The sequence below is a fragment of the Marinobacter sp. W-8 genome, from assembly GCF_044342215.1.
Lineage (GTDB): Bacteria > Pseudomonadota > Gammaproteobacteria > Pseudomonadales > Oleiphilaceae > Marinobacter > Marinobacter nauticus.
This window is the reverse complement of the sequence record NZ_CP172297.1, coordinates 2,808,468-2,862,501: the sequence shown is the minus strand read 5'-3', so window position 1 is coordinate 2,862,501 and position 54,034 is coordinate 2,808,468. Positions and strand designations below refer to the sequence as shown.

The 54,034-nt window shown below is 57.0% G+C and carries 61 protein-coding genes (1 of these 61 running past the window's edge); 29 read left to right on the top strand and 32 right to left on the bottom strand.

All coding sequences use genetic code 11. From position 1 onward, the window contains the following. Window positions 1-5 precede the first annotated feature (5 nt). From ACF8YQ_RS13260 to ACF8YQ_RS13225, 8 genes are all read right to left on the bottom strand, one after another. A complete protein-coding gene (locus ACF8YQ_RS13260) occupies window positions 6-245 on the bottom strand; it encodes a hypothetical protein (protein ID WP_396621664.1) in 240 nt (79 codons plus the stop codon). A gap of 317 nt (window positions 246-562) precedes the next feature. Next, window positions 563-1,240 (bottom strand): class I SAM-dependent methyltransferase, encoded by a 678-nt coding sequence (locus tag ACF8YQ_RS13255; RefSeq protein ID WP_396621663.1) that lies wholly within the window; start codon window positions 1,238-1,240, stop codon window positions 563-565. A 59-nt stretch (window positions 1,241-1,299) separates the two neighbouring features. Further along, complete coding sequence (locus ACF8YQ_RS13250; RefSeq protein WP_396621662.1) at window positions 1,300-1,680, bottom strand: phosphopantetheine adenylyltransferase; 381 nt, start codon at window positions 1,678-1,680, stop codon at window positions 1,300-1,302. Between the two features lie 72 nt (window positions 1,681-1,752). Beyond that, a complete protein-coding gene (locus ACF8YQ_RS13245; RefSeq protein WP_396621661.1) occupies window positions 1,753-2,133 on the bottom strand; it encodes a nuclear transport factor 2 family protein in 381 nt (126 codons plus the stop codon). A gap of 142 nt (window positions 2,134-2,275) precedes the next feature. After that, window positions 2,276-2,671 carry a hypothetical protein gene (locus ACF8YQ_RS13240; protein ID WP_396621660.1) on the bottom strand — a complete coding sequence of 132 codons (396 nt, stop codon included), beginning with the start codon at window positions 2,669-2,671 and terminating at the stop codon, window positions 2,276-2,278. A 95-nt stretch (window positions 2,672-2,766) separates the two neighbouring features. Then, window positions 2,767-3,267 (bottom strand): pyridoxamine 5'-phosphate oxidase family protein, encoded by a 501-nt coding sequence (locus tag ACF8YQ_RS13235; protein ID WP_396621659.1) that lies wholly within the window; start codon window positions 3,265-3,267, stop codon window positions 2,767-2,769. Between the two features lie 81 nt (window positions 3,268-3,348). Next, a complete protein-coding gene (locus tag ACF8YQ_RS13230) occupies window positions 3,349-3,747 on the bottom strand; it encodes a GFA family protein (RefSeq protein WP_396621658.1) in 399 nt (132 codons plus the stop codon). Between the two features lie 90 nt (window positions 3,748-3,837). Continuing rightward, window positions 3,838-4,308 (bottom strand): GNAT family N-acetyltransferase, encoded by a 471-nt coding sequence (locus tag ACF8YQ_RS13225; RefSeq protein ID WP_396621657.1) that lies wholly within the window; start codon window positions 4,306-4,308, stop codon window positions 3,838-3,840. 379 nt (window positions 4,309-4,687) lie between these two features. On the opposite strand from ACF8YQ_RS13225, the gene ACF8YQ_RS13220 reads away from it, so the two are divergent. Both ACF8YQ_RS13220 and ACF8YQ_RS13215 read left to right on the top strand, forming a co-directional pair. Next, complete coding sequence (locus tag ACF8YQ_RS13220) at window positions 4,688-5,584, top strand: hypothetical protein (protein WP_224849709.1); 897 nt, start codon at window positions 4,688-4,690, stop codon at window positions 5,582-5,584. A gap of 285 nt (window positions 5,585-5,869) precedes the next feature. Further along, window positions 5,870-7,426, top strand: a complete 1,557-nt coding sequence (locus ACF8YQ_RS13215) for a BCCT family transporter (RefSeq protein ID WP_396621656.1) — start codon at window positions 5,870-5,872, stop codon at window positions 7,424-7,426. On the opposite strand, the gene arfB is transcribed toward ACF8YQ_RS13215, so the two are convergent. Next, window positions 7,423-7,836 (bottom strand): alternative ribosome rescue aminoacyl-tRNA hydrolase ArfB, encoded by a 414-nt coding sequence (arfB, locus tag ACF8YQ_RS13210; RefSeq protein WP_396621655.1) that lies wholly within the window; start codon window positions 7,834-7,836, stop codon window positions 7,423-7,425. The two genes, ACF8YQ_RS13215 and arfB, sit on opposite strands and share 4 nt — an antisense overlap. A gap of 97 nt (window positions 7,837-7,933) precedes the next feature. On the opposite strand from arfB, the gene ACF8YQ_RS13205 reads away from it, so the two are divergent. From ACF8YQ_RS13205 to ACF8YQ_RS13195, 3 genes are all read left to right on the top strand, one after another. Continuing rightward, entirely contained in the window at window positions 7,934-8,611 is a 678-nt protein-coding gene (locus ACF8YQ_RS13205) for an NAD(P)H-binding protein (protein ID WP_206852758.1), read from the top strand. A 63-nt stretch (window positions 8,612-8,674) separates the two neighbouring features. Continuing rightward, window positions 8,675-9,529, top strand: a complete 855-nt coding sequence (locus ACF8YQ_RS13200) for a hypothetical protein (RefSeq protein ID WP_226595508.1) — start codon at window positions 8,675-8,677, stop codon at window positions 9,527-9,529. A 221-nt stretch (window positions 9,530-9,750) separates the two neighbouring features. Beyond that, complete coding sequence (locus ACF8YQ_RS13195; RefSeq protein ID WP_224849714.1) at window positions 9,751-11,892, top strand: methyl-accepting chemotaxis protein; 2,142 nt, start codon at window positions 9,751-9,753, stop codon at window positions 11,890-11,892. A gap of 58 nt (window positions 11,893-11,950) precedes the next feature. Here the strand turns inward: ACF8YQ_RS13195 and ACF8YQ_RS13190 are convergent, their stop codons facing one another. Beyond that, complete coding sequence (locus ACF8YQ_RS13190; RefSeq protein ID WP_153740974.1) at window positions 11,951-12,694, bottom strand: ABC transporter substrate-binding protein; 744 nt, start codon at window positions 12,692-12,694, stop codon at window positions 11,951-11,953. Window positions 12,695-12,816: 122 nt separating this feature from the next. On the opposite strand from ACF8YQ_RS13190, the gene ACF8YQ_RS13185 reads away from it, so the two are divergent. From ACF8YQ_RS13185 to ACF8YQ_RS13175, 3 genes are all read left to right on the top strand, one after another. Then, entirely contained in the window at window positions 12,817-13,191 is a 375-nt protein-coding gene (locus tag ACF8YQ_RS13185) for a hypothetical protein (protein WP_121207245.1), read from the top strand. 27 nt (window positions 13,192-13,218) lie between these two features. Continuing rightward, complete coding sequence (locus ACF8YQ_RS13180) at window positions 13,219-15,798, top strand: DUF2339 domain-containing protein (protein WP_396621654.1); 2,580 nt, start codon at window positions 13,219-13,221, stop codon at window positions 15,796-15,798. A 96-nt stretch (window positions 15,799-15,894) separates the two neighbouring features. After that, on the top strand, window positions 15,895-16,593 hold the full coding sequence (locus ACF8YQ_RS13175; RefSeq protein WP_041654900.1) for a crotonase/enoyl-CoA hydratase family protein: 699 nt from the start codon (window positions 15,895-15,897) through the stop codon (window positions 16,591-16,593). 37 nt (window positions 16,594-16,630) lie between these two features. On the opposite strand, the gene ACF8YQ_RS13170 is transcribed toward ACF8YQ_RS13175, so the two are convergent. Further along, window positions 16,631-18,496 carry an alkaline phosphatase D family protein gene (locus tag ACF8YQ_RS13170; protein ID WP_396621653.1) on the bottom strand — a complete coding sequence of 622 codons (1,866 nt, stop codon included), beginning with the start codon at window positions 18,494-18,496 and terminating at the stop codon, window positions 16,631-16,633. A 203-nt stretch (window positions 18,497-18,699) separates the two neighbouring features. Here ACF8YQ_RS13170 and ACF8YQ_RS13165 point away from each other — a divergent pair, with 203 nt between their 5' ends. Beyond that, window positions 18,700-19,197, top strand: coding sequence for an acyl-CoA thioesterase (locus ACF8YQ_RS13165; protein WP_011786352.1), 498 nt, complete (start codon window positions 18,700-18,702; stop codon window positions 19,195-19,197). Window positions 19,198-19,270: 73 nt separating this feature from the next. Next, the gene (gene yeiP / locus ACF8YQ_RS13160; protein ID WP_011786351.1) at window positions 19,271-19,837 is read left to right on the top strand and encodes an elongation factor P-like protein YeiP; all 567 of its coding nucleotides are present in this window, start codon (window positions 19,271-19,273) and stop codon (window positions 19,835-19,837) included. A gap of 15 nt (window positions 19,838-19,852) precedes the next feature. Here yeiP and ACF8YQ_RS13155 read toward each other — a convergent pair whose 3' ends face one another. From ACF8YQ_RS13155 to ACF8YQ_RS13135, 5 genes are all read right to left on the bottom strand, one after another. Next, on the bottom strand, window positions 19,853-20,545 hold the full coding sequence (locus tag ACF8YQ_RS13155; protein ID WP_014422264.1) for a pseudouridine synthase: 693 nt from the start codon (window positions 20,543-20,545) through the stop codon (window positions 19,853-19,855). A 58-nt stretch (window positions 20,546-20,603) separates the two neighbouring features. Further along, on the bottom strand, window positions 20,604-22,517 hold the full coding sequence (locus ACF8YQ_RS13150) for a hypothetical protein (protein ID WP_396621652.1): 1,914 nt from the start codon (window positions 22,515-22,517) through the stop codon (window positions 20,604-20,606). A gap of 135 nt (window positions 22,518-22,652) precedes the next feature. After that, window positions 22,653-23,414, bottom strand: coding sequence for a spermidine synthase (locus tag ACF8YQ_RS13145; protein WP_014422262.1), 762 nt, complete (start codon window positions 23,412-23,414; stop codon window positions 22,653-22,655). Further along, window positions 23,414-24,127 (bottom strand): lytic transglycosylase domain-containing protein, encoded by a 714-nt coding sequence (locus tag ACF8YQ_RS13140; protein ID WP_014422261.1) that lies wholly within the window; start codon window positions 24,125-24,127, stop codon window positions 23,414-23,416. The genes ACF8YQ_RS13145 and ACF8YQ_RS13140 overlap by 1 nt, the downstream gene beginning before the upstream one ends. A 129-nt stretch (window positions 24,128-24,256) precedes the next feature. Continuing rightward, window positions 24,257-25,612: a dicarboxylate/amino acid:cation symporter gene (locus tag ACF8YQ_RS13135; protein ID WP_396621651.1), complete on the bottom strand. Its 1,356-nt coding sequence runs from the start codon at window positions 25,610-25,612 to the stop codon at window positions 24,257-24,259. A gap of 181 nt (window positions 25,613-25,793) precedes the next feature. Here ACF8YQ_RS13135 and ACF8YQ_RS13130 point away from each other — a divergent pair, with 181 nt between their 5' ends. Beyond that, window positions 25,794-26,033, top strand: coding sequence for a TIGR02647 family protein (locus tag ACF8YQ_RS13130; protein WP_011786345.1), 240 nt, complete (start codon window positions 25,794-25,796; stop codon window positions 26,031-26,033). Between the two features lie 95 nt (window positions 26,034-26,128). Continuing rightward, the gene (locus ACF8YQ_RS13125; protein WP_396621650.1) at window positions 26,129-27,025 is read left to right on the top strand and encodes a DMT family transporter; all 897 of its coding nucleotides are present in this window, start codon (window positions 26,129-26,131) and stop codon (window positions 27,023-27,025) included. A 2-nt stretch (window positions 27,026-27,027) separates the two neighbouring features. Here the strand turns inward: ACF8YQ_RS13125 and ACF8YQ_RS13120 are convergent, their stop codons facing one another. The 4 genes from ACF8YQ_RS13120 to ACF8YQ_RS13105 form a co-directional block, all read right to left on the bottom strand. Then, the gene (locus tag ACF8YQ_RS13120; protein WP_022991499.1) at window positions 27,028-27,204 is read right to left on the bottom strand and encodes a DUF1328 domain-containing protein; all 177 of its coding nucleotides are present in this window, start codon (window positions 27,202-27,204) and stop codon (window positions 27,028-27,030) included. Between the two features lie 129 nt (window positions 27,205-27,333). Then, entirely contained in the window at window positions 27,334-27,795 is a 462-nt protein-coding gene (locus ACF8YQ_RS13115) for a hypothetical protein (RefSeq protein WP_396621649.1), read from the bottom strand. Then, complete coding sequence (locus ACF8YQ_RS13110) at window positions 27,795-29,453, bottom strand: murein L,D-transpeptidase (protein WP_396621648.1); 1,659 nt, start codon at window positions 29,451-29,453, stop codon at window positions 27,795-27,797. Before ACF8YQ_RS13110 ends, ACF8YQ_RS13115 begins: the two co-directional genes overlap by 1 nt. Before the next feature lie 162 nt (window positions 29,454-29,615). Further along, on the bottom strand, window positions 29,616-30,281 hold the full coding sequence (locus ACF8YQ_RS13105) for a hypothetical protein (protein WP_396621647.1): 666 nt from the start codon (window positions 30,279-30,281) through the stop codon (window positions 29,616-29,618). 226 nt (window positions 30,282-30,507) lie between these two features. Between ACF8YQ_RS13105 and ACF8YQ_RS13100 the strand changes: the two genes are divergently transcribed. After that, on the top strand, window positions 30,508-30,639 hold the full coding sequence (locus tag ACF8YQ_RS13100) for a hypothetical protein (protein ID WP_396621646.1): 132 nt from the start codon (window positions 30,508-30,510) through the stop codon (window positions 30,637-30,639). A gap of 61 nt (window positions 30,640-30,700) precedes the next feature. Here ACF8YQ_RS13100 and ACF8YQ_RS13095 read toward each other — a convergent pair whose 3' ends face one another. Both ACF8YQ_RS13095 and ACF8YQ_RS13090 read right to left on the bottom strand, forming a co-directional pair. Beyond that, a complete protein-coding gene (locus ACF8YQ_RS13095) occupies window positions 30,701-31,501 on the bottom strand; it encodes a DUF1338 domain-containing protein (protein WP_396621645.1) in 801 nt (266 codons plus the stop codon). Continuing rightward, window positions 31,491-32,591 (bottom strand): arginine N-succinyltransferase, encoded by a 1,101-nt coding sequence (locus ACF8YQ_RS13090; RefSeq protein WP_396621644.1) that lies wholly within the window; start codon window positions 32,589-32,591, stop codon window positions 31,491-31,493. The genes ACF8YQ_RS13095 and ACF8YQ_RS13090 overlap by 11 nt, the downstream gene beginning before the upstream one ends. Window positions 32,592-32,706: 115 nt before the next feature. On the opposite strand from ACF8YQ_RS13090, the gene ACF8YQ_RS13085 reads away from it, so the two are divergent. Next, window positions 32,707-33,135, top strand: a complete 429-nt coding sequence (locus tag ACF8YQ_RS13085) for an Lrp/AsnC family transcriptional regulator (protein WP_014422248.1) — start codon at window positions 32,707-32,709, stop codon at window positions 33,133-33,135. Between the two features lie 315 nt (window positions 33,136-33,450). Beyond that, window positions 33,451-35,133, top strand: coding sequence for an AMP-binding protein (locus tag ACF8YQ_RS13080; protein ID WP_396621643.1), 1,683 nt, complete (start codon window positions 33,451-33,453; stop codon window positions 35,131-35,133). An 87-nt stretch (window positions 35,134-35,220) separates the two neighbouring features. Here ACF8YQ_RS13080 and ACF8YQ_RS13075 read toward each other — a convergent pair whose 3' ends face one another. Further along, entirely contained in the window at window positions 35,221-35,415 is a 195-nt protein-coding gene (locus tag ACF8YQ_RS13075; RefSeq protein ID WP_014422246.1) for a hypothetical protein, read from the bottom strand. Between the two features lie 127 nt (window positions 35,416-35,542). On the opposite strand from ACF8YQ_RS13075, the gene ACF8YQ_RS13070 reads away from it, so the two are divergent. Continuing rightward, entirely contained in the window at window positions 35,543-36,442 is a 900-nt protein-coding gene (locus ACF8YQ_RS13070; protein WP_396621642.1) for a LysR substrate-binding domain-containing protein, read from the top strand. 1 nt (window position 36,443) lies between these two features. On the opposite strand, the gene ACF8YQ_RS13065 is transcribed toward ACF8YQ_RS13070, so the two are convergent. Continuing rightward, entirely contained in the window at window positions 36,444-37,073 is a 630-nt protein-coding gene (locus ACF8YQ_RS13065; protein WP_396623304.1) for a lysozyme-like domain containing protein, read from the bottom strand. A gap of 189 nt (window positions 37,074-37,262) precedes the next feature. On the opposite strand from ACF8YQ_RS13065, the gene ACF8YQ_RS13060 reads away from it, so the two are divergent. Then, window positions 37,263-38,090, top strand: a complete 828-nt coding sequence (locus tag ACF8YQ_RS13060) for a DUF2059 domain-containing protein (RefSeq protein WP_041654895.1) — start codon at window positions 37,263-37,265, stop codon at window positions 38,088-38,090. A gap of 57 nt (window positions 38,091-38,147) precedes the next feature. Here ACF8YQ_RS13060 and ACF8YQ_RS13055 read toward each other — a convergent pair whose 3' ends face one another. Beyond that, entirely contained in the window at window positions 38,148-38,426 is a 279-nt protein-coding gene (locus tag ACF8YQ_RS13055) for a peptidylprolyl isomerase (RefSeq protein ID WP_008939100.1), read from the bottom strand. A gap of 180 nt (window positions 38,427-38,606) precedes the next feature. On the opposite strand from ACF8YQ_RS13055, the gene ACF8YQ_RS13050 reads away from it, so the two are divergent. Both ACF8YQ_RS13050 and ACF8YQ_RS13045 read left to right on the top strand, forming a co-directional pair. Further along, on the top strand, window positions 38,607-40,193 hold the full coding sequence (locus ACF8YQ_RS13050) for an ABC-F family ATPase (RefSeq protein ID WP_396621641.1): 1,587 nt from the start codon (window positions 38,607-38,609) through the stop codon (window positions 40,191-40,193). Further along, window positions 40,190-40,741 carry a DUF1415 domain-containing protein gene (locus tag ACF8YQ_RS13045; protein WP_011786325.1) on the top strand — a complete coding sequence of 184 codons (552 nt, stop codon included), beginning with the start codon at window positions 40,190-40,192 and terminating at the stop codon, window positions 40,739-40,741. Before ACF8YQ_RS13050 ends, ACF8YQ_RS13045 begins: the two co-directional genes overlap by 4 nt. 133 nt (window positions 40,742-40,874) lie before the next feature. Here ACF8YQ_RS13045 and ACF8YQ_RS13040 read toward each other — a convergent pair whose 3' ends face one another. Both ACF8YQ_RS13040 and ACF8YQ_RS13035 read right to left on the bottom strand, forming a co-directional pair. Then, window positions 40,875-42,287: a sodium-dependent transporter gene (locus tag ACF8YQ_RS13040; RefSeq protein WP_396621640.1), complete on the bottom strand. Its 1,413-nt coding sequence runs from the start codon at window positions 42,285-42,287 to the stop codon at window positions 40,875-40,877. Between the two features lie 90 nt (window positions 42,288-42,377). Further along, window positions 42,378-43,475, bottom strand: a complete 1,098-nt coding sequence (locus ACF8YQ_RS13035) for a Leu/Phe/Val dehydrogenase (protein ID WP_396621639.1) — start codon at window positions 43,473-43,475, stop codon at window positions 42,378-42,380. 303 nt (window positions 43,476-43,778) lie between these two features. On the opposite strand from ACF8YQ_RS13035, the gene ACF8YQ_RS13030 reads away from it, so the two are divergent. From ACF8YQ_RS13030 to ACF8YQ_RS13020, 3 genes are all read left to right on the top strand, one after another. Further along, the gene (locus tag ACF8YQ_RS13030) at window positions 43,779-44,525 is read left to right on the top strand and encodes an AzlC family ABC transporter permease (RefSeq protein ID WP_396621638.1); all 747 of its coding nucleotides are present in this window, start codon (window positions 43,779-43,781) and stop codon (window positions 44,523-44,525) included. Then, the gene (locus ACF8YQ_RS13025; RefSeq protein ID WP_396621637.1) at window positions 44,515-44,826 is read left to right on the top strand and encodes an AzlD family protein; all 312 of its coding nucleotides are present in this window, start codon (window positions 44,515-44,517) and stop codon (window positions 44,824-44,826) included. The genes ACF8YQ_RS13030 and ACF8YQ_RS13025 overlap by 11 nt, the downstream gene beginning before the upstream one ends. Before the next feature lie 85 nt (window positions 44,827-44,911). Continuing rightward, window positions 44,912-46,219, top strand: a complete 1,308-nt coding sequence (locus ACF8YQ_RS13020; protein WP_396621636.1) for a hypothetical protein — start codon at window positions 44,912-44,914, stop codon at window positions 46,217-46,219. A gap of 216 nt (window positions 46,220-46,435) precedes the next feature. Here the strand turns inward: ACF8YQ_RS13020 and ACF8YQ_RS13015 are convergent, their stop codons facing one another. After that, a complete protein-coding gene (locus tag ACF8YQ_RS13015) occupies window positions 46,436-47,209 on the bottom strand; it encodes a DUF3750 domain-containing protein (protein ID WP_396621635.1) in 774 nt (257 codons plus the stop codon). Window positions 47,210-47,365: 156 nt separating this feature from the next. Here ACF8YQ_RS13015 and ACF8YQ_RS13010 point away from each other — a divergent pair, with 156 nt between their 5' ends. Then, window positions 47,366-47,581, top strand: a complete 216-nt coding sequence (locus tag ACF8YQ_RS13010) for a dodecin (protein WP_014422233.1) — start codon at window positions 47,366-47,368, stop codon at window positions 47,579-47,581. 6 nt (window positions 47,582-47,587) lie between these two features. Here the strand turns inward: ACF8YQ_RS13010 and ACF8YQ_RS13005 are convergent, their stop codons facing one another. The 3 genes from ACF8YQ_RS13005 to ACF8YQ_RS12995 are packed head-to-tail and all read right to left on the bottom strand — an operon-like array spanning window position 47,588 to window position 49,882. Then, window positions 47,588-48,250 (bottom strand): hypothetical protein, encoded by a 663-nt coding sequence (locus ACF8YQ_RS13005; RefSeq protein WP_396621634.1) that lies wholly within the window; start codon window positions 48,248-48,250, stop codon window positions 47,588-47,590. A 47-nt stretch (window positions 48,251-48,297) separates the two neighbouring features. After that, window positions 48,298-49,464, bottom strand: a complete 1,167-nt coding sequence (locus ACF8YQ_RS13000) for a GNAT family N-acetyltransferase (RefSeq protein ID WP_396621633.1) — start codon at window positions 49,462-49,464, stop codon at window positions 48,298-48,300. Between the two features lie 58 nt (window positions 49,465-49,522). Continuing rightward, on the bottom strand, window positions 49,523-49,882 hold the full coding sequence (locus ACF8YQ_RS12995; RefSeq protein WP_396621632.1) for a hypothetical protein: 360 nt from the start codon (window positions 49,880-49,882) through the stop codon (window positions 49,523-49,525). A 166-nt stretch (window positions 49,883-50,048) separates the two neighbouring features. Between ACF8YQ_RS12995 and ACF8YQ_RS12990 the strand changes: the two genes are divergently transcribed. Continuing rightward, complete coding sequence (locus tag ACF8YQ_RS12990) at window positions 50,049-50,738, top strand: response regulator transcription factor (RefSeq protein ID WP_022991478.1); 690 nt, start codon at window positions 50,049-50,051, stop codon at window positions 50,736-50,738. Beyond that, window positions 50,732-52,051: a sensor histidine kinase gene (locus ACF8YQ_RS12985; RefSeq protein ID WP_396621631.1), complete on the top strand. Its 1,320-nt coding sequence runs from the start codon at window positions 50,732-50,734 to the stop codon at window positions 52,049-52,051. The genes ACF8YQ_RS12990 and ACF8YQ_RS12985 overlap by 7 nt, the downstream gene beginning before the upstream one ends. Here the strand turns inward: ACF8YQ_RS12985 and ACF8YQ_RS12980 are convergent. Beyond that, window positions 52,028-52,234: a hypothetical protein gene (locus tag ACF8YQ_RS12980; RefSeq protein ID WP_396621630.1), complete on the bottom strand. Its 207-nt coding sequence runs from the start codon at window positions 52,232-52,234 to the stop codon at window positions 52,028-52,030. The genes ACF8YQ_RS12985 and ACF8YQ_RS12980 overlap by 24 nt on opposite strands. Before the next feature lie 10 nt (window positions 52,235-52,244). Between ACF8YQ_RS12980 and ACF8YQ_RS12975 the strand changes: the two genes are divergently transcribed. From ACF8YQ_RS12975 to ACF8YQ_RS12960, 4 genes are all read left to right on the top strand, one after another. Continuing rightward, entirely contained in the window at window positions 52,245-52,850 is a 606-nt protein-coding gene (locus ACF8YQ_RS12975) for a YigZ family protein (RefSeq protein ID WP_224849770.1), read from the top strand. 70 nt (window positions 52,851-52,920) lie between these two features. Then, window positions 52,921-53,448: a DUF4136 domain-containing protein gene (locus ACF8YQ_RS12970; RefSeq protein WP_396621629.1), complete on the top strand. Its 528-nt coding sequence runs from the start codon at window positions 52,921-52,923 to the stop codon at window positions 53,446-53,448. A 20-nt stretch (window positions 53,449-53,468) separates the two neighbouring features. Further along, on the top strand, window positions 53,469-53,828 hold the full coding sequence (locus ACF8YQ_RS12965; protein WP_014422224.1) for a translation initiation factor Sui1: 360 nt from the start codon (window positions 53,469-53,471) through the stop codon (window positions 53,826-53,828). Window positions 53,829-53,870: 42 nt separating this feature from the next. Beyond that, a protein-coding gene (locus ACF8YQ_RS12960; RefSeq protein WP_396621628.1) for a D-amino acid dehydrogenase crosses the window boundary here: on the top strand, window positions 53,871-54,034 show its 5' end (the start). 1,090 nt of this gene lie beyond the right edge of the window; 164 of the gene's 1,254 nt are visible here — the first part of the coding sequence; the start codon lies at window positions 53,871-53,873; its stop codon lies off the right edge, out of view.

Sequence of the window (54,034 nt, the reverse complement as noted above, 5' to 3'; positions counted from 1 at the left end):
CGGGGTTAAACTGCATGTCTCTCCACCCTCAGGTGAATCAGTGCCACGCGATCGCCGTTGTAATCGACCCGTTGCTCAATGTCGTAAGGCCGGAAACCAAGCTTTGGGTAAAAGAGCAGACCTGCCATGTTTCGATTAAAGCACGACACTGAAATCGCCTCCGCGCGGTGCTTCTCGAACCCCAAGGTGAGCATATGGTTGACTAGATAGCTGTCCAACCCGGAGCCTTTGGCATCAGATGCCACAACAACGTTACCGATAGAACACAGCCCTTATTCCCACCGGTAAAAATTCGCAAACGCAACAACGCGTCACGCGATTTCCACTACCGTTGAGTCGGAGCGCTTTTCAATACCCTGACTTACCTCGGCTTCCGATAGGGGGAAGCTGCCCTTAGGAAGCAGTAAAAAAGCTCTTCTTGTGTTTTCGGGAGCTTACAAATATCGGGGATGTCGTCCTCCGCTACTTCTCGAATATGCACGGGCTCCCTCCATGCAATCAACGCTGTGGCTTTTCGGCGCACCGGAGCGCCAGCGTAGGTGCGTCCGCCAACAGCCACAGGTTATACAGACTTTGCTACCAACATCTCGGTAGCACCTTCTTGAAATTGGTAGCTGACAGGCTGCAAGGAGATATTAATTCCGTCTGCGGATAGTGCAGTCATGACCTGATCCAAATGATTCGAGACCCTACCATCCAGCGACACTACAGGAAAAACCCGGACCTCGATCGCAACTCTGCACAGCTCGCGCATTGATGCTAGGTGAGCCGGCCCATCTACATGGTCGCTGTAGAGGAAAAGGTAGTGAGAGCAGAGTGCCAGATCGAACCCAGAGTCCGGAAATGGCAATGTTGGCAGTGATGCTGATACATACCGCCCTTCTCGAATACCAGCATCAAAATCAGAAAGGAATTTTGACATCGCCCTCATCCGGACCTGGCCAAGCTGCTCAACACTCTTCAGTGAGTCCCAGATATAGTTATCTGCTCCCTGATGCAGCTTAGCCATGATCTCTGGGTACACGTCATCAATCCGGCGACGTATTTCTTCTGCCTCGAACTGATACACCGGATCACAAGATGTAACTTGGCATCCCCGGCCTGTCGCCTCTGCATTAAAGCTCGCGGGGCCGTCACCGCATCCAAGGACTCGCTTGTTCAAATCATCTTCCGATAACCCGAACATAGCCTGGTATTCTTCAAAAGACCGGCCCCATGGGACTACGCTGGCTAACTCCAAGTTTGACTCTCCCTAGTCTATATAAACGGCGCCCACCGGCCGCGAATTGATGCGCCTTGTTAAATTTGGTCGCGGCCGACGACACGAATTACCCCTGCAGCAATGAGCGCGACGATGGCGACAATGTCTGCGGTGACGACCTTGCGAACGGACTCATTGTACTCGCCAACTGACCACGCAATCGCGATGAAGGACACAACGCTGACGAGGCCCGCGACAATTGCCAATGTTTGTAAGGATGGCTGGAACGCTGCATACACCAGGAATAGACCGAGAAGCCCGAACAGGATAGCCCGGTGGCGCATCAGGATTTCGATATTGGGCTCCCCCAGGGAAACGCCATATAAAGCGGCCAACCGCTCCACGCCAAGGACCCCAGAAACGGGCAAGAGATGAATGATGCCTACGAGAACTAGTAGGCCTGTGACAACTTTCTCCATGTTTGCGTTTCCTCCCCGAATTTAACGCCAAAACGAAGCGGCGCGTCTCACGCGTCCGATTTCCGTGACTTGTTAATTTAACTTTCGGGCTGCGCTATAGCTCAGACTGACAACCCGCCAAGCCGCACCATCCCAATCCCAGTTTTCAGAGAACGCGACTACCGGCCCTTGGGATTGACCAGAAATGGTATACCCCTGACCAGTGACTGTGGTGCTTCCACCAGAATTTTGGATGGTTAACTCGGTATCGTATTTTTGGCCGCCTTGAGGGAACCAACTCCCACTGCTCTTGGCTGACGAGATCGCGTCGATTTGGGATTTCTTAGATTGGACACCACGCTCAGTAGTGACCATAAAATTGTCTGCCTGGACCCGAGCGAGGTGCGCGACATCACGTGCGAAAAAAGCCGAGTACCAATTTTCTCGTACCTGTTTCAGATCATCTTGATGCATGGACTGATCCCTCCTTTTAAAAATTAATGCCAATGTCAAGCGGCCGTGTAGTGGGTCCAACGGCGCCATGGAAAGGGCGTCCGGCTGAGGCCGGAACGAACTTGAACAACTGGTTATGTGAGCCTGCGTCCAAGCGCATAATTTACTCCCCCACATGGTCTACAGTAGCAAAAGCAAAGGCACGCCCGTTTACAAAGGTCAGCATGTACGACTCTGACCATGAGATGACTGTTGCGCCAGAGGTATCCGCCAGATACCAGGTTACAGAGGCAACCACGGATTCAGAACCAAGCCAACTTAAAGAAAGGTTCGAGTAGCGACATTCACGGCACCCTTGTGAGTAGTACTCATCCAGGTGTGACTGAAAATACTCTGCCAGCTGGATCCGTGAATCAAAAACATGGCAAACATCGCCTGGCCCTTTAGCCATATAAGGAAAGCTGAACTTGGTGGCCACGCGGTCGCCGTCAAAGCTCGAAAACACCGCGACAAAATCTTGAAAAAACTCCTTTACGGCGGGTTCCTGTCTTTCACCCATGTAGACCTATCTCCTTGGTGTGCCGGGAATTCGCCACATAACGCAGAGCGCACCGGTCGCCTTGACGCAGCGTAGTTGGCGTCTCGCTGACCACTTTATGCATGCTCCGGCCACATTCCATCCATCATCACTGGGTAGGTGATCGGCTTGTAATGGGTAAATTCAATGTCTCGAACATGGGTAAAATCCCTCCAGAGCAACCTCGCCCCCTTCATCCACTGAGATGGCTTAACCCGTTTTTCTATCCTCTCGATTTCTTCGGGAGTGGCTTCGCGTATTGGTCCGACCTTGCCGTAAAGCCTCACGCCCGGTGGAGCAACGAAACGGCCTTTTAGAAGAGACCTTAGCCAAAAGAATCGACCGGCGTTGACTGCCATAATGCAAACATTCGGGTTCTGATCGATGTTATTACCCAAAGCCTCGGCGTAATGATCAAAAAAGTATCCGCTCTGATCAGCCCGAAGGAAAACAGTACCAACTGGCGTGATGTGGGGTGTACCGTCAGGATTAACCGTTGCAATCGAGCAGTAAACCGTAGAAGCCTGGCCCTGCTCTAGAACTGACTTCACCTTCTTCCAATCATCCTTGAGATTCATAAAGTCTCCATTTCTGCATAACGCGAAGCGAAGCCGCGGCTCGTCAGGGACGTCCGCCTTACGCGGTGTTTCATCGCTGCCTCAGTCGTACTCTGCATGCTGAGGCAGATCATCCGTAATCTCGAACCAAGGGGCCTTACTGCCGACGAACACATGGCGCCCTGCTTTTACCTCCGGGTCGGTATCAAGTGTTCCGAGTGGGAAACCATAAATCTCGGGTGCTGCATCAAACCTGGTATAGAGGCTGGAGCCACAGTCTGAGCAGAAGCCCTTGTGCTCACCCGGAGAAGATTCGTAAAACTTTAGCAGCTCCTGACCTTTGACAGTGTGCCAGTCAGAAGACCGCACTTTAGCGCGAGTTCTGAAGGCCGAGGCATGAAGCTTTCGGCACATTGAACAGTGACAGTTCAAAACATCGGTAAGCGGACCGTTAATTTCGTATTGAATGCCCCCGCAGAGACAACTACCTCTTTGCTTCATTGAAGCATCTCCTTGTGTGATAACACCCGGTTTCGCGCGCCGGTTTTGAGCCGAAAAACGGCGAAAAATCAGTCGACGTGCAGCCGATTGTCAGGGGATTTTATACTCCATGAACACGGCTTCCGGGTGGGAGTTGAATCGATAAGGCTCGATTTCCTTAAAGCCGTAATCGCTGTATAGCCGAAATGCCTTATCAAGCTCACGAATAGTGTCTAGCCGCACCGACCCATAACCCATTTCCTTTGCTTGACCAAAGAACGCTTCGGTCAGTGCCTTGCCCACCCCCATTCCATGGTAGTCCGGAACAACATACATTCGTTTCATTTCAGCAACGCCGGGCTCAAACTTTCTAAGACCGACAGCACCAACATAAATATCCTTCAGATTGGCCAGCAGCAGTGCGCCGCTGGGTGGACCGTACATCGTTGGCAGCGAAGCCAACTCGCTGGAAAAACCCTGGAATTCTAAATCCAGCCCGAGAAACTCAGCATACTCACGAATCAACCTGCCACCTGCATCAAACTGCTCAATGGTCTCGGCCACCTCAATGTTTACAGACATCCCTATCTCCTCACAGCCTATTAGTTGGCATTCTTATTAAATTCCAACGCTGCCTCCCCGTCTAAACCTGATTCACATCCTCAATAACAACGACTCTTCAAAGCGTTATCCTTGGTGCGCACGATCTTGTGATGCTGCCAGTGACTTTTCATGGACTTTGCCTGCGATTCTCGGGGCATTGTTGGCTTTGATTGGAAACTATGTGTTGTTTCGGTCTGCGGGACGGTGATCCAGCTTATTGGTTCAATGGACAATGTCCTACAAGGAAGCAGGACAATATTGGGCATTGTTAAACGGCAGGTTTTGTTAACGTCCGCCCCCTTGGACGGGCCATCTACATGGTCGACATTCCTGGAAAACAAATTAAGGACTTCCTGCTGTGAGTATCCCAACCGATATTTCTTATGACACACCCGTTATCCCGAGAAAAGTTCCTGCCGGCCCTCCACTGAACTGGATTTCGGCTGCTGTGCGACTGCTGCGCAGTAACTGGGGTGTTGTCCTTCCTGCCTATCTGCTGGTATTTCTCGTTCCGGCGCTGATTCAGTATGGCGCCATGGAGATGATTTCCGGTGGTAGTTTCTTTGGCACTGTGGTGCTGGTGCTTGTCAGCATTTTTGTAACGCTGCTGCTCAATGCCGGTATGGTGGCTTTGTTCCATGGCGCAGCCGAGGGAAATCCCCGGTTTACCCAGGTGTTTTCCGGCTTCAGCGGGCACACGATCGTTCATACCTTCCTGATGGTGGTGATGATGATTGTCGTCGGCATCGTAATGGCCGTGATCGGCTACGTTATCGCCAGTATTGCCGATTTCTCGTTTTCATCCGTTAGCCGCTATGGCATGGGTGGCTTCATGAATGGTGGCTTCGGGCCCTCAGCGGGCATTACTGCGATTCTGATCATGTTTATTGCAGTGCTGTGCGCGCTGGTTCTGTTCGGTGCGTTGTTCTTCTATGCAGTCCCGTTGATTGTGGTTGCCAGGCAGGGGGCTTTTGAGGCTGTTCGTAACAGCCTGCGCGCGTGCTTCAAGAACCTGTTTGTACTGCTTTTCTTTGCTGTGAACGCGGTGGTTGTTACTCAACTGGTACTGTTCCCCACGTTCGCAGTTGGTGCGTCAACCACATCCATTATTGGCATGACGGTGATTACAGTTGTCGTTTCATTTGTCTGGGGTGCGGTTCTCGCGGGTGCGTATTATCTCTCGTTCCGGGATATCCTGTTGGGCAAAGGCGATACCGATTCAGCCAACGATATCGAGGCCACTGTTCCCGCCTGAACTGACTGAGAAATAAGCTAATGGTGGGTGCGCCAGCACCCACCGAACCTGGCGAAGCAAGCATCTGGTCAGATTGATCATTTTACCTGCGCTTTCCGCCAGGGCCTGCCACTACACGCTTTGCACTGCCTATCCTGTCGTTGCCAACAATGTTATCCACAGATTCTGTGGGCAAACCGCCGAGTGATCCGCTCCCGTCCAGGTTCGTAATTCCCCGTAGTTGGGTGCAATTTCGTGAGAGTTCCGGTAGTGTCGCGCCCTTTTTGCCGCAAGGACCCATTCCCAATGACCGCCGAGACTATCCCTAAACCCAAGGCAAGCGAGAGCGTCTGGAGCGACAGCGACCCCGTTGTGCTGATTCTGACCATTGGCTTTATTCTGCTGTTTGTTGGTGCTTCTGTTGTCGATGCCGATTACGTGGCTGACCTGATTGGTCACGGTTTTTCGTGGACCGCAAAATATCTTGGTTCTTTTTTCCAGCTGCTCCTGCTGCTCACGTTTTTTGTGGCGGTTGCCACGGGCGTAAGCGGGGCCGGTCGGGCCAGGATTGGAGGGCTGGAAAAGCCGGAGATTGGCCGGTTCCGCTGGCTATCGATGATCATGTGTACGTTGCTGGCCGGTGGCGGAGTCTTCTTCGCAGCCGGTGAGCCGGTCTATCATTTTGTGGTCACCCCGCCGGCGTTCGACTCCGAGGCTGCATCCTCTGCCGCCGTTACACCTGCGCTAGCCCAGTCATTTATGCACTGGGGATTTCTCGCCTGGGCTGTGCTTGGTTCACTAACGGCCATCGTGCTCTCGCGCGCGCACTACTCACAAGGGCAGCCACTGCAGCCACGTACCCTGCTTTATCCCGTGCTAGGCGAGCGTGTTGTCAGCGGGCGCCTGGGCGGAGTGGTCGATGCGGCCTGCGTGATCGCAGTGGTTGCCGGCACCGTGGGCCCGATCGGCTTTCTGGCGACACAAATGAGCTTTGGATTGCATGAGCTGTTTGGTGTCTCCGATGGCTACGGTACTCAGCTCATGGTTCTGACCGTGCTGGCCGGGGTATACATGACATCCGCAATGACCGGGCTGCATCGGGGTATCCAGCTGCTCAGTCGTTTAAACGTCATCCTGGCGTTGGTGATTGCCGGCGTTATTTTTGTGTTTGGCCCCACGCTATTCCTCACGGATGTTTACCTGCAATCCATGGGCGAGTATCTGGGCTCGTTTTTCTCCATGGCGACCATGACAGCACAGACGGCTCCGGATTGGTGGATGAAGTGGTGGACGGTGTTTTTCTTTGCCTGGTTTATTGGTTACACCCCCTTGATGGCAGTGTTTGTATCGAGAATCTCACGTGGTAGAACCATCCGTGAAACCATCATGGCAGTCGCCATACTGGCACCCATCGCCACGACCATCTGGTTCACGTTGCTGGGTGGCTCTGGCATATACCATCAGCTGTCCGGCACGTTTGATTTGACCGACGCCTTGAACAGTTTCCGGTTTGATGTCGCCACATTGACGGTTGCGCAGGCACTGCCGGGAGGCACCTGGATGGCAGCCGCCATCCTGTTGTTGACCACTATCTTTGTGGCGACAACCGGAGATTCGATGAGCTACTCCATTGCGATGGTGGGTGCCGGCCATGACGAGCCGCAACCCTGGATTCGTGTTTTCTGGGGTGGCGCCATGGCACTGATGGCCGCGATTCTGCTCTATATGGGGGCCGGGCAGATTGGCGTCTTGCAACAATTCATTGTGATCACGGCCATTCCGGTGTCGTTGATTATTCTCCCTTCTCTGTGGACCGGTCCCAGGGCCGCAGCCGCCCTGGCAAAAGAGCAAGGGCTGACTTAGGTTTTTACTTTTCCCCTCAGGGATTTGATCTCTCCACGGCGGGTTTTGTTATCCACACGCCGCCGTTGGGAGGATTTCGTAGGCCGTGTTGGCCGGCGGGCTTTTTGCGGCTTAACTGCCTCCAGGATCAGTGTCTTGAGTCTGTTCAGCGCGTCCTCTTTGTTCTGCTCAAACGTGCGGAAAGACTGCCCCTTGATCACAATCACGCCGTCTTTACTGATGCGCTGGTCGGACAAAGCCATCAAACGTTCTTTGTAAAACGGCGGCAGGGTGGAATGCAGGACGTCGAACCGTAGGTGTACGGCAGAGGCAACCTTGTTCACATTCTGGCCGCCTGCCCCCTGGGATCGTATCTGCGTAATCTGGATTTCCCAGTCTGCCAGTTCGACGGCATTGGATAATTTCAGCATAGTGGCACGTGTTGAGAGCTCGGATTCGGGTGTTTACGAGTATCATCCTACGCAATCCGGCAACCAATCAGAAGCGATGAACACAGGGAGACACCGAATGAAGGTGATGGTTTTAGGCGCTACCGGCCTGACCGGAGGCATGGTGGTGGAGAAACTCCTCGAGCAGGCGGAGATATCGACGGTGATCGCTCCGGTTCGCCGGCCGATGGTCGTGGAAAATCCGAAACTGGAGCAGCGCTTCATGGATTTTGATGCAATGGAGGCTGCGCCTGACGCTTTCCAGGTGGATGTCCTGATCTGTTGCCTTGGAACAACCCTGAAAAAGGCAGGCTCCAGAGAAGCCTTTCGCAAGGTCGATCATGACTATGCATTGAAGGCAGCTCAGATGGCCCGTAACGCTGGCGCACGGGCATTGATTCTGATGTCGGCCATCGGAGCATCGTCGCAATCCCCGGTTTTCTACAATCGAGTCAAAGGAGAGCTTGAGGACAATGTCCGGGCGCTGAAATTTCCTTATCTTGCGATTTACCACCCGAGCCTGTTGCTGGGGCAGCGCAAGGAGGCTCGAACGGCCGAGGCTCTTGGTGTGGCGGTCATGCCGGTTGCGAATCGGGCGTTGATCGGGCCACTGAGAAAATATCGGGCAATTGAAGCGGAAGCCGTCGCGTCGGCCATGGTCAACGAGCTTGAGACCATTAGCGGAATCACTTCGGGCGGTGCAGTGGTGAGAGTGTGGGAGTACGACGATATCTTAACGATGGGCAATCGTCGCTAATGCGGTCCTTCACCTGATGTAAAATCTGGGTCACTGTTCCCGAGCGATCGATGAGGTTGATTAATGAAATATGTACTTTTTCCTTTTCTGGTGTTTTCCGTATTCATGGCGACAGGGTGCAGTCGCCCGGAATCGCCCCAGGAAGTATCGGAAGCGTTTTGGCAAGCTGTACTTGAAGAGGATGCTGAAGCGGCCGCAGATTATTCAACCCTGGTCGATGAAGCGGCGTTCGATGGTTTTGAACAGCAATGGCAGAACGTGAGCATTGAGTGGGGGCGTGTGGTCATTGATGACAATCTGGCCCGGGTAACCACCACCCTGAGTGGTCTGGAGGGCCAGAACGAAGCCACGGAGTCCTTAACCTATCTGGTACGTAAAGGTGACGACTGGCTGGTGGATTATTATCGCACCGGCGATGCCCTGAAACAGGGCCCGGTTTGGGGAAGTCTTGTTGGGCAGCTGGAAAAACTGGGTGAAGATCTCAAGAGTCGCTGGGCAAATCAATCTGATGAGATGGCGGTAGAGCTTGAGAGGCTGGGGCGGGAGTTGCAGCAACAGGCCCAGAGTATGAATGAAGATATGTCGGCGTTGGCTGAAGAGTACGGTGATCAACTGAGCCAGCATCTGGAAGAGCTGTCTGAATCCCTGCGGGAAGCCCTTGAATCTACACCATCAGCAACGCCGCAGGACAAACGTACCTTGAACGAAACGGTAATCAGGCTTGAAGACCAGCGGGAGCAGTTGTCTGAAGTCAACTTGAAAACGCTTGCGGAGAGCACCGCGACCGCCGCCGAAGCCCAGCTGCAATTGAGCGAATTGAGCGAGGAGTTTGCGGCCTACAAGGCGGAATGGCGGCAACGTGTTGTCGACATGCAAGCAGAAATGGCTGAGTTTCTGGAGAATCTGAAGACCCGCTGAGCCCAGGGGCGCCTCGCCCTTCTTTAGTGCATATTTTTTATGGCGCACCCCGATGGTGCGCCTCTCTCATCGTTTGAATCCGGCAGTTGCTACTTCCCTTCAGGTTTTGACCGGTCCGCCGGTTCAGGCCCGCTCTTTGCTTAGCTTCCTTCTGAAAGCAGGTATGTTTGCACCACATCGTTGTAGTGCAGGCATGCAGTACTGATTGAGGAAGGCGCGCTATGACTTTACGCAGTGATTCCATGAACCTTTCATCCGATGAGCGGGGCTGGTTGCCCTGGTTTGGGGCCACAGGTAAATTGCGGATGGGATGGTCCTGTTTTTTGAACCGCCAGCAATATGCAACGAATGAAGAGATATTCGAGAGCATCGCGAAAACCCGTCGCGAAGCGCTGATTAACTGGGCAAATGGCAAGTGGGCCTTCCTTGAGGGGCTTGCGGCACGACTTGAGGGTAGCGAACACGATAGCATTTCAGAGGTACTGGATTCGGCCGTTACGCGCCTCCGGGAAATTTCCGAGCTTTTCGTTGTGAAAGAAGATGGCTCTGTTGTCGCCTCGACGGTGACCGGCAGAAACGGAGCCGCAGGCCTCATGCCCGCGGCCGTGCAACGAGGGGTGAGAGAGCGGTTTCTCCACGGGCCCTACAGTGACCCGGTCACCTTGCAGCTTGGTGCCACAACTTCCAGATTTCATGACGATGTCACGCTGATGTTCTACCAGCCGGTCGCTCTTGCTGGCAATCAGGCAGCAGCAGTCTGTGCCCGGGTTCCGAACGATGTCATGAGTGACCTGATTCAGCGCGAGGCCGGGCACATTTTTGAAGAGTCTGGCGACAACTACATTTTCATGATCGACAGTCAGTTTGATCCATCGATCAGACCGGGAGTTGCCCTGTCGCGCTCGCGGTTTGAAGACGCTACCTTCAGTCACGGCGACAACCTCAAAGACGGAATCCGTACGGGCTTCGGTACAGTACGGATTCGGGAACACACCGAATTCGAAATACGTTTCACGGACCCGGCTACGGGGCAGTTGCACCCGGGGGTACGCGAAACCATGGCCCGTGGTGAAAACCTCTACGTTAAGTACCCCGGCTATTCCGACTATCGCCATATACCGGTGATTGGCAAGGGCGTGACCTTCCAGTTACCCGGGTCTCCTGATCGTTGGGGCATGATGTGTGAAGGCGACCTGGAGGAGGTGTATCGGAAACGTTCGGTCAGCTATCGACTGACGGCGCGGCTCGGGGTCCTTATGGCGCTTATCTGGGCAGCCAATGTAGCGGTTTCGGCAAGCGGTGCTCCCCTGTGGCTGGAAGCCTCCGTGAACGCGATGGTTGCGCTCCTGGGTCTTGTCATCTTCCGGGCAAGTTCCGCCAAGCCACTGGCAGATAGTCTGTCATCACTCGCGGATGTCATACGAAACATTGCCGAAGGAGGCGGGAATCTGCGCCAGCGTCTCGATGTCGGCAAGACCAAGCGGGATGAGAGCGGGGATCTCGCGCGCTGGATGAACAGCTTTCTGGATACCCTCGACGGCATGGTGGGGCAGGTCATCAGTCTTGCGGGTGAATCCCGCTCCGCCAGTGAACACCTTGTGGGTCAGAACCGCCAGGCGGATGAAAAGATTCAGCAGGTGGTACACGACATAGAGCAGATGCTGAAGGGCGCAGATCTGCAGCAGAACGAAATCGAAAATGCCTCGACCACGGCACAGGAAATGCGGGTAAGCATGGAAGATGTGGTGGCTCGCGCCAAAGATCAGTTTGCCCGTGTCAGCCGTGAAACCGAGAGCATTCGCGACGTTATCGTGCGTTCGGCCGAGGGTATCCGCGCCGCGAGTGAACGCACGGATGAGATCGGCAAGGCGGCTGAAATGATCAACGACATTGCTGCCCAGACCAATCTGCTAGCGCTCAATGCGGCCATAGAAGCGGCTCGGGCCGGTGAGGCAGGGCGGGGATTTGCAGTCGTCGCCGATGAGGTACGGCAACTGGCCAGTCGGACAGCCCAGGCCACGACGGAAATTGATGAGCGTCTGTATCGGGTGCGGGAAGAAACTCAGCGCGCCGTAACCACGATGGAAGACGGCATGGCAGAAATGGAGACCCGTCTGGCTCAGGCCCGGGCAGCGTCGGATGACAATGCCGAGCTGCATCACATGGTCGACAAGCTCTTCCGGGCGATCTCGGGCATTGCGGAAACCAACGCTGTTCAGAGTGCCCAGACCAGTGGCGTTGCTGACAGCGTAAGCTTCATGACGGCGGTGATCGCGGGGTTGACCGCAAGTTCTGAGATGACGCACGTGTCGGCAAACAAGCTGAAAAACCTGACCGGTCAGTTTCAGGTGAGTCATGCGTAAGTTGCTGGCCCCGCGTTAGCCTGAGAGCTGGCGGGGCCGGCAAAAAGTCACTTGGTGATCAAAGCCCGTAAGAGCGCGAAATGGTGTCTATCTCACCGCTTTCCTGCATGGCCTGGTAAGCCGTATTCAGGGCTTTGATCAAGTCGGGATCAGAGTCCTTGTTAATGGCCAGATACATCGGGGTTTCGCGGAAAACCAGAACTGCCTCAAGGCCGGTCACGTCGGAGGCATCGGCGGCCAGGTAGGGGCCTGCCAGGCCATCGGCCACCCATAGATCGATCTGATCCTGTTCCAGCCGCTTGGCATTCAGTCCATTGTTGGTGATGGCGGAAACGTCGAATCCTTTGTCTTCCAGGTATCCCGTCATCACATCGCCCTTGTAGCCACCGATACGGTAATCACGGGCATCCTCAAGATCGTCCAGTTTGATGCTGGAGCCGGGCTTGGCAAACAGGGTCCACTTGATGCTGGAGAGTGGTCCCACCCATTCAAAGAAAGGCTCCCGCTCGTCTGTCTTGGATACGCAGTAGATACCGTGGTCTTCGTGCCGTTGAGCGCGGTTCATGCCATAGCTGAGGTCTCGCAGCTTGATGCTGTAGTCGACCTTGGCATTCTCTAGAACAGCTTTGAGCACATCGGTGCAGAGGCCGGTGATTTCGGATTCTGAATGGGCAAAGGGCTGACCGCTGGTGGTCATGTTATAAGGAGGATATTGTTCGGTGTAAACGCGCAGTTGCTCGGAAGCGGTGGCACAGCCGGCCAGAACGAGCATGGCAGCGAGAAGTCCGAGTTTCCCTTTCATGAGGATGCTCCGTTTTCGGTTCAGAAATTGGGAGTTCACTATGGTATTCAACCGGTGTTTAATGAGGCAGCTCGGATTGTTCTTCTTTACAATGGCGCGCCACTCTGTTTTAAGGATTTGTAATGAAGATGCCCGTTGTCACAGTAACGCTGGTTTCTGCCGCATTGCTCTACGTATTGTGGGACCAGACCAGGGGAACCCCGGCTCCGGCCAGTGCAGAGCGTTTCAGTAACTTGGCGACCAGCCCTGCAAGCCGGGGGGAGGTACTTGATTTTGTGGTCAGCCGGGTTCCCGTTTTTTGCAGCGAGGCGACGGGACGGGATAGCGGGGAGACATTCAACGATTGTGTGCAGCTAGCAAACAGTCGATCCTCATCCTGCCGGCGAACGATGGTCGGCCAGTTTCCGGATAACGTGATGTCGGAAGCGGTATTCCGGGATCTGTCGATTACCATGATCAATTGCCTGGTGCCTCAATCCGGGGTGGTGCAACCCTGAAGTAACGACAAGACAAGGAAACGTCCATTGGAAGCATTACTCTTTCTCGTTATCGGAGTTGGCGTGCTGCTGGTGCCTGTGGGCTCACTTCTGGGCTTTCTGGCTTTCCGGCAAAGAGATCGTCACGCTTCCCGGGTTGAGGATCTGGCTCGGGAAGTCGCCGAACTCCGGGCAGAGGTTTCCAGGCTTCGCGATACCCGGGTTTCTCTAGCGGATCCGGTGACGCCGCCCACCCCGGATGCGCCGGCGGATGTCGGGTACGTGCGGGAGCCCACAAGTTCGGTGGCGGAAACGACAGACGCAGAGACATCTCGGGAGCTGGTCCAGGAAGACACAGCAATTGCCGTTCCCGTGAATCGGTCGGGTGCTCTGGTATCCCGTGGCGTGGCGGCATTCAAAGCCAACTGGATGGTCTGGATTGGTGCGCTGAGTGTCAGTCTTGCCGGGATCTTTATGGTCAGCCATTCGATTTCCGCCGGACTTATCGGACCAGTGCATCAGTTGCTGATGGCGTTGCTGACCGGGTTGGGGTTGCATGCAGGCGCGGAATATCTTCGTCGGCGTCACATGGGTTCGGATCAGGTCTTTGCAGCACTGGCCGGCGGTGGCAGTGTCACACTCTATGCGGCCTTGTTGGCGGGGGTTCATCATTATGGGCTGATCGGGCCCGTACCGGCGCTTTTCGCACTTGCACTGGTTTCCGTCGCGACCATGTTTCTGGCGCTTGTGCATGGCCCATTACTGGCCATTATGGGGCTATCGGGTGCCTATCTGGTGCCGCTGCTGGTCGGGGGTGACGGCGGAAGTGCCGTCTTTGTGCTGAGTTACAGCGTTGTGATCACCGTCAGCTCCCTGCTGTTGATGCAGTATGTCTACCGTCCCTGGCTTTGGTTTGGCACCCTGGCCGGCGCCGGACTCTGGTGGCTTCTGGTTGCCGTTAGTGGACGCCACGGCCTGGCGGTGTCCTGTTATCTTCCCGTGCTTTTCCTGTTGTTTTCGGTCTTGCCCGGAGATGGCCTGCTTCCCCTGCAGCGTCGAAGAGACGCCTTGCTGGCAACGTTGCTGGCCTGGGGAGCGTCTATTGCCTGGCAATCGACGGATGATCCCGCTTTTCTGGCGTGGCTATGGATGCTACCGGTCGCGGTATTGTTGCCCCAAAGCCGGCAGCGACTGTGGTTTTTGCCCTGGACAGCTGTGTTGGCCACGTTTGCCGGCTGGCTTTTCTATTCTGCCGATCTGAGTCAGGACGTTCTGTTCAGGCCGTTGGGACAGAGTTTCCATCAGCCCTTCATCACCTATCTGATTCTTGCCTCTGTGCTGGTGGTATTGAGCGTCCTCTGGCAGTGGCGGACGCAGCTGGAGCTGAGGCGGTGGGCGTCGCTGGCGATGCTGGCGCCCGTTATCTGGCTGTTACTGGGGTGGTTGCTTGTTCAGGGCGGGCAGGCTGCAGGCAACTGGGCGTTGGTCGCGCTCCTGGCGGCGGCGGTCTATGGGGTCGTTGCCTGGCGCTTGGAGCACTCGCAAGGTTATCGCGTTGGCTTGGTCTGGGCGATACTGGCTGCCCACGCGTGCTATTCCATGGCGGTTGCCATGTGGTTGCAGGAAGCGTCAATGACATTGGCGCTGGCCACTCAGTTCGTCAGCCTGGTCTGGCTTGGACGCCGATACCAGGCGACTGAGCTGTTCCTGATTCTCAAGGTTATACTGGCCATTGTGGTGGCGAGACTGACCTTCAATCCATGGTTGCAGAGCTACGATGCGGGTGGGCATTGGTCCCTTTGGACCTACGGAGGGGCCACGCTGTTTGCCGGCGCTGCTACCTGGCTGGCCAGAAAGGAGGTCATTCGGCCCTGGCTGGAAGCTGTCACCTTGCATCTTCTGGTACTGTTCCTGGGCGTGGAGCTTCGTTACTGGCTATACAACGGGGATATCTTTGCGCGGGAATATGGCGTCACCGAGGCGTCAATCAATACCGTGCTCTGGGGCGCTTTGAGCATCGTCTACGTTTTCCGGTCCAGGGTCGCGGGAACGCTGGGGTGGCTTTACCGGTTGCTGGCGCGGGCACTGACGGTGATCGCTGTTCTGAGTTATCTCGTTGTTGCCGTGGTGCACAACCCCTGGTGGACCGACGGCGTAATTGGCAGTACTCCGGTATTCAATCTGCTGTTGCTGGCGTATGGCGCGCCGGTCCTTCTGGCTCTGGCCAGCGCTCGATACTCCGATCTTGTGCCCGTTCGCTGGGCTCTTTGTGCGGCCGCCGTGGCTTTCGGGTTGTTCACTTTGCTCGAAATACGGCATCTGTGGCAGGGCAGTTCGATGACTCTGGCCAGTGGAATGGGGGAGGGCGAGCTCTATACCTACTCGGTGATTGGTATGCTCTACTCGATTGCCGCGATCCTTTGGTCCACACGTAACCAGAGCGAACTGCTGCACAAGGCAGGAATGATTCTGCTTGGCCTGGTCATCGGCAAGATCTTTCTGGTGGATATGGCCGGGCTGCAGGGGCTGTGGCGGGTTGCTGCCTTTATGGGGCTGGGGCTGGCGCTGCTTGGCCTGGCGTGGATGTACCGGCGAACCTCCGGCTCCGGGAAGGCGTCAGAAGCCTGAGGCCGTTGATCGGGATTTTGGCGTTGCCCATGAGCGGTGTTCGCTATACAGTTAACAAACACTCACTTAATTCTGGCAGTAGATGAGGAAATCCAGGTGACAGAACTCGTAACTTACGAACTGAACGATGGCATTGCCACCATTACCGTGAACAATGGCAAGGCTAATGCTCTGAGCCATGAGGTATTTGACGCGCTGAATGCCGCGCTGGACCAGGCAGAGCAGGATAAGGCCATTGTCATTCTCACTGGCCAGCCGGGAATGTTTTCCGGCGGCTATGATCTCAAGGAAATGCAGAAAGGCCCGAAAGAAGCCATGGCGCTGGTTAAGGTGGGCTCTACGTTTACCCGTCGTCTGGCTGCATTCCCGCTGCCGGTTATTGCCGCCTGCAGTGGCCACGCCATCGCCAAGGGCGCGTTCGTTCTGCTTTCAGTGGATTATCGAATCGGGGTAGAGGGTGGATTCAAGCTCGGCCTGAATGAAGTGGCCATTGGTATGACCATGCACCATGCGGGCATTGAGATTGCGCGCCATCGTATGCCGGCCCCTTACTTCTACCGCTCGGTGGTAAACGCTGAGATCTTTAACCCGGAAACGGCTATCGCGGCCGGCTTCCTGGATGAAATCGTGGCGCCGGAACAGTTGGCGGAACGTGCCAACGCGGTGGCAACGCAAATGAAGCAACTGAACATGCGCGCCCACAAGCAAACGAAGCTCAAAACCAAGGCAGCTTATCTGGAGAAGCTGGACTGGTGCATTGAGCAGGATGCAGCCCACTTCGACGTACTGGGCTGATCATTCAAGGGCCGCCAGATTGGCGGCCCTTGGTGCTTCAGTTGGTTTCCTGATAATTCACCAGGTCGTAGTGCTTCTGGTAACTTCCATTCTCTCCCGCACACAGCAACCCCGCCCCTACCGGGCAGCCCTGCTCGTCAAGCATCAAGGTGCCGATATTGCGGTCACTGGTCAGGAAGAAGTCGCTGTCTTCCGGCAGCAGGTAGCTTTCCTGATTTTTACCCAATAACTCGCCGATCCTGTTGATGGCCCTCAAGCCGATATTCTCACCCATGGGTACGTTGTTGCAGGCGCTGCTGCAGATCTGCCAAAGCACTGGCCCCTGGCTGGTTTGACGCCTTCGGGCAAAGGCGTAGTGTACGTCGCCAGAGAAAATCACCACATGTTCCACTCCGGGTAGCTGGCAGCAGGACGCCTTCAGGGCATCGAGCGACGCCGTGTCAGCACTCCAGGGTTCCCGATCCAGAGTGCGTTTGAACATGGGAAAATTCAGCTGCAGGTATTCGATATGACTGAATCCGTAGGTGGGGGTCGGTGAGACCACAATCAGAGTGCGACACTGATGAAACCCGGAGAGTCGCTGGCCCAGTTGCTGGATCTGCTGATCAGACATCAGGCCAAGCGAGTGTTTGCCTCGCTTGCTGAATTCCCGGTGCGTCCGGGTATCCAGCACCGCCACCGGCGGTGTCTGTTCCAGTTCGTAGCCCCAGTACCGCTCAAGCAACCAGTCCCATTCTTCGTGGTCGGCCGGCGTATCCTGCTCAAGAAGCGTTTTGAGTTTTGCCACTTCGGGCTTCACCTGAGAGGGCTGATTGCCCCAGTGCTGGCAGAGGAAGTAAGTCTGCAGAGCGTTGATCAGCACATACCGGCCAATGGGCGTGGTGCTCAGTTGCCGGGCGTTCTGTTTCGAGATGTTCCAGTCGTCGGTGACTTCATGGTCATCAAAGATCATGTAGGTCACCGTGTTGGCGAGCAGTTGGCGGACCTCCGAACGGGCCAGATGTGCAAAGCCAGACAGATGACGGTGGTCTTCTGCGTGTTGTCTCTCCGTGTAGACATATTGCACCGGCGGGTGCCGGCCATCCCGGGTATTGGCGGGCTGTTTGGCAAGCCGTGGCTTGAGTTCGTCGTGGCCCGCGAAGTCGAGGCCAAACTGGTGTCCGGCGCCTGAGAAGGCAAACAGGTACATGCTCAGATATTCGGCACGGGTCAGCAGGTGAGAGCTTTTGGCGCTGGAGCTGAATCCGTAGGGGCTTCGGGTTACCCAGTGCCGGTCATCCAGTTTCGACAGCCGGTGCAGGTCTTTGCCCGCCGGCAGGTTTTTCAGATCATCGGCCAGTCCAAGGTGTTTCTGCAGCTTGCCCAGATAATCCAGCAGCAAGGGTGACACATCGTCGGCGTAGATCTGGTCGCCGGTCAGAAACAGCTGGCTTGGCCGGCTCTCCTTGCGCAGATTCTCCGCCAGCAAACGGGCGCCCCGGGCGAGTTGGTCCGGCTTTTTGTCTTGCCCCGGGGAGTGAGGACGCCGGCAGGATGCCTGAATGAAATGCCGATGCTCCCGGGGCAGGTAAACACTGGGCAGCTTGTCCGTGCCAGGGCAAAGTGTCGCGAGCAGCTGGCTGTCTCCAAAGGGCTCGCCATCCAGTACTATTTCGTAGAAGAGCTCATTGGTTTGGTGATAAGGCTCGGCGTTGTCGAGGGGAAGGTCCGTCGACAGCATGCAGATATAGCAGTTATCGCCTGCTGGTATGAACTCGGCGTCGCAGTCTCTGGTAACTGGTGATGCTCTGGCATCATCCAGATAGGTATTCAGTTGAATGCTCTCGGGACGCTGGTCTAATACCAGCCATAGGTTGAGCATGGTGCGATTGGAGTGGCGTACGATAGGGCCGCAGACGATCATGGGAAACTCCTTTCCGGTATGTGAATCCTTTCGGGGGTAATGCCCGCTTTGTTGTTGTCATTAAAACGTGCAGTATATCTGATCAAATTAACCGCAGGGATCGCAAACGCAGTGTTTATGCCGCCTGTGATCGCATGTCCTTGCCTTGCTAACAAAGTTATCCACAGAAAGTGTGGGTAAACACACAAAGGAATGACCGTTTCATGACCGATAAACCTGCAAAAGCTGTTTCTGCTTCAGCTATTGAAAAGCATGTGTATAAAGTGTTCCCGAACGATATGAACTCCCACAATACGGTGTTCGGGGGCATGATCATGGCGAAGTGTGACCGCTTGGCACTGGTGGTCGCGGAGCGGCACTCGGCCCATGTCTGTGTGACGGCGGCGGTGGATTCCATTCATTTTCGCGCTCCCGCCAAAGGCAATGACACCTTGTTGTTCAATCTGTCGCTGAACCGTAGTTGGGGCTCCTCCATGGAGATCGGTGCGAAAGTGGAGGCCGAGAACAGCTATACCGGCGAGACTCGCCATATTCTGTCTGCCTTCTTTACCTTTGTGGCACTGGATGAACACGGCAAGCCGGTGGATGTGCCCCAGGTAATCCCGGAAACCGAGGACCAGAAGCGCCGTTATGCCAAGGCACAGATACGCCGTGAGGGGCGTTTGCGCACCCGGGATGAATTGTCGAAGGCGAGTGGCTGAGGGCTATCGCATATTACCGCCAGTCGTGGTATACCAGCGCCCGTGATGACTAACTATTCTGGAACCGGATGTCATGCCTAAAGCAAGTGAAATCAAAAAGAATCAGGCGGTTGAATACGAAGGCCGCGTCTATTTCGTGAAGGATATCGAGCGCTCCGTGCCCCAGGGCCGTGCCGGAGGCAGCCTTTACCGGATGCGCATGTACGATGTGGTCACCAACCAGAAACTGGATGAGACCTTCAAGGACTCGGACATGCTCAATCTGGCCGACCTGGTGCGCCGGGAAGCGACCTTCTCCTACGCTGATGGTGATGAGTATGTGTTCATGGATACAGAAGACTTTACTCAGTACATGCTCAACCGCAGTGCCATTGAGGATGAGTTGCTGTTCATTACCGAGGACACCCAGGGGGTAATGGTGATTCTGGTCAGCGAAAACCCGGTGGCCATTGACCTGCCGCCGACGGTGGAACTGACCATTGAAGAAACCGATCCGTCCATCAAGGGTGGCTCGGCAACCGCCAGAACCAAACCCGCCCGCCTGACCACAGGCCTGGTGGTACAGGTTCCTGAGCACATTTCCACGGGTGACCGAATTCGCGTGAACGTGGAAGAGCGCAAATTCCTCAGCCGCGCCTGATGATATGGCAAGAGGTCAGCCGATTGAGCTGACCTCTTGTGCGCTGAGATGGCGGTAGCTGCCTGGCTCTAGCCCATCCACAGTCAGCCCGCCCATGCTTTCCCTGTGCAATGAGGTCACCCGGTTGCCCACGGCGTGAAACATGCGTTTCACCTGATGATAGCGGCCTTCGTAGATCGTCAGCCGTACTTCCCGCTCTCCTAATGGCTCCAGCGACGCGGGCGAGGTTCTGAGTTGTTCGTACTCGAACCAGATGCCTTCCCTGAACCGATCCTCTGTCTCCGGTGAGATGGCGTAAGCCGTGGTTACCCGGTATACCTTGGGGATTTTAACCGCCGGTTCGGTCAGCCGTCGGCTCCAGACTCCGTCACTGCTGAGAATCAATAGCCCGGTGCTTGCCCTGTCCAGTCGCCCTGCGATGTGCACATGTGGCCGAAGCGATGGGTCAATCAGTTCCATAACGGTGGGGTGCTGGTCATCGCGGGTGGCGCTCAGATAGCCCGATGGTTTGTTCAGCATCAGGTAATACGCAGGGGCCGCGCTCTGGATGATTCGCTGGTCAACGCACACTTCACGAAACCGCTGGATGTCCAGGTCCGGGTCATGGCAGCGCTCGCCATCAACCTGAACACGGCCGGCGGCGAGCAGGGTCTTGGCCTGTCGGCGGCTAATACCGTTCTGATTGGTGAGTATCCGTAAGAGTTTCATGTTGTGCCCGACAAAAAAGGAGCTCCGAAGAGCTCCTGGTGTGCTGTCTGATTTGCCATCAGTTATCGGCTGTGTCGCCCTCCCAGCGGGCAATCTTCTCACGGTCCTGATCGGACACCACGTCTGATTCCAGTGATGCCCGTTGCTCTGGTGCAACCAGGCCCTGGGCAGCCATATCCCCGGTTCTGCGCGCTTCCTGCTCCTGGCGGATATAGTCGAGCCGCTGTTCCCGGTCGGCCTGCTTTTCGCTCTTTATTTCGTCGTTGCGGCGACGGAACTGGTCTTCCAGGTCGCCAACCACGCTGTTGATGAATCCATCGCATGGCGACAGGGACAGCAGATACCTCGGCTGCTCCAGGTTTTGCTGGCCAGAGACTGCAAACGTTGAGCTGACCGCTTCGGTTGCCAGAGCGAAGTAGGTGGCGTCGAAACTGAATACATCCTGTTCACTGGACGCACTGTGACGGTCGGCGCCGCGGTAATGAGTTGCCCGCATCACCGTGCCTTCACAGTGCATATCGAACAGGTTGGACTTAAAGAAGATCTCGGCCCAGAACAGATGGCAGATTCTGGACAGTGTCCGGCCGAAGCCGAGCAATAGCAAGCTGGCAAGCAGGATGGCGGCCGTGGCACCCGCGGGGACGAACAGCAGGTTCAATGCCTGGTCGACATCGAGCCGGGTAGCGCGAAGCTGATCCAGAGCGTAAACATGGTCCATCACGCGATCGGCACCCAGCCAGAGCAGCAGGGCACCCGCCAACAGGAGTATCTGGCCAGCGATGGTTCCGCTTGCCCGGGCCCAACGCAGGGATTTTGGCTCTTCGCGGTCTTCGACAACAGGTTGTATCTCGACCAGAAGGTCGCCGTTGAACTGCTCATTCTCCCGGTTGGCATCACCGGTGTCGTTGCTGTCCAGATATACCCGGTTCGGCAGCTCCTGCTGACGTTTTTGCATCAACACCAGGTCGCGCAGCGTCGTGAAAATCTGGCGTGGGTGCAGATCGAATCGCCAGCTGTTGTTAAGTTCAGAGCTGCTGGTTGCGATGGGCACCATGCCAATGCGTGCTTTGATCAAAACCACCGCAATGGCCGCTGTCGCCAGAGCACAGACGATAGTCAGGGTCAGCAGGGACCCGGTACGGAAAACCGGTTCAAGCAGGGGCATCAGGCCTGCCAAATCCTGGCGGGCACTGACGTGCAGACTGTCCCAGAAGCCAAGCCAGCCCTGGGCAGTCAGGATCGGCACTGCGATGGCACCGATGATCACCAGCGCCAGTCCCTTGCTGGTGGTCTGGCCCAGAGTGGTCATGTTACTGCGGGACAGCGGGTTGCCGAGTTTGACCCACAACAGGCCCAGGTACACCAGCAATGACGCTTGCAGGATCAGTGAGATAACCGTGCTGCCAACATCCGCGCCTTCGGTGCCTGAGAACACCATGGTGACCACCAGGCTGGCCACCAGAAAGGCGGCGATGGCCACGAAGCTCTTGGTCAGTTTCATGGCCAGATTCTGAGCGACGTTGCGAATGGGCCAGGGCGTGACAATCAGGTTGGGAAAGACCGAGTGAACCGCCCGGGCGAACCAGCCGGTGGGCTCGATAAAGGTCGGGTTGCTCTTGCTCATGAGCATGTTGTGGAGCATTTTGGAGTTATACAGGGTCGGCTCGCGTTCGTTCACGGCTTCACGGGCAACGTTTTTGGCCAGTGAGGCCGGCGCGGCGCGGCCCACGAAGAAACGCATGACCTGGAACAGGCCTCCGCCCAGCGCCTTCAACCCGCCCGTTACAAACAGGCCGCCGATCAACAGGTTAACCCAGGCCCTGGGTTTGTCGGTACCAAGCAGGGGTTGAATCTGAAACAGGAGATAGACGCCAATCGCCAGCAGAATTGCACCACGAATGGACCGGACCAGCCCTTCGAACCGGAATGGATTCCGGATGTTGAGTTTTTGAGCTCCGTACTCAAATGCCATGCTTTGTTCCTTTACATGAGTAAGAGAGAGTGTAGAGAGGCGCAGAGTTTAGCCTGAAAACTGTGAACAATTACCGGAAATTACATAAAAAAATGTAAAACGGAGTAAGATTTTTCGTGGTCGGCAGGGCGGATTTTATAAGACCCGGATTTTTTTCATCAGCGCGGGCCATCCAACCGGCAGTTGTTCTTCCAATGCCTTGAGGACTGAGTCGGGTATCTGCCAGGGATCAAACGCCCGATTACAGCCATAGATAACCCAGTTATTGGTTTTGCTTTTGAAGGTGAGCAGACACGGGAACTGGCGTTTCAGCTCGCGCAGCAGGTTACCGTCCGGCTCCGGCATGCGGTGATAGTTAAGAACGAGCCAGCCGTCAGGTTGGAGTGCCCGGGCACAGGCCTTGATGAACCGGCGTTGCGCTTGAAGGGGCGACATTCGGTCTGCGCTGTACAGATCCGTGACAATCATGGCGGTGCTGGCCCCCGGAAGCGTTTCCAGTGTGTGCCAGGCATCGGCGACGGTGACATGAAGGCGCTCATGTTGCGGGAACGAGAACCAGTCCCGTGCGGTCTCGAACACCTTTTGACGCAACTCCACCACATGAACCTGACTGTCGGGTAACAGGCGGTGTATGCCGTGGGCGACGACGCCTGCGCCCAAACCAAGCACAGTGATGTGGTCGGGCCTGGCGAAAGCAATGGGCAGCAGCATGGCGCGGCTGTATTCGTGGACGGGAACATGGGGTGCCCGGCGCAGAATTTTGCTTTGCTCAAACACGGAATCAAAACTGAGAATCCGGTGCTTGCGATCATCAATCACCAGAATATTGCCGTAGCGGTCATTGGCGACATGCACGATATCGCCCTTGATATCGGGCCGTTTGATGATGGTGCCCATCAGTTGGCGGCGTAGCGCTGGTGCAGGATACCCACACGTTCCACGTAGGCTTTGGTTTCCGCGTAAGGCGGAATGCCCCTGTAGCGGCCAACGGCGCCGGGGCCGGCGTTATAGGCGGCTGTCGCCAGGCGAGTGTCACCATTAAAGCGTTTGAGCATTTTGGCCAGGTAGTCGACACCGCCGCGGATGTTTTCGCCGGCCTCCAGCGGGTCTTTCACACCCAGTTCCTCCGCCGTCCCCGGCATCAGCTGCATTAGTCCCTGGGCACCGACCGGTGAAATGGCCTTGGGGTTGAACGCAGATTCGGCATGGATAACGGCTCGCACCAGGGCCGGGTCAACATTGAATTCAGCTGCCGCGGTCTGGATTTCACTGCGGTAGGGGCTCAGGAACAATGGCGTTTTGTGCCAGTCGACGCTGGATTCCGGGTCACAGGCGTAGCAGTGGAAGCGGATAACATCGAAGTCGGCGTTGCCCGGGCGCTGGCTGCTGTAGGCCACGACACCGTGTTCGTCGGTGTAACGATACACGGTTTCACTCTTGGTGGAGGCTCGTGGCTGGCTTTTGCTTTTCACATTGGTGAATTCCACTCGTCCGTCCGGATGCACGATGCGTTTGATGCTGTCGGCATGGGCCGTAGCTGCCGCGAGAAGGAGTCCGGTGACTAGGGCAATGGTGACTCTGGTCGTCAGGGATGTACCGCTGAAATTCATCAAGAACCCGAAGCTTTGTTTCTGAATGACACACTACGTCTATTATCGCGGTAGATGGCCGTTCAAGTGTAGGAGTTTCGTGCCTTCATGATACCGATTGTTCATGGGGTCACAAATTGGCTGTTGTCTTCAGGTATCGCCGGCAATCGGTCCGGCGGGCGGCGGAAGTCGCTTGCCCGACCAGTTCTCCAGCAGCCGGCAGGCAACCAGGTCGCCGGTTACATTGATGGCGGTTCGGCACATATCCAGAATTCGGTCCACGCCCATGATCAAGGCAATACCTGCGGCTGGTACACCCACCGATTGCAGTACCATTGCCAGAATGACAATGCCGACCCCCGGGGTAGCCGGCGACCCTATAGAGGCACCCACTGCCATGGCGACCACCAGGGCCATACTGCCAACACTGAGGTCGATGCCGTAGACCTGGGCCAGGAAAACGGTCGCGACGGCCTGATAAAGCGCAGTGCCATTCATGTTGATGGTTGCGCCCAGGGGGATTACAAACTGGGAAACCGACGGGCGCACCCCGAGTTTGTCCTCTGCGGTACGGATAGACAGGGGCATGACAGCGGCGGAGCTGGAGGTCGAGAATGCCAGCAGCAAGACATCACGGGTATCCCTCAGGAACTGCAGTGGCCGTACACCTGCCAGCAGTTTGAGAATGATCAGATAAAACCCCATCAGGACGGCGAGGCCGAACAGCACCGTTGCCACATACGAGGCCATGCCAATCATGGCACGAAAACCCAGGGTAGTCGTCAGTTGTGCCATCAGGCCAAACACGGCATAGGGCGCGAGGCGCATGGCCCAGCGAACCACGGTCATGCAGATTTGCTGCAGTGAATCGAGCAGGTCGAGCATCGGCTTGGCTTTGTCGCCCGACATACTGACCAGCGCAACGCCGATGATGATGGAGAAAATCACCACCTGCAGCATCTGCCCTTCCACCATGGCGTCCAGGGGGTTGCCGGGCAGAAGTCCAATCAGTGTCTGGGGGATGGCGTCCAGGCCGGGGATGTCGGCGGCCACCGGCGCGGCATCGGCTGGCGGTGTGGTCAGGCCGGTCATCAGATCTCCCGGGTTAACCAGGCCGCCCACCCAGAGGCCGATGGTGGCCGCAATGGCGGTTGTAATGACAAAAAACAGGGTAACCCGGGTCCCCATTTTCCGGAGTTGTTCCAGGTTGTCGCTGGCGGCCAGTCCTCGCACCACCGAGGCAATCACCAGTGGTATGACGATCATCTGTATAGTGGCGAGGAAGAGCTGTCCCGGAAACGCCAGCCAGTTACCGATCAAGGTGCCCGTGTCCGGTTCGACCAGGCCGACCGAAGGACCAAGCAGGGTGCCCACCACCAGACCAAGCCCCATGCCAATGAGCACTTTAAGCCAAAGCCTGCCTTTGACCAGTGTGGCCAGGTAGACGCTCAGATGGCGCAGCGAACGAGGTGCATTGTCGGTGGTCTGAGCTGGTGTGTTATCCATGATCAACGTGTCCGTGTTGCCGTTTTTCTGTGCCGGTGACAGGCAGGGATCGGGCCTTTGAAGACAATAACTTTAGGATAGTCAGGCAAACTATGCATCTGGATCAATTTCTTTGTGATTCTGCTTCGGTCCACGACTGTTTGGGCTAAACTGCAGAGAACGCTGACGATAAGGAGCTTTTATGCCGTTCTCTCCGAACCACCTTGCTGAGCTGAACCTGTTACTGCAGTTTCCGTCCGCCTCTACCCAGGAGGGCATCAAGGTGCACGCTCACAGTGCGGCGCCGGAAACGCTGCGCGCGGCGGAATCCTTGTTTGCCAAAGGGCTGATAAGCCAGAAGGATGGTGGTTACCTGACCCCGCTTGGTTGCGAAGCGGTGGAGTTTACCCAGAAGCTTCAGACAATGCTCACCGCCCCATAGGGTGACTGTGTCTCTGTAATGGCAAGGCTGTACCTGTTCCCGGCCTGATTGGCCGGGTATAGTCGAGGCTCTTTTTCCAGCCTCTGCCGGGACTTATGCCACCGATCTATTACTCCTTTTTTGTGCCCGCCCTGTTTGTCTGGTTGTGGAGCACCGGGTTCATTGGCGCCAAGTATGGTCTGCCTTATGCGGAACCCTTTACCCTGCTGCTGATCCGTATGCTGCTGACGCTGGTGCCGTTGGCTGTTCTCGCCGTGGCCATGAAATCCCGTTGGCCGGGCTGGCGTGGGGCCGGGCATCTTGCGATTACCGGGTTGTTGGTGCAGGGAACCTATCTGGGCGGGGTGTTCTATGCCATCGATCAGGGCATGCCTTCAGGCCTGGTCTCACTGATTGTTGGTCTTCAACCGCTGGTAACAGCGTTGGCAGCCGTTCTGATTCTGCGGGAGTCGGTTGCTGGCAGGCAGTGGCTGGGGCTGGTCATGGGGCTGGCCGGGGTGGCGTTGGTGTTGGCGGAAAAGCTGGGCAGCGGTGCCAATGGTGGTAGTTTTTCACCGGTCACCATTCTCTGGGCCGGCTTGTCGTTGATCGGCATTTCACTGGGTACGGTCTATCAGAAGCGCTTCGGAACCGGAGTGGATCTGATATCGGGCACCATGATTCAGTATACGGCGGCTGCGGCGTTCTTCGCCATTGGTGCCTTCACCCTGGAGACCCGGCACATCGAATGGACACTGCAATTCCGTCTGGCCCTGGGATGGCTGGTGTTCGGGCTGTCGGTGAGTGCCATTCTGATTCTGATGTGGCTTATTCGTCGCGGTGCGGCTTCGCAGGTGGCCAGTCTGTTTTATCTGGTGCCACCGGTAACGGCACTGGAAGCTTTTATTCTGTTCAATGAGCGGTTGGGTCCGTTGGCCATTGCCGGGGGCGTGGTGGCGGTAGCCGGGGTGGCCCTCGTGGTTACCGGAGGGCCACGACCGTTAAATCGCTGATGCTATACTTTTGGCCCCTTACCGCGCAGGGCGTTAACGACCAGCGACACTACCAGAAGCACCAGAAAGACGAAAAACAGTATCTTCGCGAAGCTGGCTGCTGTGCCCGCAATACCGCCAAAACCCAGAATTCCTGCGATCACTGCAATAACGAGACAAACAATAGCCCAATAGAGCATTTCCTGTCCTCCATTCAAGGGTTGCCCTTTAACCGTGGCACAGGGCTTCCCGGTACGCAATTTTCAGCGGGCTTTGTGGAGGGATGGTAACGGCCCCGTCATTTGGCCATCGCCGCAATAGGGTTCTTGTCAGTCCGTTTTTCGGGTCGGAAACACCGACGTGGAGAGTGTTGGCTGACAGCCAACCACCCCTCTTGCTTGCTCATGAGCGTGCAGGTACCAACGCTTGCCGCCATCCGGGAACGTAGTGCTATCCACCTGAAACTCAGCGGTGCCCACGGTTGCAGGAATGGGCGTGCCATCGGCATGGCGGTAGACACAGCTGGTGCCGATGGTCATTGGCCGGGCAACGGGCAGCTCGATAAAGCCGTCGCTGCGCACGGTCGGCGCTTCTCCATTGATGTCGGTAATCTTCAGGCAGGGGCCAAAATGAATACGGTCCTGGTCGCCGACCGCTTCCTCCAGGCAGTGTGTGGCCTTCAGGAAAACAATATTGCGATTGGCCCCTTCCTTTGCATCTGGAAGGTTCTGGCAACCGGACAGTGCGGTGGCCCAGATCGCCAGCATTGTAAGCGTAAGCTTGAGTTTCATCAGAGGCTCCTTGGTGTCAGAGACGCTTCACCCTCAGAATCTGCACGCAGTGCTTGCAGCAAACGGTGGTCACGATCATACACATCGTTCCGGAACTGGAGAATGCCGGCCTGATCAATCCAGGTGGTCCAGTATTGCAGATACACAGGCACAGGCTGCGGTAGCACCACGGTTGCGGGTTCGGCAGTTGCCAGGGTCTGCTCAATACGGTTCATGTTCCATCCGTTGGTGTTTGCCAATAATCGCTCCGCCAGCTCAAAGGGGCGTTCCAGCCGGATGCAGCCGGAGCTCAGGGTTCGCTCCAGACGGCTGAACAACGATTGCGCCGGTGTATCGTGCAGGTAAATATCGTACTGGTTGGGGAACATGAATTTGACCTGGCCAAGCGCATTTTGTGGTCCGGGTTGCTGAACCAGCTGGTAGGGAAAGTTGTTCTTCGAGAGTTTCGTCCAGTCGATTTCTGCTGGATCGACTTCGCTCTGGTTTGCGCCCCAGCCTCTGAAAACCTTGAACCCCAGGCGATCCAGGTATTCCGGATCAGAGCGGATGATCGGCAGCTGGTCTTCAATCATCAGCTTCCTGGGGACCGTCCAGGTCGGGTTGAACACCAGATAGCGAATACGGTCGCTGAATACCGGCGTCTGCCGGTAGGGTCTGCCGACAATTACCCGTTGGCGATGGACCTGCTCGCCGCTCTCTACGAGCACCAGCTCAAAACCGGCGATGTTAACGACGACATAGGTTTCTCCCAGGGATTCCGGTAACCACCGCCACCGTTCCAGGTTGGCGTCCAGGCGGTATATCCGTTCCAGGGGCAACAGGTTCAGCGCTGTCAGAGTGTCCCGGCCGACGATTCCATCTGGTTCCAGGCCGTGTCGGGCCTGGAATAAGGGGATCGCAGTGGCCAGGGCGTCGTCGTAGTGTTGGTGATTCGAGGCTTCTGGCGAGTCGCCGGAGAGGTCGCCCAACAGTGCCAGGCGGCGACGAATGTCGGGTATGCGGTTGTCGGTATCGCCTGGTCGGATACTTGGTCCCGAAACGATAGCCGGCCAGTCTGCGCTGATCAGCTCACCCAGCGCTTTGCGTCGTTCTACCAGTTGATGGTAGGCCGCAGAGCGGGGTTTGAGATCCTGCAGAGTGGTGTAGACGGTGCCGCTGGCCAGGGCTTCGGCCAAGACCGACTGCATCTCCCTTTGCTGGCGGTTGGCGGTCCATTCCGCATGGATGGTTGTGGGGTTGACCTTGCCGTGGTGCAGGTGGGACGCCAGTAGCAGGAAGGCATCCGAGAGCACAAGGTCAAGGTCGGTCTGTAATTCCTCGGCGCCGTCATTCAGGTCTTTCAGGGCGAGTGCTGCAAGGGTGTCGTAGTGGTAGTCGCGGGGGTTGAGACCGTCACCGGCCACTGCCCGGATGGCTTCGAGTAATTCCCTGCGATTGCTCGGGTCCTCCCAGGCCAGCGTGTACCCTCTGGCTTCGTAGAATCGCGTCAGTGCTTCCTTGGCATATAGCCGGGATTCCAGCACCAATACCGGGTAACCAGCCTGCAGGGCTTCAATGCGGTTGATCAGTCCATCATTGCCCTGGGCCCTGGCCGGAACCGCAAACACCAGAGCCAGGAGAAGCCAGTACAGGGTGAGTGGGTAACGAGCTTCCTGCATTCTGCGCCTCCATTGCGGTGTACGATCAAAGGCTGTCCCTGTGGTGTCCGTAATGCCTGGGCAGTCTATCTGACGGCAGTATAGCCTGATCGTTCAATCCCGGTAGGGGCAAATCGCGGTTGGCTTCTGCCGCCCGACGCTGCGGGCGGCAATGGCTGGGGCTTAGCCGGCGCGCCCAAACATACGTTCAAGGAAACCCAGTTCCCTGACATCGGGCACAGGCAGTTCATCCACCTGCTCCATGGCCTGGCGCCAGAAAACCTCAGGGGTGTCCAGGTGCTCTACGGTCTTGCGCTCTTCCGGGCTGTAATGATTGTGTTCCCCGGTCATGCCGGCCTCGGTCAGGGACTCTGTCCAGAGGTAGATCGCTGAGCGGATGGTGCGCAGTAGGCGGCAGTACACTTCACGGCTGAGATTGATCGCCAGTTCCGCCTTGAGGTTGATTTGCTTTTGCACATGGGCCATGTCGTCTTTGTCCAGCAACGCCCGGTGACCATAGCCTTTCTTGCAGTTCAGGCACACCTGCTCCAGGGACTTGATGCCCTCCGGAAGGTCCAGGTGACCGTATTCCGCGGTCTGGCGCTCATCTACCGGCGCTGGAATCCAGCCGTACTGGGGTGATTTTGCAACAATGTGACCGGGCAGGTCGCGTCGGTAGGGCGGGGCCTTGTCCTTGTCGGTGTAGCCATCAAATTCTTCCCGCAACCAGGCCGCCATTTTCCGGTGGCGTAGCATGGTGGCGAGAGTAATGGCCGAGGGTACGATGTCCGTTAGCAGGTCGCTGGCGTCCTGGGTACGTTCCTGAAGATGATCCACGGATGTTGACATGGTCTGCGCTCCATTCGGGCCGGTTTATGGGCCCTGATCTTTTTGTTGTTGTCTGGTTCTCCTGTGTCGGTATCGGGAGTAACCTATGGTTAAAAAGTAGTCAGTCCCGGGTGTTCGCACTGTTGTAAAAAAGTTATGCCTTTGTAACGACAGGTAAGCATGAGGAGGGACGCCTTATGAACAAAGACGGACAGGATCGGAGTGATATGCGACGGGCCATGGTCCGGTGCCGGCGGCCCTCAAGCAACAACTGGCGGTCGGCGGGCGGCTGGTGATTCCGGTGGGCACAGAGGGCGGCCTTCAGGAACTGCTCTGCATCACCCGACTGTCGGATTCCGAGTATGAGCAGGCGAGCTAAGGCGATGTTCGCTTTGTCCCGCTGCTGGGTGAGGAAGGCTGGCCCTGAAGCCTTCCCTGGTTTAACTATGGGTGCTCTCGAAAATCCGATCGGCGGAGGCGGCAACAAAACCGCTATAGAGTTTGCCGTCGGCCATTGGATAGCGCTTGGCAAATTCGTAAAAGCAGCTCGGGATGATTGCGTCCTGGTCGGTAAAGTGCGCAGTAACGCGGTCGGCCATGGTCGACGACTGTTCCAGGCAGTCCTGCGGTGAACCTTTCACTTCTCCACCACTGGCATTCACGGAAAAACCATGTTCTTTCAGCAGCTTGTTGATGTCTGGTACCGAGTGAATCGTGTCCAGGTGGTTTATGCTCACGGTAAAGTGGTTGGCGCGATAGCCCCAGGCTGCCAGCCAGCCGGCGTATTCACTTTCCTCAAGCAACTGTCGATAGGTTGAGTAATCCAGATTCCAGTGTCGGCCTGAGTAGAGAAAGTCATCAGCCTGCACCCTTTTCGGGTCGATCTGGTCTACCAAACCCTGCACCACCGCTTGCAGTTGGTCTGAGCATTGTTCGACCAGCAGTTCGGAGATAAACACTTTTGGCACCTCCGGGTCCGGGTGCTCGTAATGCCGGGCATAGAGCTTCTTGGCTTCAAAATGGTATTCGCCACCGGGTTGGTAACCTAAAGCCAGGAAATGCGCAGCCAGGGCGTCCAGACCCACCGGCGCCAGGTTGAAGGTTCTCAGGGCGATGTGATCATTGACGATGGCGGTGTTCTCGCGCTCGGCCAGCAGGCCATGAATGCGGTCTGCCGAAGGTGTTACGGCCCGGTAGTCTTCCCAGAGCGCGCGAAACAGGGTGTCGACGTCAGAGTGCATAGTGAACCTCCGCAGAATCTGTGACATGGATTGAGGCCGCCGGAATGGCTTGCTGGCCCAGGGGCAGGGTTCGTACCGATGCGCCCACACTGAGGTCCAGCGCATCGGCTTGCTTGGTTGAAAGCTCGATCCGGCCGCTGGCCAGGGCGTGAGTGTCTGTATTCACAACCATCGCGCGAAAGCCCTCGAGCCCGGTATTAGTCACAAGCACCGGGCGGCCTGTGTCTGTAAGGTGTTGGTTTCCGGTTGTGCTGATCTCTACCGACATCAGTGCAGCTTCCCGGACACTGCGGATGTCATCTGTCCGGCATTCAACGGTGGGGCCGGCATCGAACAGATCCACCAGCCCCCGATGGCGGAACCCCTCTGCCTTGAGCATCGCCAGTGCGGGCCTGGTATCCGGGTGCACCTGACCGATGACGGCTCGGGCCGGATTGCTCATTAAATGAGTATAGAGCGGTAATGAAGGCATCAGGTCCTCGACGAAGTCCAGTGAACCAGCACCCGCCAGTTGCGTGACCTGGCTGAAATCCAGATCAATAAAGTGATCCCGCAGCCAGTCCCAGAAGGGCGACTGGCCGTGTTCATCGGCCACACCCCGCATCTGGGCAATGGCCAGGTTCGGAAAGCGGTCCAGATGTTGGGCGATGAAGGCGAAGCGGACTTTGGAGAGTAATTTGCCGGCATTGGCGCGGCGAAAAGCCGGGCGCAGATACAGTGAACAGAACTCCGTACAGTTCCGATAGTGCACGCAGCGGGTGAGCGCGCCCACGGAGCGCCGGAGCCCCAACTCTCTGGAGTGATGAGTGAGGGTGCTGTGGCGAAAATGGTAAAGCGGTTGCGACCGGCCGGTTCCAGAGGTAATGCCGGTTGTACCCATGATCTGCCCGGAAGTCTCCTCTTCAAGCACAAACAGGTAGCGTTGTTCGCTGTGGTCGACGGCCTGTGAGCGGAAGCTGCGAATTGAGCCCTCAATTTTTCGGGATAGCCGGTCTTTGTCCGGCATCAGGGAAGTAAATCCCGGGCCGGACTCGCAGGCTATCTCGTACAGATCGTTCAGGTCGTCATGACGAACCGGGCGAATAATCATGGCGGCACCTCAAAATTGTTTTTTATCAGTATGAGTGCGTAAGCCGCCGGTTTGCAGTGCCAGAATGTTCGAAATGATCTATTATTTTGTTGATATGATAGGTTTTGGGGTCAAAATGACAGAAAGTCGAGATCAGAAACTGCTTGCCCTGCTCCGGCGCAATGCCCGTACGAGTGTGACCGAACTGGCCAAAGCACTGCACGTGTCCCGATCGACGATTCAGAATCGCATTGCCAGGCTGGAGGCCAGCGGTGTCATTCGAGGCTATTCGGTGATCCTGGGAGGGGATTATCTGGAAGGGCAGGTGGAAGCCCACGTGTCTATCAAGGTCCGGCAGAAGCTGACGGCACGAACCAACACGGAACTGGAGCGTATCAGCCAGGTGGCACAGTTGTTTGCTGTGAGTGGGGAATACGATCTGATTGCGATCGTCCAGGCCCGCACCCTGGAGGAGTTGAGCAAGGTGCTGGATGACATCGGCAATCTCGAAGGCGTCGAACGAACCAACTCAGCCGTCGTGCTGGAAACCCGCTTCAAACGTTAGCGTTTAACGGTCAGGAACCGAGCATGCCTGCCCAGGCGCTGTAGAGAAAGGCACCGGAACCGACCAGAATCAGGGCCCAGGCCGGAAAGATCAGAACAGAGCGCGTTGACGATTTCATAACGACCTCCTGAGGTGATGACAATCTTTACGCTGCAACTTTCAATCTAGACCAGACTTGACGGATGTCACGAAGTATTTTGAGTGACAGGTCTCAGATTCGAGCTAAACGGCCAATCACCGGGATTGTTATTGCTATTGAGGGAGTCGGAAAGTTGGCTAGTATGGAGAGGAAGAAAACAATAACAAGGACGCACAATGGCCGTAGACCCGAACAAGCAGACTTCACTGCATTGCCTTTATTACTGGGCAGAGCATACTCCCGACAACGTTTTTTTGACCCAGCCCTACCCCGACGGGCGCGTTGAAGATATTACCTGGCTTGAAGCCGCCGACCAGGTGTCGCGCATGGCCGCTCACCTGAACACGCTGGGGTTGCCTCAGCGAAGCAATATCGGGATTCTGGGCAAAAACAGCGCCCACTGGATTCTGTCCGATCTGGCCATCTGGGCAGCAGGGCACGTCAGCGTGCCGCTCTATCCAACTCTGAATGGCGAGACCGCAGCCTATATTCTGGACCACAGTGAAGCTCAGATGCTGTTTCTCGGCAAACTCGATGGCACGGCCGATGGCTGGCATGACATCAAAGGCCATATTCCCGAGCAATTACCGATTATCTCGCTGCCGCTATCGCCTCGGGACGACACGCCCAAATGGCAGGACATCATCGCCGAACAGTCCCCGGCGATACCGAAACTGCCCGATCCCGATGATCTGGCCACCATTGTTTACACCTCTGGCAGTACCGGGCGGCCGAAAGGCGTGATGCACAGCTTCCGGACCATGATCTCGGTTGCCGACGGGCTGCAGCAGCTATTCCCCGTATCGGCCAGCGAACGTATGTTGTCCTATCTGCCCCTGGCCCATGTGGCCGAACGGGCGGCGGTGGAGACCCAGTCACTGTATTACGGTTTCCATCTGTACTTTGCCAACTCGCTGGATACCTTTCAGGAGGATCTGCAGCGGGCCCGGCCAACCCTGTTTTTCTCGGTGCCTCGCCTGTGGATGAAATTCTACCTGGGGGTGAATGCGAAGTTGCCGCCCAAGAAGCAGAAACTGCTGTTCAATATCCCGATTCTGAACACGCTGGTTAAGAAGAAGGTGCTCAAACAGCTGGGGCTGGATCATTGCCGGGCGGCACTCACCGGTGCGGCTCCGCTCTCGGCAGAGATCATCGGCTGGTACCGAAGCCTTGGTCTGGAGTTGCTGGAGGTCTACGGCATGTCCGAGAACTTCGGCTATTCCCATGCCAACCGTCCGGGCCAGGCCAAGGTGGGCACCGTTGGTATGGCCAACCCGGGTGTTGAGCATCGAATCGGGGAAGGAGGCGAGGTTCAGGTGAGGAGTCCGGGCCAGATGCTCGGTTATTACAAGAACGAGGAAAAAACCCGGGAAGATCTGACGGATGACGGTTTTCTCAAAACCGGTGACATGGGTGAAATTGACCGTGATGGATGCCTGCGCATTACCGGGCGGGTAAAAGACCTGTTCAAAACCTCAAAGGGGAAATACGTGGTGCCGGTGCCTATCGAGAACCGGTTCAATCACCCCAAGGCGGAAGTGGTGTGTGTGGCCGGTGCCAACCAGCCCCAGCCGTGCCTGATGGTACTGCTTTCCGAGGAGGCCCGCGATGAACTGGAGCGGGGAGGCAGCCGCAGCGAGCTGGAACAAGAGCTGGCGGAGGAACTGGACTCCGTGAATGCGGAATGTGAGTCCCACGAAAAGGTGGCTTTTGTAGTCGTGGTGCGTGAACCCTGGACCATGGAAAACGGTATGCTCACACCCACCATGAAGATCAAACGCAATGTCATCGAGGATTTCTACAACCGCAAGATGGACGAGTGGTTTGAGCAGAAACGCAAGGTGATCTGGGAATTCTGACCAGGTACAAGCGAACAAAAAAAACGCCAGCATGGAAACATGCCGGCGTTTTTTTATTCAGCAACCCCGAAAGGCGTGCAGTCTGTTTTAGTGGCCGCCCTGAACCTGGGGCATATCCTGCGCCACGGCTACCGCCTTGCGATTGAAAATTCGCACCTTGCGGCTGATAAACTGCATCGCCTGCCTTGCGGCAGCGCGGGTATACTGGCGCCTGACCTCAGTACTGTTGTGGAGGATACTGGACGGCAGCGGTTTAACGGTTGCGATATGGTTCTGAGTCATAGCGCCTTCCTCCTTCATCTGGTGGATTGTTAGCGATCTATCTTTAATTTACGTTCAATTCTAAGGATTCTTTTTTGCAGCTTAAATACGTTAAAATCCGTACCCTTGTTGCAAATATGCAGTGATTATGGACTGGGATTATCTTCGATATATAAGGGCCCTTGCAATAGGCGGAACGCTTGCAAAAGCCGGTGAAATTCTGGGTGTTCACCAAACGACTGTTTTACGGCGACTTGATCAGATGGAAGAGTCGCTGGGGGTGCAATTTTTTGAGCGTAACCAGAGTGGATTGCAGCTCACCCCCGTGGGAGAAATGGCGTTTCGGGAGGCTGAAAGGCTGGCTACCGATATGGAAAACCTGGAACGCAAACTGGTGGGGGATGATTCCGCACCGGTAGGCAAGGTCAGGGTGGCCGCCGAAGACGTGATGATGAATGAGCTGCTTAGCCCGATTCTGGCCGAGATGGTGCGCACCTATCCCGAGATTGAGCTGGAAGTTCTCACCGATAACGATGTGGCTAATCTCAGCCACCGGGAAGCCGACCTTACCCTTCGGCCGGAGAACAAGCCCCAGGCAACGCTGGAGGGTGAACGGATTGCCGCAATCGAATCCGCGGTCTATGGCGCAGCAAAATACTGCCGCCGGCACCGGAACATGGATATTGAGAATCAGCCGGAAGGCTGTACCTGGATACTGCCAGACGAATCCTTCAGCCACCTGGCAACGGGGCGCTGGTACCGCAAACAGCTGAAAAATGTCACGTCGGTGATTCGCTGCAATAGCCTGCAGTCCATGCATGCCCTTGCCCGGGCCGGGGCAGGCCTGGCGGTGCTGCCCTGTTACCTGGGCGACGCCACCAGGGAATTGCGGCGGCTGTCTGATCCTCTGGAGGGCGAAAGCATCGACCTCTGGCTCCATGTGAATCAGGATACCCAGCAGATGGCTCGGGTAAGAATAGTCATGGAGTTTCTGGTAGAGCGCTTGCAGGGTCTGGAATCAGTGATCGAGATTTCGGGGGGGCTGTAGCTCAATCTTCGGCCGAGCAGAACGGCCAGAACTGATACCAGCGCCAACACTGGAATTCCGCTTCGCACTGCTGCAGCTGGTTGTGATAGCGGAAGGCCCTGGCGCGGACCCGGCTGGCCAGGGCCTGAAGCTGAGGCTTGCGGTCGAAGGAGCGACGGGCGTAGCCGGTTCTTCCTTCATGGTAAGCCAGGTATAGTTCCCGTGGGGCAGTATAGGGGATGCCCAGTTGTTGGTGGCTCAGGCGGTTATACCAGCCAACAAAATCCAGGGCATACTTCATGTCGCTGCGTACCGTCAGCCAGTCACCATCGTTTGCTGCCAGGTATTCCTGCCAGGCTGGATCAAGGGCCTGGGCGTAACCGAAGGCTGTGGTTGGTCTTGCCCACGGAATCAGACCCCACAGCCGGGTACGCGGTGGTCTGGCATGGCTTCGAAACGATGATTCGTAATAGACAAAGGCCATCTGGGTGGCAATGGGGGTTCCCCAGCGTTGTTGTGACGCGCTGGCATAGTCGTACCAGACCGGATGCTCCCGGAAAATGTCGCAAAGGTTTTCCGGTCTCGCCGGGGGATCCGGAGCCAGCAGGCTGAAGCGGAGCGTGGTCCAGATCCCGATCAGTAGGCCGGCCACCGGTGGCCCGTACCATTTGGCCAGGCGAAGCCAGCGTGCTTTTTCAGCCTTACGGCGGCCCTTTTTCTTTCGGCCTGACCTGTTGCGTATTCCTACCAAACTGTCATCTCCTGAACCCCTGGATTGCTTGCTGCCAGCCTTGGGCCCATGGCATAAGAGAGGCATTGCATTAGCCAGGATGATAGGTAAATGAAGCGATTGGCCCTAGTTAAACCTGTTTTAGTCGTTGCCATGCTTGGCGTGGGCTCAGCTCAGGCGGCCCCGGATGCCGCCAGTGTGCTCGAAGCCTCCCCGATTGACGACATTGTTGAGCAATACCCGGCGATGCTAAGCCAGGGTATTCGGGAAGGGCTGAAACAACGCGGTCAGGTGCCACCCATGGTGGCGGATACCGTTGGTTATGTGGTGAGCAGCAGTTTCAGCGCCGACAAAATTGAGCAACAGATCATTACCGATCTGCAAGCACAGCTCACGGACGAACAGCTTCAGGCGGTAAGTGAGTGGTACCGGACACCCGTCGCCCGAAAAATCTCGAGCGCAGAGATTGCCGCCTCGGCGCCGGAAGCCTGGCCGCAGATACAGGCCAGCGCGCCGGAATTGAATCGAAAGTACAAAGGCACTCCCAAAGCCGAGATGTTCGATCGATTCGACCGGGCCGCCCGGGCAACCGAAAGCGCGGTGGATACCACCATTGCTGTTCAGTTGGGGTTGGCCACTGCCATGTCGGCGCTCAGCAGCGAATCAATGCACTACGAGCAGTTGGAGCGCCGTATCGAAAACCAGCGAGGAATGCTTCGGGGTGTGGTTGGCCAGCAGGTCTACGACAGCTATCTTTATACCTACGACAAGGTGAGCGCCCAGGAGCTGGCACTGTACCTGGAGTTCCTCGAAAGCCCCGCCGGTAAGCAGTTTTCTCAGGTTGTGACCAGCAGTATTCAGCAGGCGATCATGGAGCCTGTCGAGAGCATTGGACGGCAGATATCGAGGTTTATGGCACCGCCGGCAGGATCGGAGTAGGACGCACTCCGGCCGGCGTCAGAGATATTCCGAACACCGGCCGGGCCAATCATCGGATCAGCTGCGGCTGGTGACTTCCAGCAGGTGGTAGCCAAACTGGGTCTTGATGGGGCCGATCACAGTATTGAGCTCGCTGTTGAAAACGGCTTTGTCGAACTCCGGCACCATCTGGCCCGGGCCGAAAGAGCCCAGATCGCCGCCGTTACGGCCGGAAGGGCAGGACGAGTGCTGCTTGGCGACTTCGGCGAAATCCTGGCCACCTTCGATCGCTTTCTTCAGTTCCTCACACTTGGCTTCACTGTCTACCAGAATGTGGCGTGCGGTTGCTTGTGCCATGATCAATTTCCTGTCGTTGGGTGAATGGAACACAGACCGGAATGCTGCCCTCAGCGGCGTTCTGAGGCAAGCGGTTTTTGTCCGTGTTTCTGCGGCCTCACAGTCTCTGGTGCAAACCTGTACAATGCCGGCTTTCTTTTCGCCGGCTCTCGTCGGCCTCTACTTCGACAGGTTTGTTTCTTGATTTCCACCGCCAATCTCACCATGCAGTTCGGGGCTCGGCCCCTGTTTGAAAATGTGTCCGCCAAATTCGGCAACGGCAATCGTTACGGCCTGATCGGGGCCAACGGCTGCGGTAAATCCACCCTGATGAAAATTCTGGGTGGTGATCTGGAGCCATCGGCGGGCCAGGTCATGCTGGAACCGAATACCCGGCTCGGCAAGCTCCGTCAGGACCAGTTTGCCTATGAGCAATGCTCAGTGATGGACACTGTGATTATGGGCCACGAAGAACTCTGGAGTGTGAAAAAAGAGCGGGACCGCATTTATTCGCTGCCGGAGATGAGTGAGGAAGACGGTATGGCCGTGGCAGACCTGGAAGTGCAGTTTGCCGAAATGGATGGCTACACCGCGGAATCCCGAGCCGGTGAGTTGCTGCTGGGCCTGGATATTCCACTGGAGCAGCATAACGGCCCCATGAGTGCTCTGGCGCCGGGCTGGAAACTGCGTGTGCTGCTGGCACAGGCTCTGTTTTCTGACCCCGACGTACTGTTGCTGGATGAGCCCACCAACCACCTGGACATCAACACCATCCGCTGGCTGGAAAACATCCTGGTGGCCCGCAACAGCACCATGATCATCATCTCTCACGACCGTCACTTTCTGAACAGTGTATGTACCCACATGGCGGACCTGGATTATGGTGAGCTGCGCCTGTTCCCCGGTAACTACGACGAATACATGACCGCCGCCACCCAGGCCCGAGAGCGCATGCTGGCGGACAACGCCAAGAAAAAAGCCCAGATTGCGGAATTGCAGCAGTTCGTCAGCCGCTTCTCCGCGAACGCCTCCAAGGCCAAACAGGCCACCTCTCGCGCCCGTCAGATCGACAAGATCCAGTTGGAAGAGGTGAAGCCCTCAAGCCGCGTGAGTCCCTTTATCCGCTTCGAGCAGGGCAAGAAGCTGCATCGTCAGGCCGTGACTCTGAAAGGTCTGACCAAGGGCTTCGATGAAGGCCCCTTGTTCAAAAACCTGGATCTGCAGATTGAGGCGGGAGAACGCGTGGCTGTTATTGGCCCGAACGGGATTGGTAAAACCACACTCCTGCAATGCCTGGCTGGCGCTTATGAGCCAGATTCCGGCGAGGTGAAATGGACCGACAGTGCCGAGGTTGGATATTTCGCCCAGGACCACACCGCGGATTTTGCCCGCGACGAGACCCTCACCGACTGGATGGCGCAATGGACCACCGGCGGCGAACAATTAGTGCGCGGCACGCTGGGGCGAATGCTGTTTTCCGGTGATGATATTGGCAAGTCTGTAAAGGTAATCTCGGGGGGTGAGCAGGGCCGCATGCTGTTCGGCAAACTGATTCTGCAGAAACCGAATGTAATGCTGATGGACGAGCCCACCAACCACCTGGATATGGAGTCTATCGAGGCGCTGAACCTGGCGCTGGAGAACTATCCGGGTACACTGATTTTCGTGAGCCATGATCGGGAGTTTGTTTCTTCGCTGGCGACGCGGATTATTGAACTCACGGCTGATGGGGTGACTGACTTCAGTGGCTGCTATGATGATTATCTTCGGAGCCAGGGCTACCTATGAATGAATCACAGGTTGTAAGCGCCACCCGGCAATGGGTTGAAGAAGTGGTGGTTGGTTACAACCTCTGCCCCTTCGCCAAGCGCGAGTTGGTCAAGAACCGCGTGCGTTTTGTCGTTAGCGAGGCAGAGAACGAGGATGAGCTGCTACAGGCATTGCAGTCAGAATTGCAGCGCCTGGAAGATGAGCCGGACGTCGAAACCACGTTGTTGATCCATCCTGGTGTGTTGCAGGATTTTCTCGCCTACAACGAATTTCTTGATGCCGCGGATGCCTTGCTGAGCTATCTGGAGCTGGAAGGTGTCTTTCAGGTTGCCAGTTTCCATCCGGACTATCAGTTCGCCGGCACCGATGCCGGGGCCGCGGAAAACTACACCAATCGCTCGCCGTACCCCATGCTGCACCTGTTGCGGGAAGCAAGCCTGGAAGCGGCTATTGATCACTATCCGGACGTAGATGGTATTCCCGACCGGAATATTGCGTTGATGAATGAGCTCGGTGTGGAGAAGATGCGTACTATTCTGAAACGGTGCACTGATGCCGAAACCTGACATTCCGAGCCTCTGAGTTGTAACGGAAATGACTGAGCATCGAACCCGTCCCACCACTACATTTCGGATCTGAAACTGAACGCGAGGATCGGGGAGACCCTGAAGGCCTCCCTTGATCAGTTGTGAGCGTTATTTACATCAGGTTGTAGATGAACACCACGCCCACCGCAATCGGGGTGATGAAGCGCACGGTGACAAACCACAGGTTGAATGTACCCGGTGACAGGGCCAGCTCCTTCTCCATGGCCGGTTTCGACATCACCCAGCCCGCCATCAGCGCGACCAGTAGCCCGCCCAGCGGCAGCAAGATGTTGGCGGTGAAGAAGTCCAGCAGGTCGAAGATGGTTTTGCCTTCCAGCATCGGGATGAAGCCCAGCGGCGCGAAATCCGCCCACAGGTTCAGGGACAGAATCGAGGCAATACCCAGTGCCCAGCACACCGCGCCGGCGCCCAGGGTGCTGACGGTGCGGTTCATGCCTTTTTGTTCTTCCAGCCATTCAACGATCGGTTCCAGTAGGGAAATGCCAGAGGTCCAGGCGGCGAAAATCAGAAGTACAAAGAACAGGGTGCCGAACAGTGAGCCCATGGGCATCTGACCGAAGGCCAGGGGCAGGGTCTGGAAAATCAGGCCGGGGCCAGCACCGGGCTCCAGACCGTTGGCAAAGACGATCGGGAAAATGGCCAGGCCGGCCAGCAGGGCGACACCGGTATCAATCACCGAGACGGTAATGGAAGTTTTGGCGATAGAAATCTTCTTGGGCAGGTAGGAACCATAGGCCATCATCACCGCCATACCCAGGCTCAGGGTAAAGAACGCATGGCCCAGGGCCACCAGTACGCCGGAGGTGGTGAGCTTGGAGAAGTCCGGCTGGAACAGGAAGGCTGCCGCCTGGCCAAAGTGGCCGGTGGTCATGGCGTAGCCGACCACAATCAGTAGCAGTACAAACAGTGCCGGCATCAGAATGCTGACGGCTCGCTCCAGGCCGGAGCGCACACCTTTCGCCACCACCAGCATCACCAGGGCCATGAACACCGTGTGCCACAGCAACAGGGTGCCGGGATTGCTCAGCAGGCCGGAGAAAATCGCACCCACGGCATCTGCGGTCTGGCCGGAGAGCTGGCCGCTGGCGGTGGTGCCAACGTAGGAAATGGCCCAGCCACCAATCACCGAGTAAAACGACAGAATCAGGAAGCCGGCAAGAATGCCCACGGCGCCGACCAGTTTCCAGGCCGGGTTCAGTCCGTCCCGCTGGGCAATGGCCTTGATGCTGTTAACCGGGCTGTGGCCACCACGACGGCCGATCATCACCTCGGCCATCATGATGGGAATACCGATGATGGCGATACACAGCAGGTACACCAACACAAAAGCGCCACCGCCGTTTTCGCCGGTTACGTAGGGGAATTTCCAGATGTTTCCGAGGCCCACAGCGGAACCGGTGGCCGCGAGGATGAACGCGAGCCGTGATGACCAGAGCCCGCGCTGGGCATTGGAGCCCTCAAGGCTGCCGGAATAGGCAGCAGAACCGGATGATGAGACAGACATGGTTTTCTCCCGAAGGTCTTGTTGTTGTTACTGGGGTTAAAAATGGAGCCGCAGAGACTGCGGCTCCCAAGGGGAAGCACCGGTGTCAGGTTATCCGGTGCGAGACAGCCGCTGGGGCGCCAGCCCAGCACCCGCGGCATGCTTGGTGAACCGCTCTTCAGCCAGTTCATTGGCGATTTCACCGGTAGGGAGCCCGGTGCGGTCAGAACGGTTAAAAATTTCGGTCAGGGTGTCGCCGATGGTTTCCACATGGGCGCGCACTTTTTCCGGGGATGCCCCTGTGCGTTCGTAGAACACATCAATGATGCCGCCGGCGTTAATCGCGAAGTCCGGAGCGTACAGAATGCCCCGCTGTTTCAGTGCCGCGTCGTGTTCCGGGCGATCCAGCAGATTATTGGCCGCCCCTGCGACGATACCGGCGCGAATGGCAGGAATACTGCGGTCGTTCAGGACGGCGCCCATGGCGCAGGGTGCGATAACATCCACGGGCAGAGTCAGTATGTCTTCCGCCGAGGCGGCGTGTGCGCCGAGCTGGTCGACAGCCCTCTGCATGTTGTCGGCGTGAATATCGTTCACCCAGATTTCAGCACCGGCGTCTTTCAGGTGTTGGGCCAGGCGGAATCCGACATTACCGATGCCCTGGATGGCCACTTTCAGGCCGGTAAGGTCGTCGCTGCCGAGTCGGTGTTTTACTGCTGCTCTGAGGCCAACAAAGGTGCCGTAAGCGGTGACAGGAGAGGGATCCCCGTTACTGGGGGTGCCGTCGAATCCGGTACGGTAGGCAACGCCGGCCACATGGCGGGTATGGCGCCCCATCACTTTCAGATCCGGCACGCTGGTGCCGGAGTCCTCGGCCGCAATGTACTGGCCCCCCAGGCTTTCCAGATGCTTGCCCATAGCTTCCAGCAGGGCTTGTGTTTTGTGCTTGCGCGGATCGCCAATAATCACGGATTTGCCACCACCCAGGTCCAGATTGGCCAGGGCCGATTTGTAGGTCATTCCCCTGGACAGGCGAAGCACATCTCGCAGCGCTTCTTCATCACTGGCGTAAGGGAACATTCGGCAACCGCCTAAAGCGGGGCCGCGGGAGGTGTTGTGAATAGCGACAATGGCTTTGAGGCCGGTTTCGGCATCGCAGAAAAACGACAGGTGTTCGTGGTGATCGAACTCCGGATGGCTGAACAGCATGTTGAAATCCTCTCCCGCACAGCCGGATCCCGGCGGCAGGTTCTGTCTTGTTTTTGTCGGTCTGGCTTGTGGCCAGGGTGTCGATTTCAGGTGTCCTCCCGAAGGATTGGTCGGGTTGCCCTTTTGGGGCTGGACGAAATTCAAGCTAATGCAAGTTTACGTGAACGTCAACCTTGGCGGCCGGCGGAATTGTGACCTTGTTTGATTTAATCATCTAAATGCCTGAGCACCGGTAAGAAAAAAAACGCTTAATGGTGGTTTTTACCTATACGCGTTTTGCACTATCCGGCTTAGCTTCTTCAGATGTCTGTCGCCTCCTATCCTTATCAGTTTGATTCGCGGAAAGTCCGTTCCGAGTTCTTCCGCCTGCTCCCCATCTCATTCTTTGTGGTGGCGTTTGGTGCTGCCTTTGGTCTGGCTGCCATTCAGGAAGGGTTGACGCCGCTGCAGTCGATTCTCATGAGCACAACCGTGTTTGCCGGCGCTTCGCAGTTTGCGGCGGTGGATATCTGGGGCGCTGACGTGTCGGTTCTGCCATTGATTGCCGTGGTTTTCGCCATCAATTCCCGGCACTTGCTGATGGGCGCCTCGCTTTACCCGATGCTGAGAGAAGTCTCGCCCGGACACCGCTACGCGCTTTTGTTGTTGCTCACAGATGCCAACTGGGCGGTCTCGGCCCAGGATTATCAGAATGGCAGGCGCAACCTCGAAGTGATTATCGGTGGTGGTCTGGTGCTGTGGCTGGCCTGGATTTTTGGAACAGCCCTGGGCGTCTACTTCGGTGGTTTGTTTCAGAACCCCAAGGCATTCGGGCTGGATATGGTTCTGGGTTGTTTCCTGCTGGCCATGGCTCTGGGCGGTAAGAAAACTCCACGGGTGCTGGTCGCCTGGTGCGTTGCCGGCGCGGCCTCCCTTGCCGCCTGGAAGTGGCTGCCACCCAATATGCACGTGGTGGTTGGCGCAATCGCCGGTGGTTTGGTCGGCTTGTTCTGGTTGGAGCCAAAAGCAGAGGTGGCGGATGACCCGCGGGAGGTGGCCGGTGACCATTGAGACCACAACCCTTGGTGTGCTGGCGCTGATTACCGTCATGACCGTGGTGACACTGATTACTCGTTTTGGCGGCGTGTTTGTGATGTCGTTTGTGCGCATCAACCCGCGGGTAGAGAGTTTCATCAATACCATGGCCAGCTCGGTGCTGATCGCCATCATCGTCCCCATGGCGGTGGCCGGCGATCCGGGTGCGCTGGCAGCACTGGTGGCCACGGCGGTTGCCATGTTGGTGCTACACAAGCCGCTTCCCGCTATCGCTATTGGCCTGTTGGCCGCTGCGACGGTTCGTTATTTGCTCTGATCTCGTCGGTGGGTATGGTTGAAAACTGCTCAAGTTTTCGGTGGTGGTGCCGTTAAGTGACCCAGTGTCACTGAGGTACCGCACCATGATTTCATCCAGCCAGATTTCCCTGTTCCAGGACAGCAGCCGCCAGGTATCGGCGTTCGACAGCTCCCAGCTGAGAATCCGCCAGTCTGCCACCCCGGTACCGGAAGGGCAGACTAATCGGGGCACCGAGTTGTCATTGTTCCGGCAGGCGGCGTATCGCTACAGCAGCCAGGAGCAGATGGCGTTTTCCAGCACCAGTGAGGTGACTGGAGACAACCGAGCGGCCACCTTCACCAGTTCGGAACTGGTCGAAAAGTCTTCAGAGCTGTTCCTGATGGGGCAGCAGGCGCTGACGGTTAGCCGCGCCGCCCTGGGGGGCGAAGCGGCTGCGGAATCGCCGAAGAGCCTGTCGGTTTCTGCCGGTCGCTATATGTTCTACTCCGAAAGCGAAACCCGCAGCTTCGCGTCGACTGGCAGCATCACCCTCGACAATGGTGAAACCATCGACTTTACCCTGTCGCTCAGACAGTCACAGTCCCGCAGCTATGAATACTCCGAGCTGATCCAGATTCAGGAGCGTCCCCTGACCGATCCGCTGGTGATCAACTTCGGCGCTTCTACCGCGCGACTGACCGACACCCTGTTTGAATTCGACATGACCGGCAACGGTGAGACTGCCCAGTTCGCCTCTCTGGGGGCGGGCAGCGGATATCTGGTTTTTGACCGCAATGGCAACGGTAAAGTGGACGATGGCAGCGAATTGTTTGGCCCGGAGAGTGGATCTGGCTTCAGCGAGCTGGCCGCGTTTGATGACGACGGGAATCGCTGGATAGACGCTAACGACGAAATATTCCAGTCCCTGTCGGTGTGGGTACAGACAGCTGATGGCGGCCAGGATCTTCGTTCACTGGCGGAGGTTGGGGTCCAGGCTCTGTACGTTGACAGTGTGGACGACCGCTTCACCCTGACCAATCCTCAGGGCGTGCCTCTGGGCCAGATCAAGGCCTCTGGTATTTACCTGACCACTGACGGTGAAGTCCGCACTCTGGAAGAACTGGATCTGGCGGAACAGAACACCGAGTCGGCGCCGGCGGTGGAAACCGCGCTTGGTGTTCGCAATGCTGAACCAGAGATGAGTGGCGCTGTCTCGGCGCGAATTGCGGCAATTCAAAACGCGCTGGAGAAACTGAACGAAATTCGTGAGAAACAGCAGGCGTTTATTGAGGCTTCAAAAGAGCAGGGTGAGGAAAAGTCCCCGCTGGATGGTTATCTGAAGATCATCGATAAGTTGCGGCTGGAGTTGCTGAACAGCCAGGATGAGAAGAAGCAGGCAGCCAGTCGGTATCTGGAATTCGCCAGGCTTTGAACTTGATGCCGAAGCTGAGCCAGCTCTGGGTTGGGGGTGGCCTCCCAAAAACCGCTACAAGCACCCGCAAGCGGGTCCAGTCAGCAATCACAGATTGCTGTCGTTCGGCTGCGTATGAAGCTTCGCTTCATAAACACTTGCCTTACCCATGTGCGCTTCTCTCCGGCCATCCATGGCCTCCGACATTTTTGGGAGGCCACCCCCAACCCAGAGCCCCTAGCGCGCGGTTTCTTCAGGCATCGGGTTGGTGTCCAGCAACGCCAGCTCGCCGATCCCCGGTAATTTGATCCCCAATGCCATGGGATTGATCCCCAGCGACAACCCCAGAATATTCACTTCCAGACCCTCTCGAACCCCGGCCAGCACACCGAAATATCCACCCAGGGACAGCTGATAACCGGCGCCACCAGGGCTTGGCGCAACCAGCCGGTCCCCCAGGTAGTCCTTGCCGATGGCATGGCTGGGCAGGGCTACGTCGAGCCCCGGCGTTTCCCGTATCACCCAGGCTACGAAGGTATTGCTGTTTGGCCCCGGCCAGGCTTCGTATTCGGTGGGGTAGGGATAGCTTTCTACTGCCTGGTAGATCTGCGGAATCAAGGCCGCGGCTTTCTCTCCCCGGATGTCTGCATACAGTTCCGGTCTGGCGCCGTACCAGTGTCTGTCCGGGTCGCCGGGGCGGGAATTGACCACGTAGTTGCGCCAGCCGGTGACCTCGTGCACCTGATAATAATCAGCGCCCGGTTCTTTCGTAGCAATCCAGGGATGTACCGCAAAGTAACCTCGCCAGCTCCAGGCGCGTGCGCCATAGACCTGAACAATGGCTTCCTCCACCTGTTCCGGTCGGGGCGCTATACCGGCGCTTTCCCGGCTGGCGGTACGCCAGCTCTCCGCAACCTCAAGGCTGCTGCTGGCGGCCAACAGAAGGGGGCCGCCCAGAAGCAACAGCAGGGCGCCGAGCAGGCCCGCGGCGTATTTGAGAAGTCGTTTCATTTACAGGTCCGGTTCGAGTATTTCCAGCATGCTACAGGCAAGATGATACGCCTTTTGACGGTCAATGGATGAAGCAGGTTAAAGAATGGTAGTTTGCCCAAGCTCGCGCTGGCTTCTAGGCTCAAGGTGTAAATATTCTTGAGTCAGGAGGCTGTCATGTCTGATCACCATGTCTACAAAAAAGTGGAAATCGTAGGCTCGTCAAAGACGAGCATTGAAGATGCCATTCAGAACGCGCTGGATGAGTGCGGGAAGAGTATTCGCAATATGGAGTGGTTCGAGGTAACGGAAACCCGTGGCCATATTGTCGACGGAAAGGTGGGGCATTATCAGGTAGGCCTGAAAATTGGTTTCCGGATTGCCGACAGCTAAACAAGTTTAGCCACTTCGTATGGCGCGGTGCCGGATGGTGGTCACGAGGTGATTCAAAAGCTCCCGCGCCTCGCCGTCATGCAGGCTGTGAAATTTGTCGTGCAGGACTCTCCGGTCGTGATCGGAAGCACCGTGCCGGACTTCTTTCACCAGGTCCAGGTACTGGCAGGCCGCGAGGTGGGCCTTGATTTCCACGTCAATGAGCCGGGTGAGCAGTTCATCCACGGTTTCGTGGCAGAAGGGGCGGTGCTGGTTCAGGTGGTTTCTGGCGTCCAGAGCGGCGTTTCTGGCCTCCAGGCGTAAGTCGCCGGTGGATTCACCGGCTTCGACGGTTCGCAGAAACTGGCCCAGGCGTTCGTGCAGATGCCATATGGCCGGCCAGGTCTTCTGGTAGGCTTCCATTTCGGTTTGGTAACGGGTCTGATCCAGTAATGAATGGCTGGTCGAGGGGCTGTGATCTGAGCGGTTGAATTGGCTGACCCGGATGTCATCCATTTCACGCCAGAGGGTGTCCGACCTTTCCCTCAATGCGTTGAGCTGGCTCTGGTTTTTGTTTCTCAATCGGGCCGCCAGTATCAGGCTGAGCAGCGCCAGCACAAAGGCGCCCATTGCCACCATCAGGGGCGGGTCCAGTGAGGTGAGTATGCTTGCTGGCAGACCGGTATCCATGGCCGTTCACCTGATTGAAGTTCTGTCCTGGTCAATCAGTATACAGACTATTGGGGTGTTTGTTGTTTAAACGGCAGTAAGGTTTCCGCCTCGGCAAAATACCCTTGCACCTGCTCTGCTTCTTCCCGGGTGAAGTTGGCAATGGCGTCCCTGAATCCCGGATGCTGTATGCCGTGCCAGGAGTGGGTGATCACCGGCTCAAACCCCCGAACCAGTTTGTGTTCGCCCTGGGCGCCGGCATCAAACTGTGTCAGCCCAAGCGCCAGCGCCAGCTCGATTCCCTGGTAGTAACAGGTCTCGAAATGCAGGTGATTGTACTCGTCCAGGCAGCCCCAATAGCGGCCGTAAAGCGTGGTTTTTCCCGCCAGAAACAGGGCCCCGGCAATCATTTCGCCCTGTTTGACCGCCATGATCACGTGCATATGCTCGGGTAGTCGTTCTCTCAGCAATTCAAAAAAACGCTTGTTCAGGTAAGGTCTCTGACCCCGTTTCAGGTAGGTGGCCTGGTAGAACACATAGAAGGCGGCCAGAACCTGGTCTGGAATATCCTTGCCATGGAAGCGGGCAAAGGTGATGCCCTGTTCCGCCACTTGCCGGCGTTCCTTGCGAATGGATTTGCGTTTGCGGGAATTCAATGCCGCCAGATAATCCTCGAAGCTGTGGTAGTTGTGGTTGTGCCAGTGGAATTGGCAGCCGATGCGATGGAGTTCATCGTCATGTGCCAGCAGTTGCTGGTCCTCGGCGTTGGGAAACAGTAAGTGCCAGGAGTGTGCACCCAGTTGGTGTGTCAGGGTATCCAGCAAGTCGTGCAGGCGTTCGGGTGTCAGCTGTCGCCGCACCTCAGCGTCCAGCAGCAGCCGGGGTCCGGCAGACGGTGTGAACGGAATGGCGAGCAACAGCTTTGGATAATAGGGCAGGCCGTATCGCTGGTAGGCGTCGGCCCAGGCCCAGTCGAACACATATTCACCCATGGAGTGGGTTTTCAGGTAGGCGGGGGCCAGGCCTGCAATCCGGCCTTCGTGTTTGAATACCAGGTGGCTGGGTGTCCACCCTGTTTCGGTGCGGGTGCAGCCGCTCTCTTCCAGTGCCTGAAAGAATTCGTATCGAAGAAACGGGTTGGAGACCCCTGCCAGCCGTTGCCAGTCCGATTTCGGGATGTCGGCAATACTGGCTCGGGTCTCCAGAGTGAGTTCGCGTGGCGCGTTTTCTGACATGGTTGGTTTCAGGTCGTTGACGAATACCTTCTACCATACGCCAGAACCCGCCATTTGATCACTCCTTGTCTTGCTTCCCACCGTTGCCGCAGCGTTCCTGCATTTTTTCCTGCCACTGGTTCATGCGTTTTTCCTGTTTGGCCTGTCGTTCCTGATGGATCTCCGCCCAGATCTGGCGCTGTTCCTCGTTCAGTTTCAGGCGATCGGCCATTTCTGCCCGGTACTTTTCCCTTTCGGCCTGGCGCTCTGCACGGTTAAAGGGGCCTTTGCCTTCACGGAAGTTCTCGCACAGTTCCTGTTTGTCCCACTTGCCATTATGGTGGTGTTTGCCGTGCCGATCTGCCAGAACAGCCGGGCTCGCGGCCATCAGGCTTGCCATCAGTACACCGGCGGTTAACAGGGTGGTTTTTGCTTTCATGGGTCTTTCCTCGTCGTTGTTCACAATGGATGATGGCCATGCTACGCCGGCGCAACGTCAGATGGTGTCAGGGCTACGTAAAGGTTCCGTAAAGGCCGGGAGCCCGCCCGCAGCGGTACAGAAGGGCCATGCTAGACTGTGGCCGTCACATCCCAGAGAGAAGACTGTGCAGAACCGGGTACTGTTGATTGAAGATGACGACGAGTTACGGGAGCTGCTGGCCCGCTACCTTGCCAGCCAGGGCTTCAGTGTACGTGAGGCGGCCAATGGTCGTGATGGGCTGGCCCTTGCGCTGGGCCAGGATTGTGACATTGTGGTGCTGGACATTATGCTGCCGGATATCAATGGCCTGGATGTTCTGAGGGAACTCCGGGGCAAGACGCACCTACCCGTGATCCTGTTGACGGCCCGTGGCGATGAAACCGACCGGATTGTCGGCTTTGAGGTGGGCGCCGATGATTACATTCCCAAGCCCTGCAACCCCAGGGAGTTGGTGGCGCGGCTGCAAGCACTGCTTCGTCGCATCGCCTGGGACCAGAAAACCGAGGTGGACGCCAGCCGGACCTATGGTGACTTGCGGGTAGAGCCCGGACAACGCCGCATCTATCAGAATGACGCGCCCCTGGAACTGACCGGCACCGAATATGAAGTGCTTCAGGTGTTGCTGGCTCATGCCGGCAGCGTGGTCCGCAAGACCGATCTGATGCAGTGGGCGCTGGGGCGCCGCCTTGAGGCCTACGACCGCACTCTGGATATGCACATCAGCAATCTTCGCAAGAAACTGGGCAATGATGACCCACCCCGCATCGAGACGGTGCGAGGACTGGGATACAGCTACCGGATACCCACATGTTGAAGCGCTTTATGTTTCCTCTGTTCTGGCGGATTTTTCTATCCATCTGGCTGGCCATGGCGGTAACCGTGGTGGCCAGCCACCTTGCCTCGCGTTATCTGTTGGACCGGGAACGGCAGGCGATTGAACGCCAGGTGGGTTTGCAGGAACTGGCCCGGGAGGCCCTGGCTATTCGCGAACAGCAGGGCCGGGGCGATGCCTGGCGTTTTTTGCGTTCCGAGGGTGAACGCCTGGATTTGCACCTGATGCTGATTGAAAAGGAGCAGGGTCAGCATCGATTGCCCCGGGCGATTCGGGAACGAATCCAGTCCGGTTGGTACCCCCATAAGCCGGCAGTGCTGGACCTGCCGGAAGGCTATCAGTTAGTGGCCTGGCCCCGGATGGGGGGCGATGGGTGGCTGGACCCGAGAATGTTCCGGTTTGTGGAAATGGGACTGGCCTTCCTGCTGATTTCGCTGGCTTGTTGGTGGATTGCGCGAATGGTCTCGCGGCCGTTGAGACACATGGAGGGAACCGCCCGGGCGATTGCCGGGGGGGATACTGGGCTGCGGGTTGCTGGTCGCATTGCCCGGCGCCGTGATGAAGTGGGCCAGTTGGCGACGGCATTCAACGGTATGACAGACCGGCTGTGCCAGCTGCTGGACCGTCAGAACCAGCTGTTGCGGGATATCTCCCATGATCTTCGTACCCCGCTGGCACGCCAGCGGGTGGCGATTGAACTGGCTTCGGACAGCGGCGCCGATGAGGCATTGATGACCAGTATTCTGCGCCAGAACGAGCGGCTGGAAACCATGACCGGCCAGATTCTGACCCTGTACCGGGTGTCCGAGAACGGCGGTGATATGGCGCGTGAGCCGGTCAAGCCGATGGTCCTGGTCAATCACGTGCTTCAGGATGCCGCCGATTATGCTGAGCACCAGCGCGTGGACTGCAAACTGGTGGCCTCGGAGGAGAGCAAAGCGGTGTCTGTGCTTGGCGACGGTGGTTTATTGCAGCGTGCGTTTGATAACGTGCTGCAAAACGCCCTGGATCACACGCCGCCGGGCAAATCGGTGAAGCTCTCTCTGTCCACGGGCAATGAGAGAATCCGTTTGATCGTCGCTGATGAGGGACCGGGTGCTCCTGAAGACCTGCTAAAACACTTGTTTGAGCCTTTTTTCCGGGCTGACAAATCCCGTGGTGGCAAAGGTTGGGGGCTGGGGCTCGCTATTGCCCGTGATATCATTCAGGCCCACGACGGGCACATCAGTGCCCGCAACCGGGACGAGGGTGGCCTGGAAGTGATCCTTGAGCTACCGGTCTTTGTCGGAGGCTGAGGAATCGGCGTTCGGGCTTTGATCCGGTGCGTTGTCACTGTCCGGTTTCAGCTTGCTGGCGGCAGAAAAATCAATGCCTTCCTGCAGCTCGTCCTCATCAAACCGGATGCCGCAGGCGGCCTTACGTATCCGCGCAGGGGCCGCGGTCCCGGGTTGGGTCTGTTCGTTGTCTTCGGTCGTCATAGGATCGCCCATGAGTAAGGATTACCCGATTCCTGCAGGATACCTTGAGCGGGAAACGGAAGTGAAGAAAAGCCGTTTTATTGCCCGAGTGTATCCCGTCAGTGACCGGGACGACGTACGAACATACGTTGACCAGGCCCACCGCGACTACCCCGATGCCCGTCATGTCTGCTGGGGGTATCAGATCGGCCGGCCCGGCTCTGCGGCCGAGGCTGCCATGAATGATGATGGTGAGCCTTCCGGAACCGCCGGCAAACCCATTCTGGGCGTGATTCAGCACAAGGATATGGGCGACGTACTGGTGATCGTTATCCGCTATTTTGGTGGCATCAAGCTTGGAGCCGGTGGCCTGGTTCGGGCCTATGCCGGCGCCGCCGAAAGTGTGTTATCCGCGGTGGACCGTGTGGTACAGCAGGCCCGCGTGCAGGCGATGGTGCAGTTCGGGTTTGCCGATGAGCAACCGCTGAGGCACTGGTGTGAGGGGCATGAGGGCCGTATCGAAGACATTACCTACAGTAGCAAAGTGACCGCCAGCGTCTCGGTGCCGGAAACAGAACAGGAAGCGTTCGGGGCGTTTTGTGAGGCTCACCGGATGGATTACCGTTTTGACACCTGAACAGCAGATTCAAGCCGCGAGCGGATCACGGGCGTATACTGGTAACAGACAGAACCACGGAGTTAAGCCTATGCGTATTCTGATGATCGCCGCGCTGGCACTGACCATGGCCGGCTGTGCCAGCAATGTAGTGACGGACTACAACTCGGCCACCGTCTTTGGCAACTACAGCAGTTGGGCGTTTGCGGATAACCCGCAGGATTCCGGTTTTACCTCGCTGGATGATGCCCGGGTTCGGGACGCGGTGGAGCGGGAGCTGAACCGGAAGGCCATGAAGAAAGTTTCCGGGAGCGAGGCAGATCTCCTGATCAGCTGGCAGATCGTGCCTGAAGAACGGCTGGAGCAAGTGGGCGTTGGCCTGGGTTTCGGCTTTGGTCATGGCAATTTCGGCTGGGGGCTGTCGGCGCCGCCACCGGTGCGGGAGATTACCGAAGGCAAACTGGTGGTCAGGCTGGCTGATCGCACTAGCGGAGAAGTGGTCTGGCAAGCCGCGAGCCGGCGCTATCTCAATGAAAACCAGTCTCCGGAAACCCGCCGCGAGCTGATTGACGAGGTTGTCTCGGAAATGTTTTCCAAATACCCTCCGGGCCTGAACTGATTGCAGATAAAGGCGTAATCATGGGTATGAACAAGCGCAAGGGTGGTCTGGTGTTCTCCACGGATCAGGGGCGGATGTGCCCTGAGTGCCGGAACCCGCTGGATGACTGCACCTGCCAGGCGGCGCAGAGGCCGGCTGGAGACGGTATTGTGCGCGTTAGCCGGGAGACAAAGGGGCGCAAAGGCAAGGGCGTGACCCTGGTGACCGGTATTCCGCTCGACGACAAAGAACTGAAAGCCTACGCCAAACAGCTAAAGGCCAAATGCGGTACAGGTGGTACAGTAAAAGACGGAGTGGTGGAGATACAGGGCGACCAGCGAGATATTCTGGTGCCGTTACTGGAGCAGAAAGGCTGGACCGTCAAGCGCGCGGGCGGCTAACGTTCTGAAACTACCACAGTTGATCAATCAGGGGAGGCAGGCATGCACATAGCGGTACTTGGGGCAGGCGTCGTTGGTATCACCACCGCGTGGTACCTGCAGAAACAGGGGCACCAGGTAACCGTGGTCGACCGACAGAACCAGTCAGGGCTGGAAACCAGCTACGCCAATGGCGGGCAGGTATCGGTGTCCCATGCCGAGCCGTG

Bases quoted from the DNA above. Each gene is read 5' to 3' on its own strand.
- ACF8YQ_RS13080 (WP_396621643.1), top strand. From the start codon at position 33,451: ATGGCCGTAGACCCGAACAAGCAGACTTCACTGCATTGCCTTTATTAC.
- ACF8YQ_RS13190 (WP_153740974.1), bottom strand. From the start codon at position 12,694: ATGAAAGGGAAACTCGGACTTCTCGCTGCCATGCTCGTTCTGGCCGGC.
- ACF8YQ_RS13130 (WP_011786345.1), top strand. From the start codon at position 25,794: ATGCCGTTCTCTCCGAACCACCTTGCTGAGCTGAACCTGTTACTGCAG.
- ACF8YQ_RS13245 (WP_396621661.1), bottom strand. From the start codon at position 2,133: ATGCATCAAGATGATCTGAAACAGGTACGAGAAAATTGGTACTCGGCT.
- ACF8YQ_RS13185 (WP_121207245.1), top strand. From the start codon at position 12,817: ATGAAGATGCCCGTTGTCACAGTAACGCTGGTTTCTGCCGCATTGCTC.
- ACF8YQ_RS13110 (WP_396621648.1), bottom strand. From the start codon at position 29,453: ATGCAGGAAGCTCGTTACCCACTCACCCTGTACTGGCTTCTCCTGGCT.
- ACF8YQ_RS13040 (WP_396621640.1), bottom strand. From the start codon at position 42,287: ATGTCTGTCTCATCATCCGGTTCTGCTGCCTATTCCGGCAGCCTTGAG.
- ACF8YQ_RS13145 (WP_014422262.1), bottom strand. From the start codon at position 23,414: ATGGGCACCATCATCAAACGGCCCGATATCAAGGGCGATATCGTGCAT.
- ACF8YQ_RS13035 (WP_396621639.1), bottom strand. From the start codon at position 43,475: ATGCTGTTCAGCCATCCGGAGTTCGATCACCACGAACACCTGTCGTTT.
- ACF8YQ_RS12970 (WP_396621629.1), top strand. From the start codon at position 52,921: ATGCGTATTCTGATGATCGCCGCGCTGGCACTGACCATGGCCGGCTGT.
- ACF8YQ_RS12975 (WP_224849770.1), top strand. From the start codon at position 52,245: ATGAGTAAGGATTACCCGATTCCTGCAGGATACCTTGAGCGGGAAACG.
- ACF8YQ_RS13230 (WP_396621658.1), bottom strand. From the start codon at position 3,747: ATGAAGCAAAGAGGTAGTTGTCTCTGCGGGGGCATTCAATACGAAATT.
- ACF8YQ_RS13020 (WP_396621636.1), top strand. From the start codon at position 44,912: ATGATTTCATCCAGCCAGATTTCCCTGTTCCAGGACAGCAGCCGCCAG.
- ACF8YQ_RS13105 (WP_396621647.1), bottom strand. From the start codon at position 30,281: ATGTCAACATCCGTGGATCATCTTCAGGAACGTACCCAGGACGCCAGC.
- ACF8YQ_RS13070 (WP_396621642.1), top strand. From the start codon at position 35,543: ATGGACTGGGATTATCTTCGATATATAAGGGCCCTTGCAATAGGCGGA.
- ACF8YQ_RS13225 (WP_396621657.1), bottom strand. From the start codon at position 4,308: ATGTCTGTAAACATTGAGGTGGCCGAGACCATTGAGCAGTTTGATGCA.
- ACF8YQ_RS13170 (WP_396621653.1), bottom strand. From the start codon at position 18,496: ATGATCGTCTGCGGCCCTATCGTACGCCACTCCAATCGCACCATGCTC.
- ACF8YQ_RS13115 (WP_396621649.1), bottom strand. From the start codon at position 27,795: ATGAAACTCAAGCTTACGCTTACAATGCTGGCGATCTGGGCCACCGCA.
- ACF8YQ_RS13090 (WP_396621644.1), bottom strand. From the start codon at position 32,591: ATGATTATTCGCCCGGTTCGTCATGACGACCTGAACGATCTGTACGAG.
- ACF8YQ_RS13155 (WP_014422264.1), bottom strand. From the start codon at position 20,545: ATGAAACTCTTACGGATACTCACCAATCAGAACGGTATTAGCCGCCGA.
- ACF8YQ_RS12985 (WP_396621631.1), top strand. From the start codon at position 50,732: ATGTTGAAGCGCTTTATGTTTCCTCTGTTCTGGCGGATTTTTCTATCC.
- ACF8YQ_RS13010 (WP_014422233.1), top strand. From the start codon at position 47,366: ATGTCTGATCACCATGTCTACAAAAAAGTGGAAATCGTAGGCTCGTCA.
- ACF8YQ_RS13200 (WP_226595508.1), top strand. From the start codon at position 8,675: ATGAAATATGTACTTTTTCCTTTTCTGGTGTTTTCCGTATTCATGGCG.
- ACF8YQ_RS12980 (WP_396621630.1), bottom strand. From the start codon at position 52,234: ATGACGACCGAAGACAACGAACAGACCCAACCCGGGACCGCGGCCCCT.
- ACF8YQ_RS13060 (WP_041654895.1), top strand. From the start codon at position 37,263: ATGAAGCGATTGGCCCTAGTTAAACCTGTTTTAGTCGTTGCCATGCTT.
- ACF8YQ_RS13205 (WP_206852758.1), top strand. From the start codon at position 7,934: ATGAAGGTGATGGTTTTAGGCGCTACCGGCCTGACCGGAGGCATGGTG.
- ACF8YQ_RS13030 (WP_396621638.1), top strand. From the start codon at position 43,779: ATGTCTGTCGCCTCCTATCCTTATCAGTTTGATTCGCGGAAAGTCCGT.
- ACF8YQ_RS13195 (WP_224849714.1), top strand. From the start codon at position 9,751: ATGACTTTACGCAGTGATTCCATGAACCTTTCATCCGATGAGCGGGGC.
- ACF8YQ_RS13215 (WP_396621656.1), top strand. From the start codon at position 5,870: ATGACCGCCGAGACTATCCCTAAACCCAAGGCAAGCGAGAGCGTCTGG.
- ACF8YQ_RS13250 (WP_396621662.1), bottom strand. From the start codon at position 1,680: ATGGAGAAAGTTGTCACAGGCCTACTAGTTCTCGTAGGCATCATTCAT.
- ACF8YQ_RS13235 (WP_396621659.1), bottom strand. From the start codon at position 3,267: ATGAATCTCAAGGATGATTGGAAGAAGGTGAAGTCAGTTCTAGAGCAG.
- ACF8YQ_RS13150 (WP_396621652.1), bottom strand. From the start codon at position 22,517: ATGGCATTTGAGTACGGAGCTCAAAAACTCAACATCCGGAATCCATTC.
- ACF8YQ_RS13120 (WP_022991499.1), bottom strand. From the start codon at position 27,204: ATGCTCTATTGGGCTATTGTTTGTCTCGTTATTGCAGTGATCGCAGGA.
- ACF8YQ_RS13055 (WP_008939100.1), bottom strand. From the start codon at position 38,426: ATGGCACAAGCAACCGCACGCCACATTCTGGTAGACAGTGAAGCCAAG.
- ACF8YQ_RS13240 (WP_396621660.1), bottom strand. From the start codon at position 2,671: ATGGGTGAAAGACAGGAACCCGCCGTAAAGGAGTTTTTTCAAGATTTT.
- ACF8YQ_RS13045 (WP_011786325.1), top strand. From the start codon at position 40,190: ATGAATGAATCACAGGTTGTAAGCGCCACCCGGCAATGGGTTGAAGAA.
- ACF8YQ_RS13095 (WP_396621645.1), bottom strand. From the start codon at position 31,501: ATGCACTCTGACGTCGACACCCTGTTTCGCGCGCTCTGGGAAGACTAC.
- ACF8YQ_RS12965 (WP_014422224.1), top strand. From the start codon at position 53,469: ATGGGTATGAACAAGCGCAAGGGTGGTCTGGTGTTCTCCACGGATCAG.
- ACF8YQ_RS12995 (WP_396621632.1), bottom strand. From the start codon at position 49,882: ATGAAAGCAAAAACCACCCTGTTAACCGCCGGTGTACTGATGGCAAGC.
- ACF8YQ_RS13075 (WP_014422246.1), bottom strand. From the start codon at position 35,415: ATGACTCAGAACCATATCGCAACCGTTAAACCGCTGCCGTCCAGTATC.
- arfB (WP_396621655.1), bottom strand. From the start codon at position 7,836: ATGCTGAAATTATCCAATGCCGTCGAACTGGCAGACTGGGAAATCCAG.
- ACF8YQ_RS13015 (WP_396621635.1), bottom strand. From the start codon at position 47,209: ATGAAACGACTTCTCAAATACGCCGCGGGCCTGCTCGGCGCCCTGCTG.
- ACF8YQ_RS13135 (WP_396621651.1), bottom strand. From the start codon at position 25,612: ATGGATAACACACCAGCTCAGACCACCGACAATGCACCTCGTTCGCTG.
- ACF8YQ_RS13085 (WP_014422248.1), top strand. From the start codon at position 32,707: ATGACAGAAAGTCGAGATCAGAAACTGCTTGCCCTGCTCCGGCGCAAT.
- ACF8YQ_RS13005 (WP_396621634.1), bottom strand. From the start codon at position 48,250: ATGGATACCGGTCTGCCAGCAAGCATACTCACCTCACTGGACCCGCCC.
- yeiP (WP_011786351.1), top strand. From the start codon at position 19,271: ATGCCTAAAGCAAGTGAAATCAAAAAGAATCAGGCGGTTGAATACGAA.
- ACF8YQ_RS13000 (WP_396621633.1), bottom strand. From the start codon at position 49,464: ATGTCAGAAAACGCGCCACGCGAACTCACTCTGGAGACCCGAGCCAGT.
- ACF8YQ_RS13125 (WP_396621650.1), top strand. From the start codon at position 26,129: ATGCCACCGATCTATTACTCCTTTTTTGTGCCCGCCCTGTTTGTCTGG.
- ACF8YQ_RS13165 (WP_011786352.1), top strand. From the start codon at position 18,700: ATGACCGATAAACCTGCAAAAGCTGTTTCTGCTTCAGCTATTGAAAAG.
- ACF8YQ_RS13140 (WP_014422261.1), bottom strand. From the start codon at position 24,127: ATGAATTTCAGCGGTACATCCCTGACGACCAGAGTCACCATTGCCCTA.